Origin of the sequence: Xanthomonas cannabis pv. cannabis, from assembly GCF_000802365.1 — a bacterium.
GTDB lineage: Bacteria > Pseudomonadota > Gammaproteobacteria > Xanthomonadales > Xanthomonadaceae > Xanthomonas > Xanthomonas cannabis.
Map to the genome: position 1 here is coordinate 1 of NZ_JSZE01000032.1, position 55,503 is coordinate 55,503.

Below are 55,503 nucleotides of genomic sequence, written 5' to 3' on the forward strand. Positions count from 1 at the left end.
GCAACCGCACCTGGCGGCGTTGAAGACGCTCAAAGGGGTCGGTCCGGTATTGCTGGCCGTGTTGGCGTGCCGGTTGCCGGAGCTTGGGACGCTCAACGGAAAGCAGATCTCCCGATTGGTGGGGGTTGCCCCGCTATCGCGCGACAGCGGCAAGATGCGTGGGAAACGAGGGATCGGCGGAGGCCGTGCCGATATCCGGCAAGCGCTGTACATGGCGGCGATGTCCTCGGCGCGTCACGAGCCCCGCCTGCGTGATTTTTATAGAGCGTTACGGACACGCGGCAAGGAAGGCAAGGTCGCGATCGTGGCGGTGATGCGCAAGATGCTGGTCATCCTCAATGCGCGCGTGCGCGATGAAAGAGCCGCCACGCAGCCAGCCTGAGCATGCTCGACGGCCATGAGCAGACGCAAAAGCGTGCCGGCCAGCGGCCGCCACCTATGGATGAACACGCCTGAAGGAAACCGATCAGAGCTCGCGGATCGAGATCCTGATCAACACAGTTGCTCCACGGACGGATTCACGGCGTGTCCCGACACTGGATGCGGCGCCGCGCTGCCGACCAACTCCGCACCGATCAATCTTGCGCACAGCATCTAGAATTTGCATGCGAGTGCTTCGCTTGACTGATGTGATCACACATGGAGAGACACCAAACGAAAGTGGCTATCGCCCGAAGAACGATAGCCACCAGCACAGCTACAACGCGTCGGAAGCGGGCGCTTTACAGCGCGGCTACCACTGCATCGCCCATCGCCACGGTGCCGACCTTGGTAGTGCCTTCCGACCAGATGTCGGCAGTGCGCAGGCCTTGGTCGAGTACCTTGCCAACAGCCTGCTCGATGGCATCCGCCGCAGCAGCTTGCGCGAAGGTGTAGCGCAACATCATTGCCACCGACAGGATGGTCGCCAGCGGGTTGGCGATGCCCTTGCCTGCGATGTCCGGCGCCGAGCCGTGGCAGGGCTCATACATGCCCTTGCTGTTGGCATCCAGCGAAGCCGACGGCAGCATGCCGATCGAGCCGGTGAGCATGGATGCCTGGTCGGACAGGATGTCGCCGAACATGTTGTCGGTCACGATCACGTCGAACTGTTTGGGCGCACGCACCAATTGCATGGCCGCGTTGTCCACATACATGTGCGACAGCGCGATATCCGGGTAGTCCTTGGCGACTTCTTCGACCACTGCACGCCAGAGCTGGCTCGATGCCAGCACGTTGGCCTTGTCGACCGAGCACAGCTTCTTGCCGCGCAAACGTGCCATCTCGAAGCCGGCCTTGGCGATGCGGCGGATCTCGCTTTCGCTGTACGGCAAGGTGTCGTAGGCCTGACGCTCGCCGTTCTCCAGCGTGCGCGTGCCGCGCGGCTGACCGAAATAGATGCCGCCGGTGAGCTCGCGCAGGATCAACAGATCCAGCCCGGACACCACCTCCGGCTTGAGCGTGGACGCATCGGCCAATTGCGGATACAGCAACGCCGGGCGCAGGTTGGCGAACAGGCCCAGTTGGGAGCGGATCTTGAGCAGGCCGCGCTCCGGCCGCAGCGACGGGTCGATGGTGTCCCACTGCGGGCCACCGACGGCGCCCAGCAGCACCGCATCGGCAGCGCACGCGCGCTCCAGTGTTTCATCGGCCAGCGGGCTGCCGTACTTGTCGTAGGCCGCGCCACCCAGTTCGTCGTACACCAGGGTGAAGCCCAAGCCGTGTTGCGCATCGATGCGCGTCAGCACCTTGACCGCTTCGGCCATGATTTCCGGGCCGATGCCGTCGCCGGGAAGAATCAGAATCTGCTTGCTCATGCAATCCTCGTGGAAGGGCGCTACCGCACCCGTTTTTCATTGTGCTGCGGCGTTCACGACGCAAGCTTTACTGCAACGCGACGAACAACCACGGTTGGCGTGCGCGATGACCTTGCTCGAAGCGACCGATTGCATCGGCGTCCTGCAGGGTCAGACCGATGTCGTCCAGCCCGTTGAGCAGGCAATGCTTGCGGAAGGCGTCGATGTCGAAACCGTATTCCACGCCATCGGGACGGCGCACACGCTGTGCGGCCAGATCCACGGTGAGCTGATAGCCCTCGGTGGCCAGGCACTGTTCGAATAAGGCATCCACTTCCGCCTCGGCCAGCACGATCGGCAGCAGACCGTTCTTGAAGCTGTTATTGAAGAAGATGTCGGCGAAGCTGGGCGCGATCACGGCGCGAAAGCCATACTCGTCCAGCGCCCACGGCGCATGCTCGCGCGAGGAGCCGCAGCCGAAGTTCTCGCGTGCCAGCAACACGCTGGCGGCCTGATAGCGCGGGAAATTGAGCACGAACTCCGGATTGAGCGGGCGCTGGCTGTTGTCGCGGCCAGGCTCGCCGATGTCCAGATACCGCCACTCATCGAACAGGTTCGGACCGAAGCCGGTGCGCTTGATCGACTTGAGGAATTGTTTAGGAATGATCTGGTCGGTGTCGACGTTGGCGCGATCGAGCGGCGCGACCAGTCCGGTGTGTTGGGTGAAAGGAGTCATTGGGAGGGGCCGGGATTTGGGATTGGGGGATTGGGGATTCGAAAAGGCCGGGGATGGCGGAGCGCTTTTTTACGAATCCCGAATTCCCAATGCCGAATCCCCGAGTTCACGCACATCGACAAAGTGTCCGCTCACCGCCGCGGCAGCGGCCATCGCCGGGCTGACCAGATGCGTGCGTCCACCGGCGCCCTGGCGGCCTTCGAAGTTGCGGTTGGAGGTGGAGGCGCAATGTTCGCCGCTGCCGAGCTTGTCCGGGTTCATGGCCAGGCACATCGAGCAGCCTGGCTCGCGCCATTCGAAACCGGCCTCCAGAAATACCTTGTCCAGGCCTTCTGCTTCGGCTTGTGCCTTGACCAAGCCCGAGCCTGGCACGACCAGCGCCTGCTTGATCGTGGAAGCGACCTTGCGGCCCTTGGCCACTGCGGCGGCGGCGCGCAGGTCTTCGATGCGCGAGTTGGTGCACGAGCCGATGAACACGCGATCCAGGCGGATGTCAGTGATCGGTTGATTGGCCTTCAGGCCCATGTATTTCAGCGCGCGTTCGATCGAGTCGCGCCTGGTCGGGTCCTGCTCGGCGGCCGGGTCCGGCACCTGCTGATCCACCGCCAGCACCATTTCCGGCGAGGTGCCCCAGCTGACCTGCGGTTTGATGTCTTCGGCACGCAGCTCCACCACGGTGTCGAAGTGCGCGTCCGGGTCGGAGACCAGCGTTCTCCACAACGCGACAGCCGTATCCCAATCGGCGCCCTTGGGGGCGAACGGGCGGCCCTTGACGTAGGCAATGGTTTTTTCGTCCACCGCCACCATGCCCACGCGCGCGCCGGCTTCGATGGACATGTTGCAGATGGTCATGCGCCCTTCCATCGACAGGTCGCGAATCGCGCTGCCGGCAAATTCCAGCGCATGGCCATTACCGCCGGCGGTGCCGATCTTGCCGATCACCGCCAGCACGATGTCCTTGGCGGTCACGCCGAACGGCAGCGTGCCTTCCACGCGCACCTGCATGTTCTTCATCTTCTTGGCGATCAGGCACTGCGTGGCCAGCACATGCTCGACCTCGGAGGTGCCGATGCCGTGCGCCAGCGCACCGAACGCACCGTGCGTGGAGGTATGCGAATCGCCGCAGACCACGGTCATGCCCGGCAGCGTGGCGCCCTGCTCCGGGCCGACCACGTGCACGATGCCCTGGCGCGCATCGTTCATCTTGAACTCGAGAATGCCGAAGTCGTCGCAGTTCTCGTCCAGGGTCTGCACCTGCAGGCGCGAGACTTCATCGGAAATCGACTCCAGCCCGCCCTGGCGCTCGGCGCGTGTGGTCGGCACGTTGTGGTCGGGGGTGGCGATGTTGGCGTCGATACGCCATGGCCTGCGCCCGGCCAGCCGCAGGCCTTCGAAGGCCTGCGGCGAGGTCACCTCGTGCAGGATGTGGCGGTCGATGTAAATCAGCGAGGAGCCGTCGTCACGACGGGCGACCTCATGCAGTTCCCACAGCTTGTCGTACAGCGTCTTGGCAGTCATCGCGGCAATCCGGGTGGCGAATGGTGGGTGCGCCCACCTGGCTGAGATCGATGCTAGGAGCTTGCCTTGGATAACGCAAATTCATATTGTTTATTCAACAAATGAATTTCAGGAATGCCAGTGGATCTCGCAAGCCTCAGCGCATTCGTGGCCATTGCCCAGAGCGGCAGCTTCTCGGCGGCCGGCGAGGCGCTGCACCTCACCCAACCGGCGGTGAGCAAGCGCATCGCCTTGCTGGAGGGCCAGTTGTCGGCGCGGTTGTTCGATCGCCTGGGCCGACAGGTGGTGCTGACCGAGGCCGGGCAGGCCCTGCTCCCCCGCGCCCAACGCATTCTTGCCGAACTGGAGGACACCCGCCGCGTGCTCGAGCACCTCGGGGCCTCGGTTGGCGGGCGCCTGAGCCTGGCCACCAGCCACCACGTGGGCCTGCACCGCCTACCGGCGTTGCTGCGTCGCTTCGCTGCGCAGCACCCGCAGGCCGCGCTGGACATCCAGTTTCTGGATTCGGAACTGGCGTATGCGGCGGTGCTACGCGGCGAGGTCGAACTGGCTGTGACCACCCTGGCACCGGACACGCGCGCGCCGCTGCGCGCGCGGCCGATCTGGCACGACCGTCTGCAATTCGTGGTGGCGCCCGACCATCCATTGGCCGCCCTGCGGGAGGTGACGCTAGAACACGTGGTGGCGCATCCTGCAGTGCTGCCGGACCCCGGCACGTTCACCCATCGCATCGTCGCCGGGCTGTTTGCCGAGCGTGGCCTGGCGCCACACCTGCGCATGACCACCAATTATCTGGAGACGATCAAGATGCTGGTATCGGTCGGGCTGGCCTGGAGCGTGTTGCCCGAACGCATGATCGACCATCAGATCGTCGCGCTGCCGCTGGCCGATGTGACGCTGTCGCGCGAGCTGGGCTGCGTGACGCACGGCGGGCGTACCTTGTCACGTGCGGCGCAGGCGTTTGTGGCGCTGTTGAACGCACAGGCAGACCAGACGTGACGCAGTCCCTGGAACGCGTGGTGCACGACATGCTCCGCTCGCATCCGCACCCACCTGCCAGCACTGCTGCGCCGCTGGTCCGCACAGCGTCACAAGGATAAAGACATTAGCGGAGCGCTCACGCATCGCACGCAAGACAGGGGCATCCAGCCACCGCTGTTCTGCACGGCTACACCCGGCAGACAGCGTAATACGCCAGCACGAGGTCAATGGTCGACCAGCCGGTCGCGCCCCTGCCGCTTGGCCTGGTACAGGCGACGGTCTGCCAATGCCAGCAGTTCGCGCCGCGTCGGCACTTCGTGGCTCATCGCCATGCCCATGCTTGCGGTGCACTGCACGCTGGTGCCGTGCGCATCCACTTCGATTGCCGCCAGGCGTTGCCGCATGCGCTCGAACAGCGCGCGTGCCTGCACCGCGTCCAGCCCGGTGGCGGCCAGCAGGAACTCTTCGCCGCCATGGCGCGCGGCGAAACACTGCGCCTGATCCTGGGCGCTCAAGGCATCGCCCAGCGCGCTCAACACCGCGTCGCCGACATCATGGCCGTAGGCGTCGTTGATGTGCTTGAAGTGGTCGATGTCCATCAGCGCCAGCGCCAGTGCCGGGCCACCGCTGCGTGCAGCGTCGAACCACTGCTGCAGCACACGTTCGGCTTCGCGCCGGTTGGGCAATGCAGTGAGCACGTCATGGCTGGCGCGGTATTCCAGCTGCTGCATCAGGGCTTCACGCTCCGCGCTGGCCTGCTGCAGCGCCAGATTCTTCTCGCGCAGTTCGCGTGTGCGCCGATCGATCACGGTATTAAGCTGGCGCTGGCTTCGCCGGTAGCTGGCCGTACGCCACAGGTAAAACCCGTAAATCAGGCTGGCCAGCGCAAGGACGCCCAACGCGATCACCTCGCCACGGCGCCACCACGGCGGGGCCAGTGCGATGACCAGACTGGATTCGCCAAGGAGTGCGGTCTGTCGCCAGTCCACCGGCAGCGACATCGCCTGCACACGGAAACGGAAGCGGCCCGGCGGCAGGTTGGTGTACACCGCCTCGGTGGCCGTGTCGGCGTCCACCCATTCCGGGTCGAAGCCTTCCAGGCGATAGCGGTAACGCACCTTGTCGGGCCCGCGGAAGTTCAGCCCGGCATAGCCGATGGCGATGCGCCGCGTCTCGGCGCCAAAGCGATGCGGGCCGCTGACCGGCTGCACCATGCCATCGACCAGCAAGCGCTCGAACACGATCGGCACGCGGTGACCTTGCAAGGTGCCGACGCGCGCCGGATCGATCACGCCCAGGCCGGCGGCGGTGGGAAACAGCAATTGCCCGGACAAGGTCAGCCAACCGGCCGGTGCGCTGCTGCCGTTGCCCTGGTTCCCGGGCATGCCGTCGCTGCGGTCCACCACCTCCACACTCAACTGCTCGCGGCTGCCGGCATCGATCTGGTCAAAGTCGCTGCGCGCGATGCGGAACACGCCGTGATTGCTGGACAGCCACAGGTAGCCGCGGCCATCGTCGATCACGCGGAAGACCTTGTCGCGCGGCAGGCCTACGCGGTGGTCGTAGACGCGGAACTGCTCGCCATGCAGGCGCAGCAGGCCACGATCGCTGGCGATCCACAGATCGCCGCCGGCGTCGCGCAGGAAGTCAAAGGCGTTCTGGCCAGGGAAGTCCTGTTCGCCCAGCCACGCACGCGTGCTGCCGCCCGGCGACAGACCGGTCATGCCGCGATCGGTCCCGATCCAGATGATGCCCTGCGCATCGCGGTACAGCGCCTGCACCGAACCGTCAGGCACCCCGTCGGCCGCGGTGTAACGACGCGCCTTGCCATGCCGCCAGCGCACCAGCCCGCCGGTGGTGCCGATCCACAGATCCTCGCCATCGGGCAATACCGCCCGCACCGACAGCGAGGGCAACCCATCGTCCGCACCGATGCGCACCAAGACCCTGCCCTGCGCGTCCAGCCGCAGCACGCCCTGGCTGTAGGTGCCGGCCCAGACCCCGCCGTCGCCGGCATCGGCCAGCGACAGCACCGATTGCTCCAGGATCCGGCCATCTTCGGACGGCAACAGCGACACCCGGGTGATCTGATCGTTGCGCCAGCGGTCCAGGCCGACCGCACTGCCGACCCACACGGTGCCATCGCGGGTCTGCAACACCGTGCGCACGTAATCGGAGGCCAGCCCGTCGTCCTGGGTGACGCCGTGCGCAGCGCCTTCGGCAATCCGGAACAGGCCATGGGTGCTGCCGACCCAGATCAGGCCTTCGGCATCTTCCAGCAGTGCCGGGCTGGCGACACCGGAGATCTGCACCTGTTCGTCGGGCACCCCGGCGCTACGATGCACCAGCAGCGTGCCGCTGGGCATGCTCATCCACAGATGCCCGCGCCGATCCAGCAACAGCGCATCCACCCGCTGGCCCTGGCGAAACCGTTGCAGCCCGCCGGCGCGACCCCACCACCACACGCCATCGTCGCCGGCGACCAGCAGGCCACCCTGGCGATCGCTGGCCAGCCGTCGGACCGGCACGGCCTGCATGCCATGCGCCTTGCCCCAGGCTTCTGCTGCACCGCCGGAGCGCGGCAGCCGGTACAAGCCCACTTCGGTGCCTACCCACAGCTCGCCGGTGTCGTCAGCCGACAGCGCGGTGATGCGCGCATGCGGCAACCCGGCCTGGCGGCCGACATCGATCAGGCGCCCATCCGGCTCGATCCGGTACAGCGTCTGCGGCGTCCCCACCCATAACGCGCCATCGGCACGACGCAGCAACGCGCTGACCGCCAGATGGCGCGCCGAGGCATCGCCCAATTGCTGCCACTTGCCATCCCGGTACCGGTAGACCCCGTCGAAGGCGGTCCCGAACAACATGCCGCCGGTGCTGTCGCGCAACACCACGAACACGCCCCCCAGTTCCACGCCCGGGGTGTTCTGGCGGTCGTAGACGGTGAAGTCGCGACCGTTGAACCGCGCCACGCCTTCCCAGGTGCCGAGCCAGATCAGCCCGTCCTCGCCCTGGGCCACCGCATGCACCAGGTTGTGCGGCAGGCCGTCGTCCATGTTCCAGCGCGTGACGGTGTGGTAGGCGGTGTGGTCGAGCTCCTGCGCGCCAGCCATCGGCAACCCGAGCGTCGCGCAGCACAGCGCGACCCACAGCCACAGCAGCGCCGCCCACAGCACACCTGTGCTGCGAACGCAGCCTGCATGCGTCTGCGCCCCGACCCTGTCCACGCTTCCGTCCCCTCGTCCGTGCCTGCTGGCCCCGCCTGCCGGTATGCACTGACAGGCCTGCGGCAAATCTATCACCGGGGTTTTCGGCCCGCCCTAGGTGGATTCCCCACAGCTGCCGGGACCACCATGACACCGGGAGGCATTCGGCCGAGACGGTGATGGCTTATCACTATTTCAGCGGCAACGGGGCACGCGGGGTGGTCATCTGCCGCCCGCTCCCACGCCGTGCGGACCTGTGGGCTGCGACGCGCGCGCTGATGCATTCAGGCCACCGAGTATAAATATAGAACCCGATGGTCTAGTATTGACCGCATGTCCAGCTCGCCCCCCCTCAAGTCCAAGGCCAAGAGCAACGGCCCTGGGCGTCCCAAGGATCTTGGGAAACGCGCCTCCATCCTGGGCGCTGCGCGCACCATGTTCATGGAGCAAGGCTATGCCGGGGTCAGCATGGATGGGATCGCCGCACAGGCGGGCGTCTCCAAGCTGACCGTCTATAGCCATTTTGGCGACAAGGAAAGCCTGTTTTCCGAGGCGATCCGCGCGCAATGCCAGCACATGATGCCGGACGACCTGTTCGATCATGCCCCCGAGGGCGCATTGCGCGACCAGTTGATCGAGATCGCGCATGCGTTCTTCGCCATGGTCAGTACCGACTCGGCCATTTCCACCCACCGCATGATGATGGCGCCCGGCACCGGCGACGTGCATGTGCGCGAGATGTTCTGGGACGCCGGCCCCAAGCGGACCCAACAGGCACTGGCGGATTTCCTGTCCGCACGGGTGGCCGATGGCCAGCTGGAGATCACCGACCTGGCCCGCGCGGCGTCGCAGTTCTTCTGCCTGCTCAAGGGCGAGTTGTATGCGTTGATGATGTGCGGCCTGCACGGCCAGCCCACCCGCGCGCAGGTGGACGAGCACATCGAATCCAGTGTGGACTTCTTTTTGAGGGCCTATGCACCCCGCTGACCGCCCCCGGCCTTTGGTGGCGATGACTTCCGGCACTGCGCCGGTGGTCCATGCGCGGCGATGCTAGATGCGCCAGTTGCCCCGCGCACCGGTAAAATGTCCGCCCCACCGCGTTGGATAACCGCACCATGACGATCGATTTCACCCAGGCCCGCGAAAAGATGGTCGAGCAGCAGATCCGGCCGTGGGACGTGCTGGACCTGCGCGTGCTCGACGTGCTGGCGCGCATGCCGCGCGAGGCCTTCGTGCCGGAGGCCTACAAGACCCTGGCCTATGTCGATGTGGAGATTCCGCTGTCGGCCGGCCACAAGATGATGAAGCCGGTGGTCGAAGGCCGCATGTTGCAGGCGCTGGATCTGCAACCGGGCGAAGACGTGCTGGAAGTGGGCACCGGTAGCGGCTTTGCCACCGCCTGCCTGGCGGCGCTCGCGCGCGAGGTCGTCAGCCTGGAGATCGACCCCGCGCTGGCCAGCGCCGCACGCGCCAATCTGGATGCAACCGGCCTGGGCAGCAATGTCCGGATCGACACCGCCGACGTGTTCGGCTGGCAGAGCGAGCGCCGTTTCGATGCCATCTGCGTGACCGGCGCGGTCGACACGCTGCCGACCCAGTGGCTGCAGTGGTTGCGCCCGAACGGCCGGCTGTTTGTCGTGCGCGGTCACGAACCGGTGATGGAAGCGGTCCTGGTCCGTGGCGATGTCAACGCCCCGCGCATCGAATCGTTGTTCGAAACCGACCTCGCCTATCTCCAGGGCGCCGCACCCACGCCCCGATTCCAATTCTGATTCCCAAGGAAGCTTCCCCGATGATTCGCCGATCCCTCGTTCTGGCCCTGGCCGCCGCCCTGTCTCCCATGGCTGCGCACGCCACCGACCTGCTGCAGGTCTACGAAATGGCCCGCAACGGCGATCCGCAGCTGGCCGTGGCTGAGTCCACGCGCCTGGTCAATCGGGAAGGCCAGGTGCAGGCGCGCGCGGCGTTGTTGCCGCAGCTGGACGGCACTGCCGGATTCACCCAGGCGCATCGCGAATTAGAAGGGGTTGACGGTCGTTCGACGACCAAGCAACGGCAGTATGCGATCCAGGGCAGTCAGACCATCTTCAACTGGGCCCAGTTCGCCACCCTGCGCGCCCAGCGCGAGATCGCCAAGGCAGCCGATTTCACGCTGGCATCGGCGAACAACGATTTGATCACCCGTACGTCGGCGGCGTACTTCCAGGTGCTGGTGGGCATCGAATCGCTCGCGGCAGCAGAGACCAACGAAGCAGCCGCCAAGAAGCAGTTCGATTACGCGGACAAGCGTCTGGAGGTTGGCCTGGCGCCGATCACCGACGTGCACGAAGCCCGTGCCCAGTACGACCAGGCGCGCGCGGACACCATCAACGCACGTAATACGCTGAAGGATTACTACCAGGCGCTAACCGAACTCACCGGCCAGCCGGTGGTGGGCTTGCGTGCGCTGCCGGAAGACTTCCGCCCGGAAGTGCCGGCGGCCTACAGCAATGTCGATCAACTGGTGTCCACCGCCATTGCCGATAACCCGGCATTGAAGGCACAGCAGCTGCAGGTCAGCGCGGCCGAAGCGCAGGTCAACGCCGCGCGTGCCGGGCATTACCCGACCCTGAATCTCGGCGCCAATATCGGCCGCAGCAACAGTTGGGGTGGCCAAGGAACGGTGGATCAGGCAGCTGGCAACTTCACCACCAACGGCCGCGACATCGATACCGATTCGATCGGCGTGACCTTGTCGATCCCGATCTTCGCTGGCGGTGCAACCCAGTCGGCCGTGCGCCAGGCGCTGTCGCGTCGTGACATCCAGCAGGACACCTACGAGCAGCAGAAGCGCGCGCTGGATCGCAATACGCGCAATGCCTATCAAACCGTGGTTGCCGGTATCAGCGAAGTGGAAGCGCGCCGCCTGGCCGTGGTCTCCGCACAGGCGGCCTATGACGCCTCGCAGGTCGGCCTGGAAGTTGGCACGCGTACCGTGCTGGACGTGGTGCAGAACCAGCGCACCCTGTTCCAGGCACAGCTGAACTACGCGCAGTCGCGTTACACCTTCCTGCAGAACCGGCTGTTGCTGGGCCAGGCCATCGGCAAGCTCGACATTACCGATCTGCAGGACGTCAACCGCCTGCTGTCGCAGGATGCCGAGTCCAGGCTGCAGGGCAGTGGCTCGCTGCAGTAACGCGATCCGCAGGTAACGCGAAAGGCGGGCCCAGGCCCGCCTTTTTTGTGCGCGCGAGGCAATTGCATGTGCGCTTTTCGTGGCGACTGCTGCAAGTTCGGTTAGTACGGTAAAGCGGTCGTTACGACGCCCGATGCGCTGCGTTGGATAAAGCCAGGCTCGCGTCAGTCACCGTTGCACGCTCTCACTGATGAACGCAACGACCGCTGCAATCTGGCAGCTGGCGTCTGCAGAATTGCTGCATGTCATGCACGCAGTCATGCACGCAGCCACGTGCGGATCAACAAGCCTTACGCAGCAGCGCCGTCGCTCACCACCGGCGGCAGATCCTGTGCAATGTGCAGCAGCGTGCGCGCGACGGCGCCCTTGCCATTGGCGACCAAGGCCAGGCCAGCGGCGGCCATTGCGTCACGCTGTGCAGGATCGCCCAGCAAGCGGGCAAGGTCGTTGTACACGCACTCGGCGTCCTCGCAGATGGCCACCGCATCGGCTTCGCGCATGCGCCGCGAGATTTCGGAAAAATTATGCAGATGCGGGCCGGTGACCGCAGGCGTGCCGACTGCCGCCGGCTCCAGCAGGTTGTGCCCGCCGATCGGCTGCAGGCTGCCGCCGACGAAGGCCACCTGCGCGCAGGCATAAAAACTCATCAACTCGCCCAGGGTATCGATGACAAACACCTTGTCGCGCGCTTGTGGCCATTGCTGGGTCTTGCGCGTGGACACGGCCCAGCCACGTTCGCGCGCCAGCGCCTCGACCTTGGGAAAGCGTTCCGGATGGCGCGGCGCCCACAGCAGCAACAGGTCGGGCCATTGCAGCAGCAGCCGCGCATGGATATCGGCCACTGCGGCCTCTTCGCCTTCGTGCGTACTGGCGGCAATCCACACCGGGCGGGTGGCCGGCACATGCGCGCGAAACTGCGCGACCAGCGCCTGCAACTGCGCCGGCGCAGCGATATCGAACTTCAGATTGCCCAGTGCCACCACCTGGTCCGGACGCGCGCCAAGGGTGATGAAACGCTCCGCATCGTCCTGCGACTGTGCCGCCACGCAGGTCACCGTGCGCAGCGCGCGGCTGATCAATGGGGCCAGCACGCGATAACCGCGCAACGACCGCGCCGAGAGCCGCGCATTGAGGATGTACAGCGGGATCTTGCGGTCGCGACAGCCGAACAGCATGTTCGGCCACAACTCGGTTTCCAGGATCAGCGCCAGTCTTGGCCGGAAATGCTCCAGAAACCGGCCCACGCTACCGGGCACGTCATAGGGCAGATACACATGGTCGACCGCATCGCCCCACACGGCGCGCACGCGTTCGGAGCCGGTGGGTGTGATGGTGGTGATGACCCAGCGGATGTCCGGCCGCTGCGCACGCAAGGCGTTGACCAGTGGCGCAGCGGCGTTGACCTCGCCCACCGACACCGCATGCACCCAGACCCGTGGACGGCCACAGGCATGCGTGTACGAGGCATAGCGCTCGTTCCAGCGATTGAAATACTCGCGCACGCGAAAGCCGCGCCACACCAGGTGGTACACCGTGACCGGCAACAACAGGTAGAGCAGCGCCGAGTACAGCCCGCGCAACAGCCATTCGATCGGGTCTTTCCGCATGCGTGCAGGATACGGGAGCGTCCGCAGGTGCGCATGTGCACGATCCCTTAGAATTGCCGCATGTCAGAACCCGCCAACGTCGCCGTTCGCCCATCCCTGCGCAATCCCAGGCACTGGCCCATGTATCTGGGCCTGGCCGTCATGGTGCTGGCCGGGCGCCTGCCCTGGACGCTACAACGCGCGTTGGGCCGCGGCGTGGGCTGGATCGCGATGCGCGCGGCGGGCACGCGGCGGCGCGCTGCCGAGGTCAACCTCAAGCTGTGTTTCCCCGAGCAGGACGATGCCTGGCGGGCACGACTGCTGCGCGACAGCTTCGATGCGCTGGGCGTGGGCCTGTTCGAGTTCGCGCGCGCCTGGTGGGGCAGCATCGACGCCATCCGCCCGGGGGTGCAGATCGAAGGCCTGGAACATCTGCAGCGGCTGCAGGAGCAGAAGCGTGGGGTGCTGCTGGTGTCCGGGCATTTCATGACGCTGGAGATGTGCGGGCGCCTGTTGTGCGACCACGTGCCGCTGGCCGGCATGTACCGCAGGCACCGCAACCCGGTGTTCGAATGGGCGGTCAAGCGCGGGCGGTTGCGCTATGCCACGCACATGTTCGCCAACGAGGACCTGCGCGCCACCATCAAGCATCTCAAGCGCGGCGGTTTTCTGTGGTACGCGCCCGACCAGGACATGCGCGGCAAGGACACCGTGTTCGTGCCGTTCTTCGGGCACCCGGCCTCCACCATCACCGCCACGCACCAGCTGGCGCGACTGACCGGTTGCGCAGTGGTGCCCTACTTCCATCGCCGCGAAGGCGGCCGCTACATCCTCAAGATCGCACCGCCGCTGGCAGGCATCCCGTCCGAGGACGTGATCGCCGATACCACGCAGGTCAATGCGGCGATCGAGGACATGGTGCGCGAGGCGCCGGACCAATACCTGTGGATCCATCGCCGCTTCAAGCGACAACCGGGCGGCCGCAGCGCGTTCTACCAGTGACGCCTACGGCCCTGCAGCGTGCTGCAGGTGCAGGTGATCGATCGGCCGGCGTCGCTAGCGCGGCGGTGCCTGCTCCGCGTCGTCGTTGAGCAGCGCGCCCGCATACAAACCCGCCAGCATCAGGCTCAGCCCGCCCCAGAAGCTGGAATAGAACGCCAGGTGGGTATTGAGCGGGAACACGGTGGCCACCAGCGCAATCATCGCTGGCCGGGCCTGCTCACGCGCGCCCACGCTCGAATAGCGCCACGCACGCCACGCCTGCGCCGCCCCGGCAAGCCACAGCAGCAGACCGATCACGCCGGTTTCGGCCAGGATTTCCAGCACGATCTGGTGCGCATGGAAGGCCGGGCCATCGCCCCAGGCCGGTGGCTGCGACGGCGCCGGATTGCAGGCCGGATACGCCTGCCGGAACCCGCGCGCGCCGACGCCGTTGAAGGGATGCTCGCCAATCATGCACAGCGCGGCGCCCCAGATCTGGCCGCGCCCCGACAAGGCGTGGTCCACGCCCTGCTCGCCGTTGCCGAATGCCAGTGCCGTGCGCTGCAGACGCTCGCGTGCCTGCGGTGCCACCGCCACCACGACCCCGCCCAGCAGCACACCGGCCACGGCCACCACCACCAGACGGCGGCCGCCCAGCAATTGCCAGCCCGAGAGCAGCACGATCACGCCGTAGGTGATCCACGACGCGCGCGAACCCGCCAGCACCAGCACCACGCCGACGGCTGCCGCCGCGCCCGCCCAGGCCCAGCGATTGCGCCGCCCCAGCGCCAGCAACAGAAACGGCGACAGGCTGGCCAGGGTCTGCCCGAACTTGAGATTGCACGGCCCCAGCACGCCGCTGAGGCGGTCCACCAGCGCCAGCTCCTGCGGCGTGCACAGCCCGTGACCGCTGATCAGCTGCTTGAGTTCATCCAGCGCGAAGAACAACGGGCTGCTGCCGAAGGCGGCCTGCAACAACGCATCCAGCGTCCATACCGCGCCGATCACCGCCAGGCCGGTGAAGGTCCGGCGGCGGCGCTGCGCGTTGGCCACCGCGATCGCGCACAGCCACATGAAAGGCAGATAGCGCAGGTCGGTGGCCGACTTGCGCAGCGCCCGCCCGGCATCCACCGCATCCAGCGCCGACAGCATCTGCGGCAGCCAGTAGGCAAAGAAGAGCACGCTGGTCAGCGCCCAGGCGGCGCCGCTGAGCAAGCCGGTGCCGCCACGGAAGCGGGCATGCGCCAGGCGGTAGGCCGCGAACAACGCGCCCAGCGACAGCACCGTTTCGGCCAGCCCGGGCGTGGGCCACAGGGCAACGAACAGGATCACCCACAGCGGCGCCCAGCGCCCGACGTCGGGCGTCAACACGGGCGCTTGCGCGATGGGCTCAGCGGCGGAGTTCGTCATAGACCTTCAAGGTGGCCGATTGCATGGCCTGCAACGTATAGGGAAGCACCGCCGGCGGCGCGGGCGGGCGCTGCAGGAGCCCGAGCGCCTGCGCGTGCAGCGCGGCGGTATCGAAGGCCGGCACCGCGCCGGCAGGCTGCAGCTCGGCGAGCAATTCGCCAACCCCGCCATGCGCCCACCCCAGGACCGGGCGGCCCACCGCCAACGCTTCGACGACGGTGCGGCCGAAGGCCTCTGGCTTGCGCGAGAGCTGCAACACCAGATCGCTGGCGGCGTAGGCCTCGGCAATGCGCGCGGTGGGCTCGGTAAAGGCGACCGCCGCGGCCACACCCAGGCGCGCGGCCTCGGCTTCCAGCTCGCGTACATAGGCTGCGCGCCCGGGCTCGCGCGCGCCCGGCAGCCATAGCCAGGCCGGCACGCCGGACGCGCGCAGCGCGGCCAGCAGTTGCAGGCCGTCGGCATGGCCCTTCAGACGGGTGCCGCGTCCGGGCAGCAGCAGCAACGGTGCGTCGGCCGGCAGGCCGGGCAGCAGTGTCTGTGCCCAGGCGCGCGCGCGCCGGTCGGCCCCGAGGCGGCGCGGAAACTGCGCGATATCCACACCGCGCGGGATGGTGCGCATGCGCGCCGGGTCGGTCTGCGGGTAATGCGCGCGGACGTAGTCACTCACGGTCTGCGAGACGCAGATGACCCGCTCGCCATAGGTCATGACCGCGCTGTAGCGGCTAGGCGAATTGAGCCCGTGCACGGTGGTGACGAAGCGTGGCCGGGTCGCGGCCGGCATCCCGCGCAACGCGTACCAGCCCAGCCAGGCCGGCAGGCGCGACCGCGCATGGACGATGTCGGCACCGAGTTCGGCAAACAGCCGGCGCAGGCCAACCACATGCCGCAGGGTCAGCAACGACTTGCGGCCGATATCCAGGGTGAGGTGCTCGCCACCGGCGTCCAGCAACGGCTGCACCAGGCGCCCGCCGGCCGATACCACCACGGCCCGATGCCCGGCGCGCACCAGCGCCGCAGCAATTTCCAGGGTGGAGCGCTCGACGCCGCCGGACTGCAGCGCCGGCAGCAATTGCACCACGGTCAGGCGGTGCATCCGGCCAGGATCAGTCGGCGAGCACGAACAACGCGCCGCAGTACGGGCACTTGGCTTCGCCGTTGGGTTCGTCTTCGATCGGCAGGTACACGCGCGGATGCGAGTTCCACAGCGCCATCTGCGGCGTCGGGCAGCTCAGCGGCAGGTCTGCCCGCTGCACGGTGTAGCGCGTTTCGGCATTGGCGGGCGCGGTGGCGGTCTGGCTCATGGCGGTGCAGTCGGGAAACGAAGACAGAGCGCGGATTCTAGCAGCCTGCCCGCACCCGCAGGGTGGCGCGGTGGCCGACGCTCTGCCCTGACCGGCGTGCGGTGTGCTCGACGGCCGGCGGCAGGCCTGGGGTTGAGACGGCGTGTTGCCGCGGGCAGACGCGGCGCCGGGCGCCTGGAACGCCGCGCCATGTCACCTGAGCAGCATGGGCCACACATGGAATGATGTCGATTGAGGTGCATCGATGACCTGCAGCTCGACGTCGCTTGATGTGCGTAATGCCTTCTGCGGTGACGCAACGCCATGGCTGGTGACTACGCGGCCTTGCCTGCCATGCGCATCATGCCCTTCTCCTTGCGCTGCGAGATGGTCAGCCGAGTCGATCAGCGGCGTGGCAGCTTCCGCTTCCCAAGCCACTACGCGCGAAATGCCGGTCAAGACACATGTTGACACCTGCGCAGTCCCGATCGGATCTGTCCGCAGTGTTTGTTCCGCTCGCCCGCCACGCATCGGACGAGGCAGTGCACAGCTCGCTTGCGTGCCTTGCGTGTTTTGTCCACGATCGGCCAGCATTGGCGCTGCGGGCACCACGCCGGCAGGACCTCGTTGGATCGCCACGCGCAGGTCCGAGCGCTGCAACGCGGCGCTGCGGCCCGCGCAACACTGCGCGCCCTCGGACGCCCCAGGAGAAACCAGCACGTGAGTTTGTCTGTCGTTGTGCGGCACTTGCCGTTGGTTGCGGCGCTGGCCGTCGCCTCGCTGCCTGCAGGGGCCGCCACCGGCTTTGCAAGCTCGTTCGAGCAGGGCCAGCCCGCGCCCGCCGCGGCAAGTGCTGGCGGGGTGCAGATTGCGCTCGGCAATGGTCCTGCCGCGCCGTCTGCGGCCAGGCCCGGTGCCGGGTACAGCGGCGCACGCGCGTTGCGCTACGACAGCAGCGGTGCCGGTGACCGACGTGTGTTGTTTGCCACCGATCTTGCAATCGATGCGCAGACCACGCTGTCGTGGATGGTGCTGCCGGAAAGCGTCGGCAGCGATCATGTGGCGTCGACGTATGTGTCGCTGGATCTGGTGCTGGACGATGGCACGCGGTTGTCCGACACCCTGGCGCGCGACCAGCATGGCGTGGCCGTGGGTGCGCGTGCGCAGGGGCTGTCGAAGACGCTGTACCCCCAGCAGTGGGCACGCAAGCAGGTGCGGCTCGGCGAGGTGGCTGGTTTGCGCGGGCGCCGCGTGCGTGCGATCGAGCTGGATCTGGCACCACCTGCTGGCGCAACCGCTGCCGGCTGGATCGACGATGTGGCCATTGCCGATGTGCCCGTGATCGCGCCCGTTCGTCCATCGGATCGGGTGCTGACCACACGTGGCACGCAGTCCAACGGCACGTTTTCGCGTGGCAACAACTTCCCTGCGACGGCAGTGCCGCATGGCTTCAACTTCTGGACACCGGTAACCGATGCGGGGACGCTGACCTGGCTGTACCGGTGGAACGAACACAACGATGCGGACAACCGGCCGCGCCTGCAGGCGCTGTCGCTCAGCCATCAGCCCAGCCCCTGGATGGGCGACCGGCAGACCTTCCAGGTGATGCCGTCGCTCACTGCCGGCGTGCCGGAGGCCGATCGCAGCAAACGCGCGCTGGCGTTCTCGCATGCCAACGAGGTAGCGCGTCTTTACCGCTATGCGGTGCAGTTCGATAACGGCCTGCACGCCGAGATCGCACCGACCGATCACGCGGCACTGTTCCGCTTTCGCTTCCCGGCGCGGGGCGATGCCAATCTGCTGTTCGACAACGTGGATGCACGCGGCGGGTTGCGCCTGGATGCGGCAACCCAGACGCTGGCTGGTTACACCGATGTGCGCAGCGGGCTGTCCACCGGGGCGACGCGCATGTATGTGTATGCCACCTTCGATCGCCCGTGGAAGGACAGCGGCCGCATCGACACCGGCCGGCCCACCGGTTGGATCAAGTTCGATGCCGGCAGCGCACGCCAGGTGCAGATGCGCATCGCCACCTCGCTGATATCGCTCGACCAGGCCAGGCATAACCTGGCGCTGGAAATCACTCCGCAGGCCAGTGTCGAGCAGGTCGCCGCGCGCGCGCGCGATGCCTGGGATGCGTTGCTCGGCCGTTTCGAGGTTGCCGATGCGACGGACGATCAGGCCACCACGCTGTATTCCAACCTGTATCGGCTGCATCTGTATCCGAACTCGGCACACGAAAACGTCGGCAGCGCCGACGCGCCCGATTGGCGCTACGCCAGCCAGAACAGTTGGTCGGACGACAACATCGATGGCAGCGCGGTGCGCAGCTTTGCGCCGATCCGCGATGGCCGGGTCTACGTCAACAACGGGCTGTGGGATACCTTTCGCACCGCATGGCCGGCGTATGCGCTGTTTGCACCCGATCAGGCCGGAACATTGGTACAGGGGTTCATCGAGCAGGCGCGTGCAGGAGGATGGATTGCGCGCTGGTCTTCGCCCGGCTACGCCGACCTGATGGTGGGCACCAGCTCGGACGTGGCGTTTGCCGATGCCTGGCTCAAGGGCGTGCGCGGCTTCGACCCGGCCGAGGCGTACGCTGCGGCGCTGAAGAACGCCACTGTAGTGCCGCCGGATCGGCATGTGGGCCGCAAGGGCATGGCGCGCTCGACCTTCCGCGGCTATGCCGACACCGACACGCACGAAGGCATGTCGTGGTCGATGGAAGGTGCGCTCAACGACTTCGGTATCGCCAACATGGCCGATGCCTTGTCCAGGCAGGCAACCAACGCACACGAGCGTGAGCGCTATGCAACCGAAGCGGTGTACTTCCGTCATCGCGCGGCCGGCTATGCGGCCTTGTTCGACCCCTCCGTGGGCTTCTTCCAGGGCCGCAGGGCAGATGGTGAGTGGCGGGTGGATGCCGCGCATTACGACCCGCGCGTGTGGGGTCATGATTACACCGAATCCAGCGGCTGGACCTTTGCGTTCACCGCACCGCACGATGGCCAGGGACTGGCCGCGCTCTACGGTGGCCGTGATGCCCTGGCGGCAAAGCTGGACCGCTTTTTTGCCATGCCCGAAACCGGCGAAGCCGCGTTTTCCGGGTCCTACGGTGGCGTCATCCACGAAATGACCGAGGCACGCGACGTGCGCATGGGTATGTATGCGCACAGCAACCAGCCGGCGCACCACATCCCGTGGATGTACCTGTATGCCGGGCAGCCTTGGAAAACACAGCAGCTGACGCGTGAGATCCTGGCGCGGCTGTACCTGGGCAGCGAGATCGGCCAGGGCTATGCGGGCGACGAAGACAACGGCGAAATGTCGGCGTGGTACCTGTTCGCATCGCTGGGGCTGTATCCGCTGCGCATGGGCGCGCCGGAATACGTGATCGGCTCGCCGTTGTTCAAGCATGCCAGCGTGCGTTTGCCCAATGGCGGGACGCTGGTCGTCAATGCACCGCAGAATTCGCCGCAGAACGTGTATGTGCAATCGCTAAAGGTCAATGGCCAACCCTGGCGCAAGACCTGGTTGCCGCATGCGGCCATTACCGACGGTGCGAGGCTGGACTTCGAGATGGGGCCGGCGCCTTCACGCTGGGGGAGCGGAGCGGATGAAGCGCCGCCGTCGTTGACCCCTGCGGGGAAGCACCCTGCCCCGTTGCGGGATTTGCTCGGAGACACGGCGCGCATCACGCTGGCCGATGGCGGCGACGTGGCTGCGTTGCATGACGACGATGCCGGAACGGTCGCTGCAATTGCCCCGACATCGACACTGACGCTTAGCGGCATTGCGCGCGGCACGCCAACGTTCTACACACTGACCAATGGCCATGCCGTACTTGCGGCAAGTGGATGGACCTTGCAAGCGCGTACGGCTGATGGCGCGTGGAAGGTCATCGATCAGCGCGATGAGGAGACGTTCGAATGGCCGTTGCAGACGCGCCCGTTTCGTATCGCCATGCCTGGTGCGTATGCCGAATATCGGCTGCGCTTCAGTGCGCCGGCGAAGGTGCAGCTGGCGGAGATCGAACTGCTGGGGGCGGAGCCTGCGGTGCGTTGAAGGAGGCTTTTATCGAATCCATGGTGGCACTGCTGTTGATGGGCAAGTGGACTGATGTGGACGCAAACAGCAAAAGTGAACGACTGCTGCGGGAGTTAGGCCACACTGCAGCGTGGGCAGGTCTGGTGAACCGTACCCTCACCCCACCCCTCTCCCGCGGGGAGAGGGGCTTTTGAGTCGTTGCCGCGGACTGGGCGCCGAGTGGTGGGCGCCTCGCAACACCATGTCGTGCGAGACGCTTCACGGCTGTTGTCTTGTCGACCGAGCGCTTACCGCTTCAACTCAAGCAACGCTCGGTCAACCAAGTTTCTGACTCAGTCGTTGCCTTTCTCGGTTGCCGCCTTTTCCGCGTCGCGCTGCCTGCGGATCTGCGCATCCACTGCGGCGATCGCGGTCATGTTCATCACCCGGCGCGAGGTGGCGCTGGTGGTGAGGATGTGCACCGGCTTGGAGATGCCCATCAGGATCGGGCCGATCGCCACGCCGTCGGTGAACACGCGCACCAGGTTGTAGGCGATGTTGGCCGCTTCCAGATTGGGCAGCACGAACAGGTTGGCGCGGCCCTTCAGCGTGCTGTTGGGCATGATCTGCTTGCGCAGCGCTTCGTCCCAGGCGGTGTCGCCCTGCATTTCGCCGTCGATGTTGAGCTCGGGCTTGCGCTTGAGCAGCGCTTCGCGCACCTGGCGCATCTTCAGTGCGTCGCGCGAGTCGTGGCTACCGAAGTTGGAATGCGACAGCAGCGCGATGTTGGGCTCGATGCCGAACAATTTGAGGCGATACGCCGCCTGCAGCGTCGCTTCGACCACTTGCTCCACGGTCGGGTCTTCCTGCACATGCGTGTCCAGGAAGAAGAACACGCCCAGCTGGTTGATCACGCCGGTCATCGCCGAGGTGGAGCTCACGCGCGGTTCCAGCGGGATCACGCTGCGTGCATAACCCAGCTTCTTGTGGAAACGGCCAACCACGCCGGACAGCATCGCGTCGGCTTCGCCGCGTGCCACCATTACCGCGGCGATCAGGGTCGGACGCGAGCGCATCAACTCCTTGGCGGCGGTGACGGTCACGCCGCGACGCTCGGTGAGCGCGTGGTAGTACTGCCAGTATTCGTTGAAGCGGGGGTCGTCGAGGATGTTGGTGATCTCGAAGTCCACACCGGCGGTCAGGCGCAGGCCCATACGTTGGATGCGCGCTTCGATGACGTCCGGGCGGCCGATCAGGATCGGGAACGCCAGGCCTTCGTCGACCACGTTCTGCACCGCGCGCAGCACCACTTCTTCTTCGCCTTCGGCATACACCACGCGCTGCTTGTCGGCGCGGGCGCGGTCGTAGACCGGCTTCATCATCAGGCTGGTGCGGTAGACGAACTGGCCGAGCTTGTCGCGGTAGGCCTCCATGTCGGTGATCGGGCGCGTGGCGATGCCCGAGTCCATCGCCGCCTGCGCCACGGCAGACGACAGCTCCACCAGCAGGCGCGGGTCCAGCGGACGCGGGATCAGGTATTCCGGGCCGAAGCTCGGCGTCTCGCCGCCATAGGCTGCGCCCAGGTCGGAGGCCTCGCGCCGTGCCATCGCCGCAATCGCCTTGACGCAGGCGATCTTCATTTCCTCGTTGATGCCGGTGGCGCCCACGTCCAGCGCACCGCGGAACAGGTACGGGAAGCACAGCACGTTGTTGATCTGGTTCGGGTAGTCCGAGCGGCCGGTGCCGATGATGCAATCCGGGCGCACCGCCTTGGCCGCTTCCGGGGTGATCTCCGGGTTGGGGTTGGCCAGCGCGAAGATCACCGGCTGGCGCGCCATGCTGGCGACCATCTCCGGCTTCAGGATGCCGGCCGCCGACAGGCCCAGGAAGATGTCCGCGCCCTCGACGATCTCGGCCAGGGTGCGCTTGTCGGTGTCGCGCGCGTAGCGCTGCTTGTCCGGGTCCAGGTCGGTGCGGCCGGTGTGGATCACGCCATCGCGGTCCAGCGCCAGGATGTTCTCCGGCTTCAGGCCCAGCGAGACCAGCATGTTCACGCAGGAAATGCCGGCCGCGCCCATGCCGGTGGTGGCCAGCTTGACCTCTTCGATCTTCTTGCCGGTGACCACCAGCGCATTGAGCACTGCGGCGCCGACGATGATCGCGGTGCCGTGCTGGTCGTCATGGAACACCGGGATGTTCATGCGCTCGCGCAGCTTGCGCTCGACGATGAAGCACTCCGGCGCCTTGATGTCTTCCAGGTTGATGCCGCCGAAGGTCGGCTCCAGGCTGGCGATGATGTCCACCAGCTTGTCCGGGTCGTTCTCGTTGATTTCGATATCGAACACGTCGATGCCGGCGAACTTCTGGAACAGCACGCCCTTGCCTTCCATCACCGGCTTGGACGCCAGCGGGCCGATGTTGCCCAGGCCCAGCACCGCGGTGCCGTTGGTGATGACCGCCACCAGATTGCCGCGCGCGGTGAGCTCGCTAGCCTGGGTGGGTTCTTCGACGATCGCCTCGCAGGCGAAGGCCACGCCCGGCGAATACGCCAGCGACAGATCGCGCTGGGTCAGCATCGGCTTGGTCGCGGTGACCTTGATCTTGCCGGCCGGCTGCTGGCGGTGATAGTCGAGGGCGGCCTGTTTGAAGTCGTCGGTGGACATCGGCTGTGTGGGTCTCGAAGGCGCAGGAGGGCTGAATTCTACCCCCCTGCCTGAACAAGGGCCTGTCGCGCAGCTGTCAGCGCGGCAGGGAGATTCATGCTGCAGCGCGGCGTGCGGCGCAGCCGGGTGCAGCGCAGAGCGGCTAACTCAATGTAAAACGGCCCTGCACCCCGCCGCACATGCCGACGGAGAACAGGGCCGTAGGAAACATCAGCGCGCGCTGATCGGGGCGACGACGTCGGTCGAGCCCACCGGGGCATGCAGCGGCGGCGAGCCGCCGTCCAGCACCAGCGTGAGCTGGTCGCGGTTCAGCGCATTTTCCCAGCGCGACACCACCACGGTGGCCACTGCGTTGCCGATGAAGTTGGTCAGCGAGCGGCACTCGCTCATGAAGCGGTCCACGCCCAGGATCAGTGCCATGCCGGCCACCGGCACGTCCGGCACCACCGACAGCGTGGCGGCCAGGGTGATGAAGCCGGCGCCGGTCACGCCGGCCGCGCCCTTGGAACTGAGCATCGCCACCGCCAGCAGGGTGATCTGCTGCCCCAGGGTCAGGTCCACGTTGGTGGCCTGGGCGATGAACAGCGCCGCCAGGGTCATGTAGATGTTGGTGCCATCCAGATTGAACGAGTAGCCGGTCGGCACCACCAGGCCCACCACCGACTTCTCGCAGCCGGCCTTTTCCATCTTCTCCATCAGCGACGGCAGCGCCGACTCCGACGAGGAGGTCCCCAGCACCAGCAGCAGTTCGGCCTTGAGGTAGCGGATCAGCTTGAGCACCGAAAAGCTGCACAGACGGCAGACAACGCCCAGGATCACCAGCACGAAGAACAGCGAGGTCAGGTAAAACGAACCCACCAGCCAGGCCAGGTTGACCAGCGATTCCACGCCGTACTTGCCGATGGTGAAGGCGATCGCCCCGAACGCGCCGATGGGGGCGGCCTTCATCAGGATGTGCACCAGGCGGAACACCGGGGCGGTCAGCGCTTCCAGGAAGCTCAGCACCGGGCGGCCACGCTCGCCCACCAGGGCCAGCGCAATGCCGAACAACACCGCCACGAACAGCACCTGCAGGATGTTGCCATCGACGAAGGCGCTGATCAGCGTGGCCGGGATGATGTCCATCAAAAAGCCGACCAGGCTCAGCTCGTGCGACTTCTGCACGTAGGTGTTGACCGCGCTCTGATCCAGCTCGGCCGGGTTGATGTTCATGCCGGCGCCGGGCTGCACCACGTGCGCCACGATCATGCCCACGATCAACGCCAGCGTGGAGAAGAACAGGAAGTAGGTCATCGCCTTGGCGAACACCCGGCCCACCGTCTTGAGGTGGGTCATGCCGGCGATGCCGGTGACGATGGTCAGGAAGATCACCGGGGCGATGATCATCTTCACCAGCTTGATGAAGGCATCGCCCAGCGGCTTGAGGCTTTCGGCGAAGGCCGGTTCGAAATGGCCAAGCAGGGCGCCGAGGACGATGGCCACCACGACCTGGAAGTACAGCTGACGGTAGAAGGGCACGGACGCCGGCAACGGGCCGGCAGGCTTGCTGATGTGCATGGCACCACTCCGAGGGAACTGGAGGGTGCCTGAGCAGGCACCCGGTGCGGGCATTCTGGCCGCACGTCACAGCCCGGGCCGATAACCCATTGGTACTACGGATGCGCCGCAGCGCCGCGGGCACCTGCCCGGTGCCGCGCGGCATGCGTTGCAACCCCGCGCCAGGCAAGGACTTTCTGCACGACCTGCCGCGCCGGCGAGGGGCGCGTGGACACCGCGGGCACCCATCTGCAGCACTGTCCGTCGGGCGACCCTGGTCTTACACTTCAGCCGCGCCGCCGCAGGCCGTTAATTGCGTTTAACGCAGACACCGATGTTTCCGTGCAGTCGCCGTCCGGAACCTGCGCGCTTGCTGAAGCTGTTCACCGCGATCGCCATGGCAGGACGCCCGGCCCCTTTCCTCGCCGAAGACCATTCCTATGCGCCTCAACCTGCTTGTCCTGGCGTTGGCTCTCGCCATCGTCCCCGCCGCTGCCACTGCAGCCACCTCGATCGAAAACTGGCCGACCAAATACACCTTCGGTGATGGCACCGAGCTGGGTCTGACCGGCAACTACGCGTACGACGACAACAACTTCTCCGGCGACGACCGCCTGGAAGACCGCACCGACTTCCGTCGCAAGGAATTCGGCGCCACCCTCAAGAAGAAGGGCGTCTACGACGCCATGGTGTATTTCGACTTCGAGGCCAAGCTGTGGCTGGACGTGTTCTACCGCTTCGAGACCAAGGCGCTGCTGGGCCAGGACTATGGCCGCGTGCGCCTGGGCTACATGAAGGTGCCGGTGGGCCTGGAAGCGGTGCAGAGCTCGCGTGCGGGTAGCTTCATGGAACTGGGCCTGCCGGTGCAGGCGGTGTTCCAGGGCCGCCGGACCGGCGTGGAATGGACGCTGGAGCGTCAGCAGTACCTGCTGCAGGCCGGCGCTTACGGCGGCAAGGACCTGCAGGGCGACAACCCGGGCACCACCCAGGCCGTGCATGCGGCGTGGACCCCGGCCAAGGCCGAAGGCGACGTGCTGCACCTGGGCATCGCCGGCTCGATCGAGAACCCGCGCGGCTTCAGCGACGGCCGCGGCGTGTCGTTCAGCCCGCGCGTGCGTCTGCGTGCCCGCCCGGAAGCCGGCCTAACCGACGTGCGCCTGATCGACACCGGCACCATCCTCGATGTGGACCACGTGATCCGCAGCGGCGTGGAAGCGGTGTGGATCCATGGCCCGTTCTCGCTGCAGAGCGAAGCGCTGCGTGCCGAAGTGGCACGTAATGCCGGCCAGCCGCACTTCATCGCCCAGGGCCAGTACGTGTACGGCACCTGGTCGCTGACCGGCGAGTCGCGCAGCTATGCCGGCGGCGTGCCGGGCAACCTCAAGCCGGCGCACGACTACGGCGCGGTGGAGCTGACCGCCCGCTACAGCCGCCTGAACCTGGAAGACAACAACGTGCACGGCGGCCGCCAGCACGACACCACCATCGGCGCCAACTGGTACCTCACCAGCCACTTCAAGTTCCAGGCCAACTACAGCTGGGTGGATTCCTCGCGCAACGGCGTGCATGAGACCCCGCACGTGATGGAACTGCGCGCGCAGGTGCAGTTCTAAGCAGCGCCGGGGCGCTGCAACGCACCGGCCATTCGGTCCGGCGCCAACTGCAGCGAGTCATTGCCGGGCAGCGGTTCGCCGGTGCATTGCCGGCATCGCGTAGCGCACTTGGTGTTCGACACGGCCGCATCCGCTCACGGGTGCGGCCGTTGTCGTTCGGGCGCCTGTGCATCGCGCGCTGAGGCGATGGCTGCGCGATCCGGCGGCAGACCCCCATACTTGCCGGCATGTATGCCTCGCAACGCCGCCGCCTGTTACTCACCCTGGTCATCGTGCTGGGCGGCATGGTCGTGGCCATGCTGGCGGCCGGGCACTTCGTCGAACAGAACGCACTGCGCGAGGAAAGCGCCACCGTGCGCCGGCAACTGGGCCTGTATGCGCAAGCGCTGCAACAGCGCATCGACCGCTATCGCACCCTGCCGCAGATCCTGGCGCTGGACCCGGAGCTACGCGCGGCCGTCTCCGGCCCGCTGTCGGCCGCGCAGGTGGATCAGCTCAACCGCAAGCTCGAACGCGCCAACAACGTCACCCGCTCGTCCACGCTGACGCTGATCGACCGCGGCGGCATTGCGCTGGCGGCCAGCAACTGGCGTGCGGCGCGCAGCAATGTCGGCGTGGATTACGCCTTCCGCCCGTATTACCAGCAGGCACTGGCGACCGGCAGCGGCAGCTTCTACGGCATCGGCATGACCACCAGCGAGCCGGGCTATTTCCTGTCGCAGGCCATCGTCGATTCGGCCGGCCAGGTGCAGGGCGTGGTGGTGATCAAGATCGCGCTGGCCGCACTGGAGCGCGAATGGCTGCAGACGCCGGATATCGTGCTGGCCTCCGATGCCCACGGCGTGGTGTTTCTGGCCAGCCGCGCGCGCTGGCGCTACCGCATGCTGGCATCGCTGACCCCACGCGACCGCAACGAATTGCAGAGCACCCGCCAGTACGCCAACCAGGGCCTGCTGCCGCTGCGGCGCCGGCTGATCGAGCAGACCGGCAACGGCGGCGTGCTGACCGATGTGCTCGACCCGCCGCTGGGCGCGCCGGTGTTGTGGCAGACGCAGCAAGTACCGGAAAGCGGCTGGCGCCTGCATCTGCTGCACGACACCCGCGCCAGCGCCGCCGCCGGGCGCGCCGCCGCCATTGCGGCTGCAGGCGCCTGGCTGGCGCTGGCGTTGCTGTGGTTGTTCGTGCAGCAGCGCCGCCGCCTGTCGGCACTGCGCCAGCGCAGCCGGCACGAGCTGGAAACCCTGTTGCAACAACATGCCGAAGAACTGCGCACCGCGCAGGACGGCGTGGTCGCCGCCGCGCAGCAGTCCAATGCCGGCCTGAGCCGCAGCCTGGAGCATCTGCCGCAAGGCGTGGTGGTCATCGACGAGGCGCTCAATCTGGTGGCGTGGAATTCGCGCTATGTGGAGCTGTTCCGGTTCCCGCCGGAGCTGCTCAAGATCGGCCGGCCGATCGAAGACCTGTTCCGCTTCAATGCGCGTCGCGGGCTGTTGGGGCCAGGGCCGATCGAAGCGGCGATCGAGCGGCGGCTCAATCACCTGCGCAGCGGCAAGCCGCATATGCGCGAAAGCGAGAAGGAAGACGGCACGGTGCTGGAGATCCGCGGCAACCCGTTGCCCGATGGCGGATTTGTCACCAGCTACGCCGACATCACCAGCTACAAGAACGCCGCACGCGAACTGCGCTCGCTGGCCGATGCGCTGGAGCACCGCGTGGAAGAGCGCACCCGCGACCTGGCCGCCGCCAAGCGCGAGGCCGAAAGCGCCAACCGCTACAAGACGCGGTTTGTGGCCTCGGCCGTGCACGACCTGCTGCAACCGCTCAATGCCGCGCGCATGTTCGTGTCGGTGCTGCGCGGACAGGTGCGCGAGCCCGGCAGCGCGCGCGTGGTGGACAACATCGATGGCGCCCTTGCCGCACAGGACGCCATCCTCAACAGCCTGCTGGACATCTCGCGCCTGGAAGCCGGCAGCCTGAACACGCAGGTACGCGACTTCGCCCTCGCGCCCTTGCTGGAAACCCTGGCACGCGAGTTCGGCATCCTGGCCGAAGACCGTGGCCTGGTGCTGGACTGGGTGCCTACCTCGGCGGTGGTGCTGAGCGACGAGAACCTGCTGCGCCGCATCCTGCAGAACTTTCTGTCAAACGCGATCCGCTACACGCCGCGTGGACGCGTGCTGATCGGCTGCCGTCGCCGTGGCGGCTGGTTGCGCATCGAAGTGCACGACCAGGGCCCGGGCATTGCCGAGGCGTTGCAGCAGGAAATCTTCGAGGAATTCCGCCGCCTGGACGACGGGGTTGCCAACGACCGCGGCGCCGGCCTGGGCCTGGCCATCGTCGAGCGCATCGGCCGCCTGCTCGGCCACCGGATCGGGCTGCGCTCCACCCTCGGCAGCGGCAGCGTGTTTTCGGTCAGCGTGCCGCTGGGCGACCGCGCCGCCATCGCCGCCCGGCTGCCGCCGCCTTCACCCACGGCCGAACACGGCAACGACCCCATCCTGCACGGCTGCCGCGTGTGGTGCGTGGACGATGACCCGCGCGTGTGCGAGGCCAGCCGTGCCCTGCTGGAGCGCTGGGAATGCCGCGTGGATTTTGCCGGCGGCCCGGATGACGCGCTTGCCACTGCCAGTGCCGACGACGCGCCTGAGCTGGTGTTGCTGGACGTGCGCATGGGCGGGCATTACGGCCCCATGCTGTTGCCGCAACTGGTAGAGCGCTGGCAACGCGAGCCACGCATCATCCTGATCACCGCAGAGCCGGAACCGGCATTGCGCGAGCATGCGCAGGAATTGGGATGGGGGTTTCTTTCCAAGCCGGTGCGCCCGCCCGCGCTACGCGCGCTGATGACGCAGATGCTGTTGCGCCGCGGTTGAAGCCGCGTGCCACGTCCCGAACGATGTTGCGTTGCGCGCCTGCGTTGATTCCGTGTGCAAACGTCGGCTTTTTTACTGTGCAAATCGCGACATTATCTCGGTGTTTCGCATAATTCCTATGCGGGGTTTCCGGTCGCCTGTTGCGCTACAGTGGCAACAGAGCGGGCGCTTTCTCAGCGAATAAACACGCAGACGACGGCGACACCGTGCAACGCCTTTGCAGTGTTGCTGGTTTAGATTCCACGCTTGCGCGTTGGTCGATTTCCTCCCCCCGGACGATGGAGTCACCATGTTCAAACACACGTCACTGCTAGCGGCCTCGTTGCTGTCTGCAGGCTGCGCGGCCAGCCTGCCCGCGCAGGCAGCCACGCCTGCAGCAACCGTGCAACCCGCCGGGCCGATCCGTGCGGACTTGAACCCTTACACGGTGCAGCGCCTGAACACGGTGCTGGACCAGGTTTCCCGTCACCGCGGCCTGAGCCCGGGGCATCTGATCAAGCGGATTTCGGCCCTCTTTCTCGACACGCCTTACCAGGCCAACATGCTGCAGGGCTCGGCGACGACGCCGGAAAAGCTGATCATCGATTTCACCGGTCTGGATTGCTTCACCTATCTGGATTACGTCGAAGCCGCGCGCAGGGCGTCTTCGCAGCAGGATTTCGTCGATCGGCTGGTGCTCACCCGCTATGTCGATGGCATCGTCGGCTTTCCCTATCGCAAGCATTTCTTTTCCGACTGGGTCGCCCGCCCCTACGAGCTGGCCGACGACATCACCGCCACGCTCAGCCCCGCTGCGGTCAGCGTGGACAAGGCGCTGAATCTCAAGGCCGATGGCAGCAACTACCTGCCCGGGTTGCCGATCGTGCAGCGAACCATCACCTACATCCCGGCTGCTGCCGTGGACAGCAACGTCGTGCGCCAGCTGCGCACCGGCGACTATGTCGGCAGATACTCGCCCGCGGCCGGGCTGGATGTCAGCCATGTCGGCATCTTCCTGATGACCGATGCTGGCCCGGTGCTGCGCAATGCGTCCTCGCGACCGGAAAACAACAAGGTGGTGGACTCACCCTTCCTGGAGTACGTCGCCAGGACCGCCGGCATCGTGGTCTACCGGCCCAAGCCCTGACGTCGCCACGCGCGCAGAGCGCTGTCATACCCGTTGGCTTGCGCGGTTATTTCCACGGCCGTTGTAGGAGCGGAGCTGGCCGTGAGGGCTTGCCCGTCGCGGGGAAGGCCCTCGCGACCAGGGTCGCTCCTACAGGAGCAGGACAGCTCGGGCGTCTGTACTTGCGTCTGTACTTGCACCGGCAATTGCGTCCGCGCCTGCGTCCGCTTGAAGCTCGCCTTCTGACCTCAACACGCACCCAGCCACGTCGCCGGGTCACGCAATCACGCTGAGGCGCGGTCGGGGTCGTGGATCTGGACGATCAGGCAAGACTCCCGGATAACCGGGCTCACGCTGGTCTCGCCGCCGGCGGCAAAGTGCGTTGCATGACGCACAACGCCACTGCCGGGAGACACCCATGACACAGACACATTCGCTGGATCGCTATCGCCTGCTCGGCCGCTCGGGGCTGCGGGTGTCGCCGCTCGCGCTGGGCACCATGACCTTTGGCGAGGCGTGGGGCTGGGGCGCGGATGCAGGCGAAGCCAGGCGCATCTTCGATGCCTACGCAGACCGCGGCGGCAACTTCGTTGACACCGCGGTGAACTACACCAACGGCGGCTCCGAACGCATCCTCGGCGAGTTGATCAAGGGCCACCGCGAACGCTTCGTGCTCGCCACCAAATTCACCATGGCGCGTGACGCGAGCAACATCAATTCCGGCGGCAATCATCGCCTCAATCTGATCCGCTCGGTCGAGACCAGCCTGCGTCAGCTCGACACCGATCGCATCGACCTGCTGTACCTGCACGCCTGGGACTTCACCACCTCGCCGGAGGAAGTCATGCGCGGCCTGGACCATCTGGTGCAGGCGGGCAAGGTGCTCTACATCGGCATCTGCAACACGCCGGCCTGGCGGGTGGCGCAGCTGCAGACGCTGGCCGACCTGCGTGGCTGGTCGCCGCTGGTGGCGCTGCAGATCGAATACAGCCTGGTCGAGCGTAGCGTCGAACACGAACTCATGCCGATGGCGCGGGAGCTGGGCCTGGGCGTGCTGCCGTGGTCGCCGCTGGGCGGCGGCATCCTGACCGGCAAATACAGCCGCGCGGACCTGTCCGACGACAATTCGGCCGACGTGTCGAGCAGCCGCAAGGGCGTGATTGCCTCGACCGGGCATCTCAATGCGCGCTCGCTGGACATCGCCGATGCGGTCGGTGCGGTCGCCGCTGAAGTGGGCGCTTCCCGCTCGCAGGTGGCGCTGGCCTGGACCTTGCGCCACCCGGCGGTGGTTTCGCCGGTGATGGGGGCACGTACCCTGCAGCAGGCCGAAGACAACTTCGGTGCGTTGGACATCGCGCTCAACGACGACCAGCTTGCGCGCCTGGAGAGCGTCAGCGCCTTGCCGCCGATCTTCCCCGAACGCTTCATCGGCAGGCCGATGGCGCAGCAGTTGATCTACGGCACCCATCCGCTGCAGCTGCGCAGCTGATTACCACGGAGCAGCCATGACCAGACCCTCAGCCCTCGCGGCGGCAGCGCTGCTCGTCGCCGCAACCTTCGCAGGCAACGCCGGTGCCATGTCGAAGGACGCTGCATCCGCAGAGGTTTGCGCGGGGCAGCCGGTACACGTGTGCAACAAGCGCATCGTCGAAGCGGCGTTTGCGCAGTGGCGGGCCGGCGCCAGCGACCTCTTTCAAACGCTGCTGTCGCCGGAGGTGGTGTGGACCATCAAAGGCTCCGGCCCAAGCGCAGGCAGCTTGCGCGGCCGCGATGTGTTGATCGCCACCGCAGTCCGCCCGCTGGCCGAGCGCCTGGCCTCGCCACTGCGCCCGGTGCAGCAACGCATCTGGGCCGATGGCGAGCATGTCATCGTGCAGTGGGAAGGCGTGGCCACGCTGCGCGACGGTAGCAGCTATCGCAACCGTTACGCATGGATCATGCGGATGCACGACGGCAAAGCTGTCGAGGTCAACGCGTTCCTGGACCTGCCCGCCTACGACGCCGTGCTGCTGCGCGGTCAACGCCCCATGCAACGCAGGGCCAGCCCATGAGCGACATGCCGATGAAAGCGGCCATTGCGGTGGCGCTTGGCGCCGGTTCTGCGCTCGCCTGCCCGTCGGTGGTGGCCGCGCAACCGGCCAAGGCCACCACCACATCGCCACAGCAACCAGGACACGCCATGCAAGCGCACACGTTTATCGGCATGTGGGTCACCGGCGACGGACGGATCCGGCAGGAATTACTGCCGAACGGCCGCTACGACGAGGCCCGCGGCACACGCCAGAGCGCCTACCAGGGCCGCTACGAAATCACCGGCACTCACATCGACTACTGGGACGACACCGGGTTCACCGCCGACGGCCAGTTCGTTACCGACGACGAGCTGCATCACGGCGGCATGGTGTTCTATCGGCAGCCGCCGGCGTAGAGCGACCAGCACAACGGCTGCGCAGTCGTCAGGCGGGCGCGGCCGGTGCTCGTGCGGCATGGACCACGCGTACATCGCGGGTCTGCGCGCGCCGTGCATGGCCAGCTGACGCTTGCTCGCTACGGTGTTGCAGCCGCACGTGATGGGCGGGCGCACTGGCTGCGTGCGCTGTGCGCCATGTGTGGTGTGGCTGCAGGCCGCAACCCGCAGCGCACGCGCAATCAACCCTCGCCTTCCGGCTCCAGCGCCTTAACCAGCACGGCCGCCTGCGTGCGGCTATAGCAGTCGAGCTTTTTCAGGATCGCGGTGACGTGCACCTTGACGGTGTTTTCGGCCAGACCCAGCTCATGCGCAATCTGCTTGTTGAGCAGGCCATCGGCCAGGCTCAGCAGCACGCGAAATTGCTGCGGGGTGAGCTGGGCGAGTTTGGCGGCCAGCTGCGCATCGGCTTCCGAGCGCTCGGCGGTCATCGGCGGAAACCAGGTGCCGCCGTCCAGCACGCTGGCCACCGCCGTGCCGATCGATTCGGCAGGGGTGGATTTGGGGATGAAGCCGGCCGCGCCGAACTGCTGGGCACGCCGGATCACCCGCGGATGATCGTTGGACGAGATCACCACCACCGGGATGTCCGGGTGCTCGCCACGCACATGCAGCAGCGCCGAAAAGCCGCGTGCGCCGGGCATGGCCAGGTCCAGCAGCACCAGCTCGGCCTGCGGGTGCGAGCGCAGCATCGCGCTCAACGTGGCGGCGCTGGACGCTTCCACGACCTGCGCCTGCGGCAGGGTCTGCTGCAATACATGGATCACCGCCGCACGGAACAGCGGGTGGTCGTCGGCGACGAGAATGGTGAGATCGGCCATGCGCCAAGTCTGGCACATGGCCGCCGCCGCTGCCTTGCCCCAGAGCGTGCTATCTACTTTGAAGTGAGTGCGAAGCGTCCTGTGGCGCGTCGAGACAAGGCGTGCGCTGCGGCCCAGGCTGGCCGCCCGGGCAAGGCGCGCAACGCGGTATCGGCGCCTTACAGGGCGCTTCCCGGAGGGTTGGCCGTCAGCGACACGGAGCGCGCGCCGCGCGGCTTGCCCTGGCGCCAGCCAAGCCGGTGCCACACAGCACCCGCTCCGCACCGCTGAGGGCCAACGCATCTCATCTCAAAGTGCATAACACGCTCTAACGCGGCGGATGCGTGCTCGCACGCCAGGCATCCAGAAACTGGCGGCGCTTAAGCTTGTCCAGATAGACCAGCAGGCCGGGGCCGAGCGGAATCGGCCGGAACGGTGGTTGCGCCGAGCCGCCGCGGCCGCCGGCGGCCGGCAGGATCGGCATCAGGCGCGCCTCGCGCGAGAGCACCTGCTGGCCGCGTGGCGACAGCAGATAGTCGAGGAACCTGCGTGCTTCCGGCGCATGCGGCGCGGTCTTGGGGATCACCGCGGTGCGCAGCGCCACCAGCGTGTAGTCCTGCGGCTGCACGATGCCCAGCGGGGCGCCGGCATCGATGCGGGTCTGCGCGTAGGAGCCGAGCACGTTGTAGGCCAGCAGTAAGTCGCCACGGCTGACGCGGTCGAGCAAGGTGCCGGTGCGTTCTTCCAGCCTGACCTGGTTGGCCCCCAACGCGGCCAGCAACGCGCCGGCGATGCTGCCCACCTGTCCGTCCTGGGTAGCGAACAGATACCCCACCCCGCTGCGTTCGACATCGTAGGTGCCCACCTTGCCGCGTAACGGCGCATCGGGTGCACGCAACAAGGCCAGCAACTGCCGCCGGGTCCGCGGTACCCGCGCCGCATCGAGCTTGCGGGTGTTGTAGACGATGGCCACCGGCTCGTAACTGATCCCGAACACCTCGTGCCGCCACTGCGCCCAGGCAGGCAATGCCTCGGTCTGCGCCGAGCGGTGGGCAAGCGCATGGCCGTCGTTCACCAGCTTGGTCTGCAGGTCCATGCTGGCGCTGATCAGCATGTCGGCGGTCGAGGTGCCGGCGCCGGGCTGCAGATAGTGCGCGTAGATGTCCCAGGCGATCACGTCTTCGTAGATCACCTCGGTGCCGGGATGCAGGCGCTGGTAGTCCTGGATGACGGCGCCGAATACTTCCAGATCGGTGGAACCCTGTACGCGCAGCTGCGCATGCACCGGCCCCTGCGCGGGGAAGCGCCGCACATCGCCTGGCGCCGCGCACGCGACCCCCTGCATCAGCAACAAGACGAGGACCCACAGCACACGCATCACGCCGTTCCTCCAGGAAAATGCAACGAAGCGATCAACCCGCCGCCGATGCGGTTGGCCAGATCGATACGCCCGCCATGCGCTTCCACCACGCGCTTGACGATGGCAAGCCCCAGCCCCGCGCCACCGGCCGGCGCGTCGGGCCCACGCACGAAGCGCTCGAACACGCGCTCGGCCTCGGCGGCCGGGATACCCGGGCCGTGGTCGGCAATGGTGAGCACGTGATGGCTGCCGTCGCTGGTCAGCGCCACCTGCAGCGGCGCGCCGGCGCCATATTTGCAGGCATTGTCGATTAGGTTCTTGAGCGCTTCGCGCAGCAGCAGCGCATCGCCGCGCAACAGCGCCGGTTGCGGGTCGATGGCCAGTTGCACGCGTGGTGCGCCCTCGCTGCGCGGCAGCGCTTCGTGCAGGGCCTGGTGCAGCACCTCGGCCAGATCCACGGTGGCAAAGCGCTGCAGGTTTGCACGGTGGATCACGCTGGCATCGCTGAGCAACTGATTGAGCAGCCGGCTCATGTGGCTGGCGTTGCGCTCGATCGCCACCAGGCTGCGTTGCATCTCGCGCGGGTCGTCGTCGTCCATGGCCAGCTGTGCCTGCGCGCGCAATGCGGCCAGCGGTGTGCGCATCTGGTGCGCGGCTTCGGCCATGAAGGCGCGCAGGGTTTCGTTGCTGGACGACAGCCGTGCCATGAAGCGGTTGAGCGCGGCCACCATCAACTGCATTTCCTGCGGTGCCGGCACGGTGAGCGGCTTTAGCTCCGACGGTTCACGCCGGGAGAGGTCACGTTCGATCCGTTGCAGCGGCCGCAGTGCGCGATACACGCCCAGCCACACCAGCCCCAGCGCCAGCAGCGACAGCACCCCGATCGCCACCAGGGCATTGAGCACCACATCGCGCGCCACCGCATCGCGTGCGCGCCGGGTCTGGCCCACCTGCACGCGCACTTCGCCCTGCCCGGAGGCCGAGGCCACGCGGTGCATCACCACCGCAAAGCGCACCGGCTCACCGCTGTAGAGGGCATCGAACAGCACCGGGCGCTCATCACCGGGCGCACGTGCCGGCGACGGCAGGGTGTCTTCACCGGTGATGGTGCGGCCCTGCGCGTCGAACACGCGGTAGAACACACGGTCTTCCGGCGCCATGCCGAGCAGGTCGAGCGAGGCATACGGCAGGTCCACCTGCCAGTCGCCACCGACCAGCGCCACGCTGTCGACGATGGACAGCGCCGAAGACACCAGCAGATGATCATAGGACCGGTTGGCCGCGCGCTCGCCGTAATCGCGCGCCGCAAAGAACAGCACCACTGCGCCCAGCAGCGACAGGCTGCCCAGATACAGCAGCAAGGTGCGCCGGATCGACGGCGCCACCGGCAGCGGCTCAGCCATCGATGGCCGGCTCTGCGGGCGCATGCGGGTCGGCTTCCTCGAGCTTGTAACCGGCGCCACGCACGGTGACGATGCGCAACGGCGCACCGGCCAGCTTGCGCCGCAGCCGGCCGACATACAGCTCGATCGCATTCGGCCCGGCGTCGTCGTCGAAGCCGAACAGGCCGTTGCCGATCTCGTCCTTGCCCACCACGTGGCCCAGCCGCCCGATCAATATCTCCAGCAGCCGGTATTCGCGGTTGGGCAGGTCGATCGGCGCACCGTCAAGTGTCACTGTGTGCGCCGCGTTGTCGAACACGAAGCCGCCGATCTGCACCACCTCGGTGGCCTGGCCACGATTGCGGCGCAGCAGCACGCGGCAGCGTGCTTCGAACTCGCGAAAATCGAACGGCTTGCCCAGGTAGTCGTCCGCTCCGACGTCCAGCGCCTGCACGCGGTCTTCGATGCCATCGCGCGCGGTCAGCATCAGCACCGGCGTGGTGTCGCCGCGCTCGCGCATCCCGGCCAGCACGCGCAATCCGTCGAGCTTGGGCAAGCCGATATCCAGCACCACCAGATCAAAACTCTGATAGCGCAACACACTCGCCGCCGCCAACCCATCGGCCTGCCAATCCACCGCATGCCCGCTCCGGCGCATGCGCCGCACGATGGCATCGGCGAGATCGGCATTGTCTTCGACTAGCAGCAGGCGCATGCGGCAGGGATTCGTGAATAGGGATTGGGGATTCGTAACAGCGGTTGGCTGCGGCCGGAAGGTAACAGGCCGCGCGCACAAAAGCTTGCCGCTGTGTAGTTCTGTTCTTACGAATCCCCAATCCCGACTCCCCAATCCCCGCCCAGCAACGACAGGTCCATGACAGCTTCACCGGACTAGGCTGCTGCCAACGCGCCGCGGCGGTTGTGCGGTGCATCGCTGAACGTGATTCACACATGTACCTGGGAGGGTCTGTGAGCAACGACACCTTGCGCCTGCGTGCGTTCACCGCCTGTGCGGCGCTCTGCCTGGCACCGGCAGTGCATGCGGCCGATGGCGAAGGCCCGGTCACTGCGGAAGTGGGCGGGCGTATCCACTGGGACTTCACCGTGTTCGACAACGATGATCGCGGCACGCCCGAGCGCAACGACACCCAGTTCCGCCGCGCGTGGCTGGACGTAGCGGGCAAGTTCTACGGCTTCAACTACAAGGCCGAGGCGGAATTTGCCGGCCTGCAGTACGAGCCGGGCAGCCGCGGCATCCTGGCGCGCGATGTCTATATCGCCAAGAAGTTTTCTGCCGGTACGCTGACCGTGGGCCAGTTCAAGCAGTACTTCTCGCTCGATGACCGCACCGGCTCCAATTACGGCCCGTTCCTGGAGCGCGGCTATGCCTCCACCACGCTGGCGCCGATCTACCGCAAGGCGATTTCCTGGCAGGCCAACCGCCCGGATGCCACCTGGTCCACGGCGTTGTACAGCCTGGAAAGCATCGATAATTCCGCCACCAAGGGCGGTGCGCTCGGCACCCGGCTGACCTTTGCGCCGGAGATGGGCGAAGCGCGCCTGCGCCACCTGGGCATCTCGCTGGCGCACGAGCGTTATTCGCACCCGGGCAGCGCCGGCGCAGCGCCGCTGCTGATCCGGCCGCGCCCCGAAAACGATCTGGCCAACAACAGCCGCATCACCCTGGCGCGTTTTGCCGACGGCCGCGACACCGACTTCGACAAATGGTCGCTGGAATATGCCGAAGTCATGGGCCCGTGGTCGTGGCAGAGCGAATTCAGCGGCGGCCTGCTCGACGATGGCAGCCAGCATGCCAAGGTGTTGGCGAGCTACGGGCTGGTCAGCTGGTTCGTCACCGGCGAATCGCGCGGCTACGACCGCAAGACCGGCCGCTTCAGCCGCATCGCCACGCCCAACCGCCCAAGCGGCGCGTTCGAGCTGGCGCTGCGTTACGACTACATGCGCGGCGACCAGCACCTGGATGGGCAGCCCAACTTCATCGATGCCAGCACGCAGTCGTGGACGCTGGGCGGGAACTGGTACTTCAAGCCCAACCTGCGCGTGATGCTCAATGTCATCGACAGCCGCAACCGCGACCGCACCATGAATGCGGTGGTCGATCACACGCTGGCGGTCACCGGCCGCTTCCAGTACGACTTCTGATGCGATGCCCGCCCGCACCTCGCAGTGAAGTGAGCGCCTTGCGTGCCATCGCTACGCGTGCGCAGCGCGGTCCGCGCAAGACACTGCAACGTTGCGATGCGCGTGTGCTTGTACCACCGGCCGTTTCCACACCACCCCATCACCAGCACTGCGCGTCCTGTGCAGCGCTGCGCTCCGCCCTCTCCCTGCTGTACGCCTCAAAGGATTTGCCCGCATGCTGACCGCGCTCGGTTTCGGAATGGTGATCACCTTCATGTACCTGATCATGAGCAAGCGGCTGTCGCCGCTGGTGGCTCTGATCACGGTACCGATCGTGTTCGCGTTGCTGGGCGGCTTCGGCACCGGCATCAACGACATGATGCTCGAAGGCATCAAGAAGATCGCGCCCACCGGCGTGATGCTGATGTTCGCCATCCTCTACTTCGGGGTGATGATCGATGCCGGGTTGTTCGACCCGCTGGTCGGCCGCATCCTGCGCCTGGTCAAGGGCGACCCGCTGAAGATCGTGATGGGTACGGCGATCCTGGCGATGCTGATCTCGCTCGACGGCGACGGCTCCACCACCTACATGATCACCGTCTCGGCGATGTTGCCGCTGTACCAGCGCCTGGGCATGAACGCGCTCAACCTCACCTGCGTGACCATCCTGGCCAGCGGCGTGATGAACCTGACCCCGTGGGGCGGCCCCACCGCGCGCGCCGCCACTGCCTTGCATGTGGACCCGGCCGATGTGTTCGTGCCGCTGGTACCGGCCATGCTGCTGGCGATTGCCGGCATCCTGACGCTGGCGTGGTACCTGGGCATGCGGGAGCGACGGCGCCTGGGCGTGGTGCGGCTGCCGGCCGACGGCAACTGGCTGGACACCAGCATCCCCGAAGACAACGACGCATTGCCGCGCGTGGAAGATACCGAAGACATGAAGCGGCCCAAGCTGCTGTGGGTGAACCTGATCCTGACCCTAGCGCTGATGGGCGCGCTGGTGGTGGGCGTGCTGCCGATGCCGGTGTTGTTCATGATCGGCTTTGCGCTGGCGCTGATGATCAACTACCCGAACCTGGCCGAACAGCGCCGCCGCTTGGTCAACCATGCCGGCAACGTGCTGTCGGTGGTGTCGCTGATTTTCGCCGCGGGCATCTTCACCGGCATCCTGTCCAACACCGGCATGGTGGAGGCGATGTCGCGCAGTTTCCTGGCGGTGATCCCCGATAGCTGGGGCCCGTACCTGGCGGTGATCACCGCGATCGTCAGCATGCCGTTTACGTTCTTCATGTCCAACGACGCGTTCTATTTCGGCGTGCTGCCGATCCTGTCCGAAGCGGCCGGCCACTACGGTATCACCCCGGTGGAAATGGCCCGCGCCTCGCTCGCAGGCCAGCCGGTGCATCTGCTGAGCCCCCTGGTGCCCTCGACCTATCTGCTGGTCGGCCTGGCCAAGGTCGACTTTGCCGACCACCAACGCTTCACGCTGAAGTGGGCGGTGCTGATTTCCCTGCTGATGCTGGCGGGCGGGCTGGCGTTTGGCCTGTTTCCGTTGGCGCGCTAGTCGCGCGCCGGGATTCGGCATTCGGGATTGGGGATTCGCAAAAGCCAGAGCGAATCACTGCCCGCTGTTACGAATCCCGTTATCCCCAATCCCGAATCCCAACTCCGAAGGAGTTACTCAATGACTCTCCGCATCGCATACGTCACCAGCGGCATGGGCAGTGTGGGCACCGCGATCTGCCAGAAGCTGGCGCGCAGCGGGCACACCGTGGTTGCCGGTTGCGGGCCCAATTCGCCGCGCAAGTCGGCCTGGTTGCGCGAGCAGCGCGAACAGGGTTTCGACTTCGTGGCCTCCGAAGGCAATGCCGCCGACTGGGAGTCCACCGTGGCCGCGTTTGCCAAGGTCAAGGCCGAAGTCGGCGAGATCGATGTGCTGGTCAACAACGCCGGCGGCAGCCGCGACACCTTGTTCCGGCAGATGACCCGCGACGACTGGAACGCGGTGATCGCCAGCAACCTGCACTCGTTGTTCAACATCACCAAGCAGGTGGTCGATGGCATGACGTCGCGCGGCTGGGGGCGCATCGTCAACATCGGTTCGGTCAGCGCGCACAAGGGCCAGATCGGGCAGATCAATTTCGCCACCGCCAAGGCGGCCATGCATGGCTTCAGCCGCGCCCTGGCGCAAGAAGTCGCCTCGCGCGGGGTGACCGTCAACACCATCTCGCCCGGTTACATCGCCAGCGCATCCATCAGCAGCTTTCCGCCGGACGTACTCGACCGCCTGGCCACCTCGGTACCGGTGCGCCGGCTGGGCAAGCCGGCCGAAGTGGCGGGCCTGTGCGCGTGGCTCGCTTCAGACGAGGCTGCCTACGTGACCGGCGCCGACTATGCGGTCAATGGCGGCCTCTACATGGGCTGATGGCCGCCGCCGCACACCACTGGCGGCACCTCTTCGGTACCTCGGGTACAGGCCACGGCGACGCAGCCGTCGTGTCCGTCTGCCACGCACGTCGACCGATCAAGTGCAAACGCTAGGACATGGGTGCGCGATGACGTAGCGCATCCGCGCACAAGCGGCCGCCACTACGCGAACAACCCGCCTCTAGTGCGAACTGATTACACTCTGGCTTTTCCGCAGTGCGCTGCCATGGCCAAACCTTCAGAACGCACCACGCACAATGCCCGCCCGCAGATGGCCGACATCGCCCGCATGGCCGGCGTCTCCGAGTCCACCGTGTCGCGTGCATTGGCCGGCAGCCCGGTGGTGGCCGAGCGCACCCGCGCCTACATCAAGCAGATTGCCGCCGATGCCGGCTATCAGGTCGACCCGGTCGCGCGCAGCCTGCGCGCCAAACGCTCCAACACGGTGAGCGTGGCGGTGCCGATGATGCATGCGCTGGATCAGCCGCTGTCCGATCCGTTCCTGATGACCATGCTGGCGCTGCTGGCCGAAGAACTCACCGGCCGTGGCTACAGCATGCTGCTATCCAAGCTGGACCGACACCAGGACGGCTGGGTGGAGCAGCTGGCGCGCGGCAACCGCTCCGATGGCGTGATCGTGCTGGGGCAAAGCTCCGAGCATGCCGCACTGGACGAAGCCGCACGCGATGGCTTGCCGATGGCGGTCTGGGGCAGCCGCATCGACGGGCAGGCCTACATCAGCGTAGGCAGCGACAATTTCCAGGGCGGCGCATTGGCCACCGAACACCTGATCGCCAGCGGCCGCCAGCGTATCGCCTTTCTCGGCGACGACCAGCTGCCGGAAGTGGCACCGCGCTTTGCCGGTTACCGGCACGCGCTGGAGCAGCACGGGCTGGAATTCGACACTCGCCTGCATGCGCGTAGCCATTTCGTCAGCGAAGACGCCTACCGGCTGACCCGCGCCATGCTCAAGAAGACCGACCCGCCGGATGGCCTGTTTGCCGCCTCCGACGTGATTGCCGTGGGCGCCATCCGCGCCCTGGTCGAAGCCGGCCACCGCGTGCCGCAGGACATTTCGCTGGTGGGCTTCGACGACATCCCGCTGGCCGCCTACAGCCAGCCCCCGCTGACCACGGTACGGCAGGACCTGGGCCTGGCCGCACGATTGCTGGTGGATCGCCTGCTGGCGCTCATTGCCGGCGAAACGGTGCAATCGGTTGAAATGCCGGTGAAGCTGGTGGTGCGCGAGTCGGCGTGAAGCGGGGATTTGGGATTCGGGATTTGGGATTCGGGATTCGGGATTCGGGATTCGGGATTCGGGATTCGGGATTGGGATTGGGATTGGGATTGGGATTGGGATTGGGATTGGGATTGGGATTGGGATTGCGGATTGCGGATTGCGGATTGCCGATTGCCGATTCGAAGATACCAGTCGGCAGCCCGCTTCCTTCTCCCGCCTGCGGGAGAAGGTGCCCGAAGGGCGGATGAGGGGGCAGGCAGCCGGCGATGTCAGCTAGGTATTCCTAAGAATCTGACAGGATCACTTTCGGCTTGCGGACGCGCACGCACAGCATCGCTACCGCGGCGGCCAGCATCAGTGCGCCGGCAAGCTTGATCACGTTGCGCGGGTCGCCGTGCAGCAGGCGCTCGTAATACAGCGGCAAGGTGACGATCTGGATCAGCATCGGCAGCACGATGAACAGGTTGAACAAGCCCATGTACACGCCGGTACGCTCGGGCGGAATGCTGTCGGCCAGCATCAGATACGGGTTGCCCATCATGCTGGCCCAGGCAAGACCAATGCCGATCATCGGCAGCAGCAACAGCCAGCGGTTCTCGATGCCCGTCAACATCCACATGCCGGCGCCCGCCGCCAGCAGGCACGCGGCATGCGTGTACTTCGGGCCGAAGCGGCGTACCACCGGCACCATCGCAAATGCGGCCAGAAACGCGATGAAATTGTAGAAGCCGCCGATCTGCCCGTTGACCAGCCCCGCCTCGCGGAACCCGTGCGAGGTGGCGTCGGTGGTGCCGAACAACGTGGTCGACAACGACAGCACGATGTATTGCCAGTAGCAGAAGATCGCGTACCACTGGAACAGCATCACCGGGGCCAGCTGGCGCATGGTCGGCGGCATGTCGCGCAACGCACCGCCGATCTCGCGTATCACCGCGCCCAGGCCGGCGCCGCGCTGGCGCATGCGCGCGATCTCTACCGGCGCAATCGCCGGCTCGCGCACGCTGCGAGCGGTGAGCAGGATGGAGGCGGCCGAAAATCCCGCACCGATCACGAACGCAGCGATGGTGACGTACGGAATATGATGTGCGTTGGCGGCATCCTGGTTCATGCCCATCCACACCAGCAGCGGCGGCGTGAGGTAGGCCAGGGTTTGCGCCAGACCGGTGAACGCGCTTTGGGTCAGGTATCCCAGCGGCCGCTGCGGTGGCGCCAGCACGTCGCTGACCAGTGCACGGTACGGCTCCATCGCCACGTTGTTGGCCGCATCCAGGATCCACAGCAGGCACACCGCCATCCACAGCGCGGTACTGAACGGCATCGCCAGCAGGCACAGGCTGCACACCAGCGCGCCCAGGACCATGTACGGCATGCGCCGGCCCCAGCGGGTGACCGAGCGGTCACTCCATGCACCCACGAACGGCTGCAGCACCAGCCCGGTGATCGGCCCGGCCAGCCACAGGTACGGCAGGCTGGCGTGGTCGGCGCCCAGGTAGTTGTAGATCGGGCTCATGTTGCTCTGCTGCAAGCCGAAGCTGTATTGCACGCCGAAGAAGCCGGCGTTGAGCGCCAGGATGCGCGCAAAGGAAAGCGGAGGAGCGGTCGACGACATGCAGGGCCCTGGGCATCGGTGCGGCTCCCAGTGGCCGCAGCGCACTGTACCCTGCCGCCTTTGCAATCGATTGTAACGCTGCGCCGCAGCACGTTGGCGCTTTGCCTTATGGGCGTCATTGAAGTCATTCGAATGCTGCAATGCACGATTGCAATCGATTGTATTGGCGCGTATTACTGCGCTCGCACTGCAGGCCGCACGGCCATTCCCTGGGAGGGGACGATGCAGGCGTCGGCACACCATCACCTGTGAGAGAGAGAATCGCGATGTCCACCTTGCACACCCTGCGCCTGCATGCCCTGGCCTGCGCGGTCGTTTCCTGCCTGTGCGCGCCCGCCGCGCTGGCCCAGGACACCGCTGCCGCACCCGCCACTCCGCCGGCCGCCGACAGCGCCGCGGTCAATCTGGATTCGGTGTTCGTGACCGGCACGTCCACCGCCACCACCAAGCTGAAATCCAGCGTCTCGGTCAGCACCGTCGGTGCCGAGGCCATCGAACAATCGGCGCCACGCAGCACCGCCGAAATCTTCCGCAACATCCCCGGCATCCGCTCCGAATCCAGCGGTGGCGAAGGCAATGCCAACATCGCCGTGCGTGGCCTTCCCGTCGCATCGGGCGGCGCCAAGTTCCTGCAGTTACAGGAAGACGGACTGCCGGTGATGGAGTTCGGCGATATCGCCTTCGGCAATGCCGACATCTTCCTGCGCTCGGATTTCACCCTGGACCGCATCGAGGCCATCCGCGGCGGCTCGGCGTCAACGTTCACCAGCAACGCGCCCGGCGGCATCATCAACTTCATCAGCAAGACCGGTGATACCGAAGGCGGCAGCGTCGGCGTCAGCCGCGGCCTGGACTACGACAACACCCGCATCGACTTCAATTACGGCGCGCCGTTCGCCGAGCAATGGCAGTTCAACATCGGCGGCTTCTTCCGCCAGGGCGATGGCGTGCGCGATGCCGGCTACACCACCGACAAGGGCGGCCAGATCAAGGCCAACCTCACCCGTCTGTTCGACAACGGCTATGTGCGTCTGTACGGCAAATACCTCAACGACCGCGCCGCCGGCTATCTGCCTGTGCCCACCTCGGTGCGTGGCCGCGACGGCTCGCCGGACCTGGGCGGCTTCCCCGGCTTCGACCCCGGCAACGACACCTTGTACAGCCGCAATTTCCGCAGCGATGCCGGCCTGGACGGCAACAACCGGCCGCGCCGCACCGACCTGGGCGACGGCATGCACCCAATCTCGCGCACCATCGGCGCCGAGGCCTGGTTCGACCTGGGCAACGGCTGGAACCTGAGCGAGAAATTCCGTATCGCCGATAACAGCGGCCGCTTCGTCAGCCCGTTCCCGGCCGAAGTCACCGATGCGGCCACGCTGGCCGCCTCCATCGGCGGCGCCGGTGCGCAGTTGGTACAAGCCAGCGGTGCCGATGCCGGCCAGGCCTACACCGGCAACGCCATCCGCACGCATCTGTTCAATGTCGCCATCAACGACCTGGGCAATGTCACCAACGATCTGAGCGTCTCGCGCGAGTTCGGCGGCGACGGCCGCACGCTCAACCTGCGCGCCGGCTATTACAGCTCGCGCCAGACCATCGACATGGACTGGACCTGGAACTCCTACGTGCAGAGCCTGGGCCGCGATTCGCGCCTGCTCAACGTGGTCGACGCTGCCGGCGTATCGCGCTCGCAAAACGGCCTGTACGCCTACGGCACCCCGTTCTGGGGCGACTGCTGCGTCACCCGCAGCTACGACGTGCGTTACGACGTCAACGCACCGTATGTGGCACTGACTTTCGACAGCGGCAAGTTCAGCGTCGACGGCAGCCTGCGCTACGACATGGGCGACGCGCGCGGCAGCTACAACGGCACCGCCATCGCGCAGAACCTGGACGTCAACGGCGACGGCGTGATCCAGCCGGTGGAACAGCGCGTGGCCACGGTCGACACCGCCAACTCCCGCCCGGTGGACTACGACTGGAACTACCTGTCGTACTCGCTGGGTGGCAACTACCTGATCACCGACGACCTGGGCGCCTTCGCGCGCATCAGCCGCGGCGCGCGCGCCAACGCAGACCGGTTGTTGTTCGGCGTGGTGCGCGACGACGGCTCGGTGTCGTCCGATGAAGGCGTCAACGTGGTGCGCCAGGCCGAAGCCGGCCTGAAGTGGCGCCGCGATGGATTGAGCCTGTTCGCCACTGCGTTCTCCGCGCGTACCCAGGAACAGAACTTCGAAGTCACCAGCCAGCGCTTCTTCAACCGTAGCTACGAAGCGCACGGCGTGGAGCTGGAAGCCAGCTACCGCTACGAAGGTTTCACCGTCAACGGCGGCCTGACCTGGACCGATGCAGAAATCTCCCGCGACCAGATCACCCCGGAAAACACCGGCAATGTGCCGCGTCGCCAGGCCGATGTGGTGTGGCAGCTCACGCCCAGCTACCGCGGCGACGGCTACCAGTTCGGCGTGAACCTGATCGGCACCACCGATGCCTACACCCAGGATTCCAACCAGCTCAAGATGCCCGGCTATACGCAGGTGAACCTGTTCGGCGACTACCGCGTGACCGATGCGCTCACCGTCGCACTCAACGTCAACAACCTGTTCAACACCTTTGGCCTGACCGAGGCCGAAGAAGCCAGCATTCCGGCCAACGGCATCATCCGCGCGCGCTCGATTGCCGGCCGCACCACCAGCATCAGCCTGCGTTACGACTTCTAAGGACCCCACGCCGGGCCCAGGCCCGGCGTCTGCCGATGAGCACCTCCCCCATCCGTTTGACCACTGCGCGCGCAGCGTTCGCTGCGCCGTTGGATGCATCGCGTGCCGACATACTGTTGGCGCGCTTCGATGCGCATGCGCCCCGCCTGCTGGATGCACTGCAGACGCTGTACGGCGAACGCGGCGATTTCTCGACCTGGTTGACGTCCTGGCTAGGCGCGCTCGGCAACAGCGCGCAGCAGCGGCCGGCGGCATTGCAACAGCTCGATGCCACACGCCAGCCGGGCTGGTTCGGCGAACAGCACATGTTGGGCTACAGCGCCTACGCGGACCGCTTTGCCGGCACGCTGCAGGGCGTGGCAGAACGCGTGCCGTACCTGCAGGAACTGGGCGTGCGGTACCTGCACCTGCTGCCGTTCCTGCGTGCACGCGCCGGCGACAATGACGGCGGCTTTGCGGTCAGCGATTACGGCCAGGTGGAACCCCGCCTGGGCAACAACGACGACCTGGTCGCACTCACCACCCGCCTGCGCGAAGCCGACATCAGCCTGTGCGCCGACTTCGTGCTCAACCACACCGCCGACGATCACGCCTGGGCTCAGGCCGCACGCGCGGGCGATGCACGCTATCTCGACTATTACCATCACTTCGCCGACCGCACCCTGCCCGACCAGTACGAACACACGCTGGGGCAAGTGTTTCCGCATACCGCGCCGGGCAACTTCACCTGGGTGGACGACACCGCGCAATGGATGTGGACCACGTTCTACCCCTACCAATGGGATTTGAACTGGAGCAACCCGGCCGTATTCGGCGACATGGCGCTGGCCATGCTGCAGCTGGCCAATCTGGGCGTGGAAGCGTTCCGGCTGGATTCCACTGCGTACCTGTGGAAGCGCACAGGCACCGACTGCATGAACCAGCCCGAGGCGCACACCTTGCTGGTGGCGTTGCGCGCGGTGACCGACATCGTGGCGCCGGCGGTCGCAATGAAGGCCGAGGCGATCGTGCCGATGACGCAACTGCCGCCGTACTTCGGCAGCGGCATGGATCAGGGCCACGAATGTCATCTGGCCTACCACAGCACGCTGATGGCAGCCGGTTGGTCGGCACTGGCATTGCAACGCGGCGACATCCTGCACAACGTCATCGCGCACAGCCCGCCATTGCCGGCCAATTGTGCATGGCTGAGCTATGTGCGCTGCCACGACGACATCGGCTGGAACGTGTTGCAGCACGAAGCAGCCGGCAATGCGACGCAGCCGCCGTTTTCGCTGCGCGATGTCGCGCGCTTTTATGCCAATCAAGTACCGGGCAGCTACGCACGCGGCGAAAGCTTTCAAAGCAGCGGGGATGGCGTGCACGGCACCAACGGCATGGCCGCTGCGTTGACTGGCATCCAGGCAGCGCACGAGGCAGACGATGCGGCGGCGTTGACGGTTGCAGTGAACCGGCTGGTGCTGCTGTACGCGGTTGTGCTTGCGATGCCGGGCGTGCCGCTGATCTACATGGGCGACGAATTGGCACTGGTCAACGACACCGGTTACCGCACGGATGCCGAGCGCCAGCACGAAGGCCGCTGGCTGCATCGGCCGGCGATGGATTGGCAGGCCGCCACGCAACGCCACGATGCAGATAGCTTGAGTGGTGCGGTCTATCGCCGTCTGCGTGGGTTGATCCAGCAGCGCGCCGCTCTTCCCGCATTGGCTGCCGATCAGACGCTTGGCAGCATTGCGCTAGGCAATCCGCAACTGTTTGCGTTGACGCGTGGTCACAGCTTCGTGGCCGTGCATAACTTCGGCGAGCAGCCGCTTGCGGTTGAGCTTGCGGCGATCGACGGTGGCGGTTGGAAGTTGCTGGAGACCGGCGGCGATGTGGACGTTGCAACGCCGGGCGATAACGTGTCGCTTTTGCTCCCAGCTTATGGGGTGCGTTGGTTGCAGCGCGGGGCCTGAGCGAGCAGGCGGTGGTGCGGTGAGCAGCGGCTTGCCGCGTTACAAGCAAACCGTACCCTCACCCCAACCACCGCGTCCGCACCCCGGTCTGCGCTTGCGGCGCAGGCGCTCCAAGGCACGCGCGCCTGTGGCGTGCAAGCTGTGCCCCTTCGCCCCCACGGAAAGGGGCTTTCGCAAGATCAGCGCTTGGCCAACGTAAGCAAGGTCTCTGCGGTCTTCTCGGACGAAGCCGGGTTCTGCCCGGTGACCAGGCTGCCGTCGGTGACCACGTGCACGCCCCAATCCGCGCCCTTTTCGTACTTGCCACCAAGTTCGGTCAGCACGTCTTCAACCAGGAACGGCACGATCTTGGTCAGGCCCACGCCTTCTTCTTCGCCATTGGTGAAGCCGGTGACGCGGCGGCCGTTGACCAGCGGCTTGCCGTCGCTGCCCTTGACGCGGCGCAGCGCACCCGGTGCATGGCAAACCAGCCCGTGCGGCTTGTCGGCCTTGGCGAATGCCTCGATCAGCGCGATGGAATGCGCATCTTCGGCCAGGTCCCACAGCGGGCCGTGGCCACCCGGGTAGAACAGCACATCGAAGTCGTCGGCCTTGACGTCGGCCAGGCGGTGCGTGCTCGCCAGCGCCTTCTGCGCTTCCGGGTCCTGCTTGAAACGCTTGGTGGCGTCGGTTTGCGCGTCTGGCTCGTCGCTCTTGGGGTCCAGCGGCGGCTGGCCGCCCTTGGGTGAGACCAGGGTGATGTCTGCGCCCGCGTCCTTGAACACGTAATACGGCGCGGCGAATTCTTCCAGCCAGAAGCCGGTCTTCTTGCCGGTATCGCCGAGCTGGTCGTGGGAGGTGAGCACCATCAGGATTTTCATCGCATTGCCTCGCGTCGTTGCCCGTCTCGGGCGAGGCAGGCAGTGTGCAGTCCAGCTCGTTGCAAGCTCGTGTAGAGCGCGTGGGTGTGCGATGCAATGTTCACCAATGTCATCGCTGCGTTCTTGCCACTGCGGCGCGGCGCTTCACACATTGATCGCCGGCGGCTGCAGTTGATCCATGCGGATGCGATTGGCAAACAACGAGAACGCCAGCATGCCGGCCAGCCCACTGGCACGGCTCACCCACGGCGGCAACCAGCGTGGGGCCACCAGCACGCCGCTGTCGAACAACGGCGCAAACCGCGCCACATCGCCGAGTGCCATCTTGCCGGCGAACAGGTAACGGCATAGCTGCAGCTGGTCACGCTGCAAGGCATGCCGGAAGAAGGTGTGCACGGCCACCAGGCCGCGCAAGTAGACGGTGTCCTTGGTGAATGCACCGCCGCCGCTGGTGGGCACGCCGCGGAACACGCGCTGGGCGGATGAAAAACTCTCCGCCGCGCTCTGGCCACCATTGGTGAAATAACCAAACACCTCGATGAAGTCGGCACCCGCGCGCGCCATCGCAATCGCCTCGATGCGCAGGCTGATGCGTTTCATGCGTTCGATGTCGATGCTGCCGGTGATCTGCTCGGCAAACGTCGCCAGACCTTCCTGTGTGGCGGTAGTACGCGGCGAGGAAATGCCCAGGCTCGGCAGGTGCACCTGCGCGCGGCCATTGAGCGCGGTGAGCGAATGCACCAGCGCTTCGTGATGGAACAACTGCGCGCGGTCGTAATCACTGAAGGTGGCGCCGGTACGCAAGCGGATACGGTGTGCACCGGCGGCCGCCTTGGCCAGCAGATCCGGGTCGAGCGTGACGGTGATGACGCGTCCGTCGAAGAACGCATCCAGGTCGTTCTGCAGCTGCATGCGCAAGGCGGTGGCCGAGACCGGCACCTGCTCTTCCGGCGCCAGCAGCTCGCGGTCCAGTTCCTGCGCGATCTGGATGAAATGGCGCGCCGCCTCACGCGTGGTCGGGCCGTTGCCCGGCATCGGGTCGTCGGGCACGCCGAACAGCTGCGCCGAGTAATCGCTGACCGCGGCGGTACCCAGCGACTCCAGCAGGCCGGCCGCCAGGTCCCAGCTATGGGTCGAATCGATCAGGTACGCACCGATGGGATGATGCGGGTCGGCGGCTTTTGCGATGGCGGACAGTTCGCGCCGGGTGTCGCCGAAATCGAGCGCGGGGTACTCCACCTGCGGCAATTCCGGCTGGCCACGCGCCACGCTGTGCAGAAACGGTTCCTGCAGCGAGCGCGGCCAGCTGGCCAACGCCAGCAGGCGCACGCCGCGCACCGCCTTGACCAAACGCGCGTCCAGCGCCGCGTGATGGACGATGTCCGGCGGGCCTTTGCGCGAGGGCATGCTCAGCGCCGCCCGGGGCGATCGACGCTGGCCGGTCGCTTGCCCGAGCCCTTGCCGCGTGTGTTCTGCGCGACCCGGGTGGCAAGCTTCTCGGCGGCGGCGGCCACTTCCACGCGCAGCTTCATGTAGTTGGCCACCCGCTCCGGATCCAGCGTATCGGCCTCGATCGCCGCACGCACCGCGCAACCGGGCTCGGCGATGTGTGCGCAGTCATTGAAGCGGCACTGCGCCGCCAGCGCCTCCACATCGGAGAACCCGCCTTCGGCCAGATCCTCTTCACCGGTGGGCTTGAGCTCGCGCATGCCCGGCGTATCGATCAGACATGCACCGGTGGGCAGCGGGATCAGCGCACGATGCGTGGTGGTATGCCGGCCACGCGAATCGTTTTCGCGCACGGCATTGGTCTTCATCTTCTGCGTGCCGAGCAGCGTATTGGTCAGCGTCGATTTGCCCGCACCGGACGAGCCCACCAGCACCGCCGTGCGCCCATCGCCCAGCCACGGCCGCAGTGCGGCCACGCTGTCCGGGTCCTTGGCGTTGACCGCGCGCAACGGAATGTTCTGCGCCTCCAGCTCCTCCAGCACCGCCAATGCATCCTCGGCGTATTCGGTCTGGTCGGCCTTGGTCAGCACCACCACCGGCTGCGCACCACCGCCGCCGACCAGCAGCAGATAGCGTTCGATGCGGCGCGGATTGAAGTCCGCATCCAGCCCGCACACGATGAACACCGTATCGATATTGGCCGCGATCACCTGCTGGTGATAATGCTCGCCGGCCGCACCGCGCTTGATCGAGGTACGCCGCGGCAGCAGCGCCACGATGCGCTTGCCCTCCATCAGCACCCAATCGCCCACCGCCGCCCGTTCATGGCTCGGAAAGCGCGGCCGCTGCCACTCCGGCAACGACTCCGCCTTCAGGCTGGCCTCCGGCGTATCGGCCACCACATAGCCGGTGCGATGCTGCTCCACCACCCGCGCCGGCAACGCCTGTGGATGCGCGGCAAAGATCGCCTGCCAGGCGGAGTCTTCCGGGGGGCCAGGCCAGGGCCAGCCGATGGATTGGAGGATGGGGTAATCGGGAGTGATGTCGCTCATGGGGCGATTCTAGCTGGCTGGCCGCTGCCGCCTGTGCAATCGGTTAGCGCGGGCCTGAAGCCCCCCTTGACATCGTTGCCGATGCAAGCATGTCCGCATGGCGCATTTCCGCTACCATGCCAAGCCTCACGCCTACAACCGGCCCGTCGCATGTCCACTGCCCCGCAAAAGCCGCTCGCCATCCGCGAGCGTCTGTCCGAAGTCCGCTACGAAATCCGGGGCGAACTGGCGCGGCGAGCGCGGGAGCTGGAGGCGCAGGGCCGCAAGCTGATCAAGCTCAATATCGGTAACCCGGGTGCATTCGGGTTCCGCGCGCCGGAGCATCTGCAGCGCGCGATCGCCGATGACATGGGCCGCACCGATCCCTACACCCATCAGCAAGGCCTGCCGGAAGCGCGCGAAGCCATCGCCACCGCGTACTCGCGCCGCCAGCACCCGGATGCGCACCCGGACCGTATTTTTGTCGGCAACGGCGTCAGCGAGTTGATCGACCTGTCGTTGCGCGCTCTGCTCAATCCCGGCGACGAGGTGCTGGTGCCCTCGCCCGACTACCCGCTGTGGTCGGCCGCCACCATCCTCAACGATGGTCGCCCGGTGTACTACCGCTGCGCGCCGGAAAATGGCTTCCAGCCGGACCCTGTTGAGATAGAGACGCTGGTGTCCTCGCGCACCCGCGCCATCGTGCTGATCAACCCGAACAACCCCAGCGGCGCCAGTTATTCGCGCGAGCTGCTGGAGCGCATCGTGGCCATCGCCACCAAGCACAATCTGCTGCTGATGGTCGATGAGATCTACGACCAGGTGCTCTACGACGGCGCGGCCTTCGTGCCGGTGGCGCCGCTGGCCGGCGCGCACCCGTGCATCACCTTCAGCGGCTTGAGCAAGGTGCACCGCGCCTGCGGCTGGCGGGTGGGCTGGGCGCTGCTGTCCGGCGAGCAGGCGCGCATCAACGACCTGCGCAACGCGATGGACCTGCTCGGCGCTCTACGCCTGTGCGCCAACGTGCCGGGGCAGTACGCCATCGATGCGGCGGTGAACGGGCCGGATACCATTTCGGCGCTGTGCGCGCCGGGTGGCCGCCTGTACGAAACCCGCCGCGCGGTGATCGAGGCCTGTGCGGCCAGCGAGCACCTGCAGCTGGTGGCACCGGCCGGGGCGCTGTACGCATTCCCGGCGGTGGTGGGTGCGGCGGCACGCAACTTCGACGATCACGAGTTCGCACTCGATCTGATGAACGAGGAAGGCGTGCTGGTGGTGCCCGGCTCCAGCTTCAACGTGCCGTACCGTCACCATTTCCGCGTGACCCTGATGCCCGAGGCCAGCGTGATGCGTGATGTGTTCGCACGCATCGACCGCGCCCTGGCACGCCGCGCTGAGGCGGTGACCAAGGTGGTGCCGCTCAAGTCGCGCAGCGTGGCGTGATGGCCGCGCCCGGCACGCCGCAGCGCTATCTGGCGCTGGGCGACTCGTACACGATTGGCGAAGGCGTCGACCCCGCGCAGCGCTGGCCGGTGCAGCTGGTCGAGGGCCTGCGCGCGCATGGCTGGTCGGTGCAGGCGCCGCAGATCGTCGCCACCACCGGCTGGACCACCGACGAACTGCAGGCCGGCATCGACGCTGCGGCGCCGCAGGGCCCGTACGACCTGGTCAGCCTGTTGATCGGCGTCAACAATCAATACCGCGGGCTGGCGCTGGACGACTACCGCAGCCAGTTCGACGCATTATTGCAGCAGGCCATTGCGTTGGCCGGCGGCCACGCGGCACGCGTGCTGGTGCTGTCGATTCCCGACTGGGGGCTGACGCCCTTTGCGCGCGCGCAAGGCCGCGATGCCGGGCTGATCGCCGCGCAGATCGATGCCTTCAACGGTGTGGCGGCCGAGCGCTGCGGCGAGCGCGCCGTCCGCTTCATCGATATCACCGCCACCAGCCGCGACGGCGGCGATGCGATCGCGATGCTGGTCGACGACGGCCTGCATCCTTCGGCTGCGATGTATGCGCGCTGGGCCGCCGTGGCGCTGCCTGCGGCGCGCGATGCGTTGGGCGCATTGGGATCTGTCGACACGATTGCCTGAGCCAACGGCGTGCGCTTGCGCTTGGGCGAAGCAGGCGCGCGTACTGGTCTGGTGCTGCGTGGTCATCGGCCCGAGGCACGGGCAGCAGTTGCCGCCGTCTAGCGACCGCCCAGCTGGTCGGCGCTGCCGCACATCACCAACGGCGCGCCGCGCCGCAAGGGTGCAACAAGCGCGCTATCGACGCCGGGCAGGGCTGCGCGTGACCAGGCACTGGGAAAACGCCAATCGGGCCTACCGCAATCACGCCGGCAGGCCCTAAGCTACCCGCGCAGCACGCCTGATTGCCAAGGAACGACATTGCACAGCACCGCCACCCAGCCGATGAGCCGCGCACAAGCGCTGGCGATCGCACGCGCGTTTTTGCCCAAGCACCCGCTGGGCAACCGCTACGACTACTACTACACGCACGCCAAGTTGCGCACCGATCCGCTCTACCCGGGCGTACTGGCGCAGCTGCGCACCACCACCGCGCCGGTGCTGGATCTGGGCTGCGGGCTGGGCCTGCTGGCGCATGCCTTGCGCGCCGACGGGCAGGCGCTGGCGTATTACGGAGTGGATGTGGATGCATCCAAGATCCGCCGCGCGCAACATATCGCGCAGCGCTCGGCACTGGGCAATACCAGGTTCGAGGTGGTCGACCTGAGCCTGGCCTGGCCGCAGCATCAGGGCAGCGTCACCATCCTGGACGTGCTGCAGTATCTGCAAGCGGACATGCAGGCCGGCCTGCTCCGCAGCGTGGCGCAGATGCTCACGCCAGGCGCAAAACTGGTGATCCGCAGCGCGTTGGGCGATGCCAGCAGCCGCGGCCGCACCAGCCGCGTCACCGACGTGCTGGCGCACCTGAGCGGCTGGATGCAGCGCATGCCGCGTAGCTACCCCACCCGCGACAGCCTGCAGGCGCAGCTGAACGCGGCCGGCCTGCGCGCCACGTTTGCACCGCTGTACGGCAATACGCCGTTCAACAACTGGTTGATCGTGGCCGAACCGCGCTGAGCCGTGCACAACGAGGCTTTCTCGATTCAGAACGGCTGACAGACATAACGCGCGGTCGCCGGACGGATGTGGACGGCACGCAGAGACCGGGATGTACGCGTGTGCATGACGCGGCAGCCGGGCAATCGCGTGGTCGTTGTAACAGCCGCTCCTGGCGTTATCTGGACGATCCCGGGCGGCATGCGGTGGGAGATGAGGCGCTTGGCTTGAGATCGCCATTACCGATCCACTCGAGCAGATGCGGCTGGGTTGTCGAGGGCGCGGCGCCCTCACCGCTCGCGGGACACGCATGGATCCATCCATAGCGATTGGTTTGCGGTATGCCGTAAGCGGCCCCGCTAGTGATGAGGACATCGCACCAGGCAGCCTGCTGGTGACGTTATTGAGGGACGAAATCACCGCGTCAGACAGTTGGCTGGTAGTTTTTGCTGAAAACGAGATGCCGCGTCGCTGGTGTGCTTTTTGAAAACTCTGCACACCGACCAACCTCACGGGTCCTTGCCCGCCCACC

42 protein-coding genes and 2 other RNA genes are annotated in these 55,503 nt (G+C 66.5%); 24 read left to right on the forward strand and 20 right to left on the reverse strand.

The window, feature by feature from the left end:
- A partial coding sequence (locus OZ10_RS07465; RefSeq protein WP_039564367.1) for a transposase occupies nucleotides 1-382 on the forward strand: 382 nt, incomplete at its 5' end.
- Nucleotides 383-722: 340 nt separating this feature from the next.
- Here OZ10_RS07465 and leuB read toward each other — a convergent pair.
- From leuB to leuC, 3 genes are all read right to left on the reverse strand, one after another.
- Nucleotides 723-1,796, reverse strand: a complete 1,074-nt coding sequence (leuB, locus tag OZ10_RS07470; protein WP_039564368.1) for a 3-isopropylmalate dehydrogenase — start codon at nucleotides 1,794-1,796, stop codon at nucleotides 723-725.
- Between the two features lie 67 nt (nucleotides 1,797-1,863).
- Nucleotides 1,864-2,511: a 3-isopropylmalate dehydratase small subunit gene (gene leuD, locus OZ10_RS07475; RefSeq protein ID WP_039564370.1), complete on the reverse strand. Its 648-nt coding sequence runs from the start codon at nucleotides 2,509-2,511 to the stop codon at nucleotides 1,864-1,866.
- Between the two features lie 69 nt (nucleotides 2,512-2,580).
- Nucleotides 2,581-4,029: a 3-isopropylmalate dehydratase large subunit gene (gene leuC / locus OZ10_RS07480; protein WP_039564372.1), complete on the reverse strand. Its 1,449-nt coding sequence runs from the start codon at nucleotides 4,027-4,029 to the stop codon at nucleotides 2,581-2,583.
- A gap of 120 nt (nucleotides 4,030-4,149) precedes the next feature.
- Between leuC and OZ10_RS07485 the strand changes: the two genes are divergently transcribed.
- Nucleotides 4,150-5,028, forward strand: coding sequence for a LysR family transcriptional regulator (locus OZ10_RS07485; RefSeq protein WP_039406311.1), 879 nt, complete (start codon nucleotides 4,150-4,152; stop codon nucleotides 5,026-5,028).
- 206 nt (nucleotides 5,029-5,234) lie between these two features.
- Here OZ10_RS07485 and OZ10_RS07490 read toward each other — a convergent pair whose 3' ends face one another.
- Nucleotides 5,235-8,237: a ligand-binding sensor domain-containing diguanylate cyclase gene (locus OZ10_RS07490; protein ID WP_039564374.1), complete on the reverse strand. Its 3,003-nt coding sequence runs from the start codon at nucleotides 8,235-8,237 to the stop codon at nucleotides 5,235-5,237.
- 312 nt (nucleotides 8,238-8,549) lie between these two features.
- Between OZ10_RS07490 and OZ10_RS07495 the strand changes: the two genes are divergently transcribed.
- From OZ10_RS07495 to OZ10_RS07505, 3 genes are all read left to right on the forward strand, one after another.
- The gene (locus OZ10_RS07495) at nucleotides 8,550-9,203 is read left to right on the forward strand and encodes a TetR/AcrR family transcriptional regulator (protein WP_039564375.1); all 654 of its coding nucleotides are present in this window, start codon (nucleotides 8,550-8,552) and stop codon (nucleotides 9,201-9,203) included.
- A gap of 128 nt (nucleotides 9,204-9,331) precedes the next feature.
- Nucleotides 9,332-9,988: a protein-L-isoaspartate O-methyltransferase family protein gene (locus tag OZ10_RS07500; RefSeq protein ID WP_039406308.1), complete on the forward strand. Its 657-nt coding sequence runs from the start codon at nucleotides 9,332-9,334 to the stop codon at nucleotides 9,986-9,988.
- A gap of 20 nt (nucleotides 9,989-10,008) precedes the next feature.
- The gene (locus tag OZ10_RS07505; protein ID WP_039564377.1) at nucleotides 10,009-11,391 is read left to right on the forward strand and encodes a TolC family outer membrane protein; all 1,383 of its coding nucleotides are present in this window, start codon (nucleotides 10,009-10,011) and stop codon (nucleotides 11,389-11,391) included.
- 290 nt (nucleotides 11,392-11,681) lie between these two features.
- Here OZ10_RS07505 and waaA read toward each other — a convergent pair whose 3' ends face one another.
- Nucleotides 11,682-12,998, reverse strand: coding sequence for a lipid IV(A) 3-deoxy-D-manno-octulosonic acid transferase (gene waaA, locus OZ10_RS07510; RefSeq protein WP_039564379.1), 1,317 nt, complete (start codon nucleotides 12,996-12,998; stop codon nucleotides 11,682-11,684).
- Nucleotides 12,999-13,058: 60 nt separating this feature from the next.
- Between waaA and OZ10_RS07515 the strand changes: the two genes are divergently transcribed.
- Nucleotides 13,059-13,979 (forward strand): LpxL/LpxP family Kdo(2)-lipid IV(A) lauroyl/palmitoleoyl acyltransferase, encoded by a 921-nt coding sequence (locus tag OZ10_RS07515; protein WP_039406279.1) that lies wholly within the window; start codon nucleotides 13,059-13,061, stop codon nucleotides 13,977-13,979.
- Between the two features lie 54 nt (nucleotides 13,980-14,033).
- Here the strand turns inward: OZ10_RS07515 and OZ10_RS07520 are convergent, their stop codons facing one another.
- The 4 genes from OZ10_RS07520 to OZ10_RS22095 form a co-directional block, all read right to left on the reverse strand.
- Entirely contained in the window at nucleotides 14,034-15,368 is a 1,335-nt protein-coding gene (locus OZ10_RS07520) for an O-antigen ligase family protein (protein WP_039564381.1), read from the reverse strand.
- The gene (locus OZ10_RS07525; protein WP_039564383.1) at nucleotides 15,349-16,461 is read right to left on the reverse strand and encodes a glycosyltransferase; all 1,113 of its coding nucleotides are present in this window, start codon (nucleotides 16,459-16,461) and stop codon (nucleotides 15,349-15,351) included. The genes OZ10_RS07520 and OZ10_RS07525 overlap by 20 nt, the downstream gene beginning before the upstream one ends.
- 10 nt (nucleotides 16,462-16,471) lie before the next feature.
- Nucleotides 16,472-16,669, reverse strand: a complete 198-nt coding sequence (locus tag OZ10_RS07530) for a zinc-finger domain-containing protein (protein ID WP_039406274.1) — start codon at nucleotides 16,667-16,669, stop codon at nucleotides 16,472-16,474.
- Nucleotides 16,670-16,861: 192 nt separating this feature from the next.
- The gene (locus OZ10_RS22095) at nucleotides 16,862-17,107 is read right to left on the reverse strand and encodes a hypothetical protein (protein WP_139051286.1); all 246 of its coding nucleotides are present in this window, start codon (nucleotides 17,105-17,107) and stop codon (nucleotides 16,862-16,864) included.
- A gap of 261 nt (nucleotides 17,108-17,368) precedes the next feature.
- Here OZ10_RS22095 and OZ10_RS07535 point away from each other — a divergent pair, with 261 nt between their 5' ends.
- On the forward strand, nucleotides 17,369-20,713 hold the full coding sequence (locus OZ10_RS07535) for a GH92 family glycosyl hydrolase (RefSeq protein ID WP_039564384.1): 3,345 nt from the start codon (nucleotides 17,369-17,371) through the stop codon (nucleotides 20,711-20,713).
- 314 nt (nucleotides 20,714-21,027) lie between these two features.
- Here the strand turns inward: OZ10_RS07535 and OZ10_RS07540 are convergent, their stop codons facing one another.
- Entirely contained in the window at nucleotides 21,028-23,337 is a 2,310-nt protein-coding gene (locus OZ10_RS07540) for an NADP-dependent malic enzyme (protein ID WP_039406270.1), read from the reverse strand.
- A gap of 210 nt (nucleotides 23,338-23,547) precedes the next feature.
- Nucleotides 23,548-24,894: a dicarboxylate/amino acid:cation symporter gene (locus OZ10_RS07545; RefSeq protein WP_039564387.1), complete on the reverse strand. Its 1,347-nt coding sequence runs from the start codon at nucleotides 24,892-24,894 to the stop codon at nucleotides 23,548-23,550.
- A 419-nt stretch (nucleotides 24,895-25,313) separates the two neighbouring features.
- Here OZ10_RS07545 and OZ10_RS07550 point away from each other — a divergent pair, with 419 nt between their 5' ends.
- From OZ10_RS07550 to OZ10_RS20575, 7 genes are all read left to right on the forward strand, one after another.
- Complete coding sequence (locus OZ10_RS07550) at nucleotides 25,314-26,486, forward strand: OprO/OprP family phosphate-selective porin (protein WP_039406264.1); 1,173 nt, start codon at nucleotides 25,314-25,316, stop codon at nucleotides 26,484-26,486.
- 227 nt (nucleotides 26,487-26,713) lie between these two features.
- Nucleotides 26,714-29,359 (forward strand): hybrid sensor histidine kinase/response regulator, encoded by a 2,646-nt coding sequence (locus tag OZ10_RS07555; protein ID WP_039564388.1) that lies wholly within the window; start codon nucleotides 26,714-26,716, stop codon nucleotides 29,357-29,359.
- A 289-nt stretch (nucleotides 29,360-29,648) separates the two neighbouring features.
- Nucleotides 29,649-30,485, forward strand: a complete 837-nt coding sequence (locus OZ10_RS07560) for a DUF1460 domain-containing protein (protein ID WP_039406259.1) — start codon at nucleotides 29,649-29,651, stop codon at nucleotides 30,483-30,485.
- A gap of 397 nt (nucleotides 30,486-30,882) precedes the next feature.
- The gene (locus tag OZ10_RS07565; RefSeq protein WP_039564393.1) at nucleotides 30,883-31,953 is read left to right on the forward strand and encodes an aldo/keto reductase; all 1,071 of its coding nucleotides are present in this window, start codon (nucleotides 30,883-30,885) and stop codon (nucleotides 31,951-31,953) included.
- A 16-nt stretch (nucleotides 31,954-31,969) separates the two neighbouring features.
- Nucleotides 31,970-32,515 carry a nuclear transport factor 2 family protein gene (locus OZ10_RS07570; RefSeq protein WP_039564394.1) on the forward strand — a complete coding sequence of 182 codons (546 nt, stop codon included), beginning with the start codon at nucleotides 31,970-31,972 and terminating at the stop codon, nucleotides 32,513-32,515.
- 11 nt (nucleotides 32,516-32,526) lie between these two features.
- On the forward strand, nucleotides 32,527-32,892 hold the full coding sequence (locus OZ10_RS07575; protein WP_039406305.1) for an Atu4866 domain-containing protein: 366 nt from the start codon (nucleotides 32,527-32,529) through the stop codon (nucleotides 32,890-32,892).
- A gap of 58 nt (nucleotides 32,893-32,950) precedes the next feature.
- Nucleotides 32,951-33,027: non-coding RNA, sX9 sRNA (locus tag OZ10_RS20575), on the forward strand.
- 86 nt (nucleotides 33,028-33,113) lie between these two features.
- Here OZ10_RS20575 and OZ10_RS07580 read toward each other — a convergent pair.
- The 4 genes from OZ10_RS07580 to OZ10_RS07595 form a co-directional block, all read right to left on the reverse strand.
- Complete coding sequence (locus tag OZ10_RS07580; RefSeq protein ID WP_039406253.1) at nucleotides 33,114-33,752, reverse strand: response regulator; 639 nt, start codon at nucleotides 33,750-33,752, stop codon at nucleotides 33,114-33,116.
- Between the two features lie 307 nt (nucleotides 33,753-34,059).
- Nucleotides 34,060-35,109 carry an ABC transporter substrate-binding protein gene (locus OZ10_RS07585; RefSeq protein WP_039406250.1) on the reverse strand — a complete coding sequence of 350 codons (1,050 nt, stop codon included), beginning with the start codon at nucleotides 35,107-35,109 and terminating at the stop codon, nucleotides 34,060-34,062.
- On the reverse strand, nucleotides 35,109-36,494 hold the full coding sequence (locus OZ10_RS07590) for a sensor histidine kinase (RefSeq protein WP_039406248.1): 1,386 nt from the start codon (nucleotides 36,492-36,494) through the stop codon (nucleotides 35,109-35,111). The genes OZ10_RS07585 and OZ10_RS07590 overlap by 1 nt, the downstream gene beginning before the upstream one ends.
- Complete coding sequence (locus OZ10_RS07595) at nucleotides 36,487-37,188, reverse strand: response regulator transcription factor (protein ID WP_039406246.1); 702 nt, start codon at nucleotides 37,186-37,188, stop codon at nucleotides 36,487-36,489. The genes OZ10_RS07590 and OZ10_RS07595 overlap by 8 nt, the downstream gene beginning before the upstream one ends.
- A 254-nt stretch (nucleotides 37,189-37,442) precedes the next feature.
- Here OZ10_RS07595 and OZ10_RS07600 point away from each other — a divergent pair, with 254 nt between their 5' ends.
- The 4 genes from OZ10_RS07600 to OZ10_RS07615 all read left to right on the forward strand — a co-directional run bounded on the left by OZ10_RS07600 (nucleotide 37,443) and on the right by OZ10_RS07615 (nucleotide 42,300).
- Nucleotides 37,443-38,636, forward strand: a complete 1,194-nt coding sequence (locus OZ10_RS07600) for an OprO/OprP family phosphate-selective porin (protein ID WP_039406244.1) — start codon at nucleotides 37,443-37,445, stop codon at nucleotides 38,634-38,636.
- Nucleotides 38,637-38,850: 214 nt separating this feature from the next.
- On the forward strand, nucleotides 38,851-40,179 hold the full coding sequence (locus tag OZ10_RS07605; protein WP_039564397.1) for a CitMHS family transporter: 1,329 nt from the start codon (nucleotides 38,851-38,853) through the stop codon (nucleotides 40,177-40,179).
- A gap of 120 nt (nucleotides 40,180-40,299) precedes the next feature.
- On the forward strand, nucleotides 40,300-41,040 hold the full coding sequence (phbB, locus tag OZ10_RS07610; RefSeq protein ID WP_039406241.1) for an acetoacetyl-CoA reductase: 741 nt from the start codon (nucleotides 40,300-40,302) through the stop codon (nucleotides 41,038-41,040).
- A gap of 228 nt (nucleotides 41,041-41,268) precedes the next feature.
- Nucleotides 41,269-42,300 carry a LacI family DNA-binding transcriptional regulator gene (locus tag OZ10_RS07615; protein ID WP_039406238.1) on the forward strand — a complete coding sequence of 344 codons (1,032 nt, stop codon included), beginning with the start codon at nucleotides 41,269-41,271 and terminating at the stop codon, nucleotides 42,298-42,300.
- A 265-nt stretch (nucleotides 42,301-42,565) separates the two neighbouring features.
- On the opposite strand, the gene OZ10_RS07620 is transcribed toward OZ10_RS07615, so the two are convergent.
- Nucleotides 42,566-43,891: an MFS transporter gene (locus OZ10_RS07620; RefSeq protein ID WP_039564399.1), complete on the reverse strand. Its 1,326-nt coding sequence runs from the start codon at nucleotides 43,889-43,891 to the stop codon at nucleotides 42,566-42,568.
- A gap of 266 nt (nucleotides 43,892-44,157) precedes the next feature.
- Between OZ10_RS07620 and OZ10_RS07625 the strand changes: the two genes are divergently transcribed.
- Together OZ10_RS07625 and OZ10_RS07630 are read left to right on the forward strand one after the other, a co-directional pair.
- Nucleotides 44,158-46,611 (forward strand): TonB-dependent receptor, encoded by a 2,454-nt coding sequence (locus OZ10_RS07625; RefSeq protein ID WP_039564401.1) that lies wholly within the window; start codon nucleotides 44,158-44,160, stop codon nucleotides 46,609-46,611.
- Between the two features lie 35 nt (nucleotides 46,612-46,646).
- Nucleotides 46,647-48,566 carry an alpha-amylase family protein gene (locus OZ10_RS07630; protein WP_039564403.1) on the forward strand — a complete coding sequence of 640 codons (1,920 nt, stop codon included), beginning with the start codon at nucleotides 46,647-46,649 and terminating at the stop codon, nucleotides 48,564-48,566.
- Nucleotides 48,567-48,745: 179 nt separating this feature from the next.
- Here OZ10_RS07630 and OZ10_RS07635 read toward each other — a convergent pair whose 3' ends face one another.
- From OZ10_RS07635 to rsgA, 3 genes are all read right to left on the reverse strand, one after another.
- Entirely contained in the window at nucleotides 48,746-49,426 is a 681-nt protein-coding gene (locus OZ10_RS07635; protein ID WP_039406230.1) for a type 1 glutamine amidotransferase domain-containing protein, read from the reverse strand.
- Between the two features lie 144 nt (nucleotides 49,427-49,570).
- Nucleotides 49,571-50,833 (reverse strand): flavohemoglobin expression-modulating QEGLA motif protein, encoded by a 1,263-nt coding sequence (locus OZ10_RS07640; protein WP_039406228.1) that lies wholly within the window; start codon nucleotides 50,831-50,833, stop codon nucleotides 49,571-49,573.
- Nucleotides 50,834-50,835: 2 nt separating this feature from the next.
- Complete coding sequence (gene rsgA, locus OZ10_RS07645) at nucleotides 50,836-51,927, reverse strand: ribosome small subunit-dependent GTPase A (protein WP_039564404.1); 1,092 nt, start codon at nucleotides 51,925-51,927, stop codon at nucleotides 50,836-50,838.
- Nucleotides 51,928-52,077: 150 nt separating this feature from the next.
- Here rsgA and OZ10_RS07650 point away from each other — a divergent pair, with 150 nt between their 5' ends.
- The 3 genes from OZ10_RS07650 to OZ10_RS07660 all read left to right on the forward strand — a co-directional run bounded on the left by OZ10_RS07650 (nucleotide 52,078) and on the right by OZ10_RS07660 (nucleotide 54,992).
- The gene (locus tag OZ10_RS07650) at nucleotides 52,078-53,349 is read left to right on the forward strand and encodes a pyridoxal phosphate-dependent aminotransferase (protein WP_039406224.1); all 1,272 of its coding nucleotides are present in this window, start codon (nucleotides 52,078-52,080) and stop codon (nucleotides 53,347-53,349) included.
- Complete coding sequence (locus OZ10_RS07655; protein WP_039406222.1) at nucleotides 53,349-53,999, forward strand: SGNH/GDSL hydrolase family protein; 651 nt, start codon at nucleotides 53,349-53,351, stop codon at nucleotides 53,997-53,999. The genes OZ10_RS07650 and OZ10_RS07655 overlap by 1 nt, the downstream gene beginning before the upstream one ends.
- Before the next feature lie 321 nt (nucleotides 54,000-54,320).
- On the forward strand, nucleotides 54,321-54,992 hold the full coding sequence (locus OZ10_RS07660) for a class I SAM-dependent methyltransferase (protein ID WP_039564406.1): 672 nt from the start codon (nucleotides 54,321-54,323) through the stop codon (nucleotides 54,990-54,992).
- 33 nt (nucleotides 54,993-55,025) lie between these two features.
- On the opposite strand, the gene OZ10_RS20585 is transcribed toward OZ10_RS07660, so the two are convergent.
- A non-coding RNA gene (locus OZ10_RS20585) (sX9 sRNA) lies at nucleotides 55,026-55,099 on the reverse strand.
- A 182-nt stretch (nucleotides 55,100-55,281) separates the two neighbouring features.
- Here OZ10_RS20585 and OZ10_RS22490 point away from each other — a divergent pair.
- Nucleotides 55,282-55,458 carry a hypothetical protein gene (locus OZ10_RS22490; protein ID WP_158002164.1) on the forward strand — a complete coding sequence of 59 codons (177 nt, stop codon included), beginning with the start codon at nucleotides 55,282-55,284 and terminating at the stop codon, nucleotides 55,456-55,458.
- Nucleotides 55,459-55,503: the final 45 nt, after the last annotated feature.

Excerpts from the sequence above, each read along its gene's own strand:
- leuB (WP_039564368.1), bottom strand. The coding sequence starts at position 1,796 with ATGAGCAAGCAGATTCTGATTCTTCCCGGCGACGGCATCGGCCCGGAA.
- leuD (WP_039564370.1), bottom strand. The coding sequence starts at position 2,511 with ATGACTCCTTTCACCCAACACACCGGACTGGTCGCGCCGCTCGATCGC.
- leuC (WP_039564372.1), bottom strand. The coding sequence starts at position 4,029 with ATGACTGCCAAGACGCTGTACGACAAGCTGTGGGAACTGCATGAGGTC.
- OZ10_RS07495 (WP_039564375.1), top strand. The coding sequence starts at position 8,550 with ATGTCCAGCTCGCCCCCCCTCAAGTCCAAGGCCAAGAGCAACGGCCCT.
- OZ10_RS07500 (WP_039406308.1), top strand. The coding sequence starts at position 9,332 with ATGACGATCGATTTCACCCAGGCCCGCGAAAAGATGGTCGAGCAGCAG.
- OZ10_RS07505 (WP_039564377.1), top strand. The coding sequence starts at position 10,009 with ATGATTCGCCGATCCCTCGTTCTGGCCCTGGCCGCCGCCCTGTCTCCC.
- waaA (WP_039564379.1), bottom strand. The coding sequence starts at position 12,998 with ATGCGGAAAGACCCGATCGAATGGCTGTTGCGCGGGCTGTACTCGGCG.
- OZ10_RS07515 (WP_039406279.1), top strand. The coding sequence starts at position 13,059 with ATGTCAGAACCCGCCAACGTCGCCGTTCGCCCATCCCTGCGCAATCCC.
- OZ10_RS07520 (WP_039564381.1), bottom strand. The coding sequence starts at position 15,368 with ATGACGAACTCCGCCGCTGAGCCCATCGCGCAAGCGCCCGTGTTGACG.
- OZ10_RS07525 (WP_039564383.1), bottom strand. The coding sequence starts at position 16,461 with ATGCACCGCCTGACCGTGGTGCAATTGCTGCCGGCGCTGCAGTCCGGC.
- OZ10_RS07530 (WP_039406274.1), bottom strand. The coding sequence starts at position 16,669 with ATGAGCCAGACCGCCACCGCGCCCGCCAATGCCGAAACGCGCTACACC.
- OZ10_RS07540 (WP_039406270.1), bottom strand. The coding sequence starts at position 23,337 with ATGTCCACCGACGACTTCAAACAGGCCGCCCTCGACTATCACCGCCAG.
- OZ10_RS07545 (WP_039564387.1), bottom strand. The coding sequence starts at position 24,894 with ATGCACATCAGCAAGCCTGCCGGCCCGTTGCCGGCGTCCGTGCCCTTC.
- OZ10_RS07550 (WP_039406264.1), top strand. The coding sequence starts at position 25,314 with ATGCGCCTCAACCTGCTTGTCCTGGCGTTGGCTCTCGCCATCGTCCCC.
- OZ10_RS07555 (WP_039564388.1), top strand. The coding sequence starts at position 26,714 with ATGTATGCCTCGCAACGCCGCCGCCTGTTACTCACCCTGGTCATCGTG.
- OZ10_RS07560 (WP_039406259.1), top strand. The coding sequence starts at position 29,649 with ATGTTCAAACACACGTCACTGCTAGCGGCCTCGTTGCTGTCTGCAGGC.
- OZ10_RS07565 (WP_039564393.1), top strand. The coding sequence starts at position 30,883 with ATGACACAGACACATTCGCTGGATCGCTATCGCCTGCTCGGCCGCTCG.
- OZ10_RS07570 (WP_039564394.1), top strand. The coding sequence starts at position 31,970 with ATGACCAGACCCTCAGCCCTCGCGGCGGCAGCGCTGCTCGTCGCCGCA.
- OZ10_RS07575 (WP_039406305.1), top strand. The coding sequence starts at position 32,527 with ATGAAAGCGGCCATTGCGGTGGCGCTTGGCGCCGGTTCTGCGCTCGCC.
- OZ10_RS07580 (WP_039406253.1), bottom strand. The coding sequence starts at position 33,752 with ATGGCCGATCTCACCATTCTCGTCGCCGACGACCACCCGCTGTTCCGT.
- OZ10_RS07585 (WP_039406250.1), bottom strand. The coding sequence starts at position 35,109 with ATGCGTGTGCTGTGGGTCCTCGTCTTGTTGCTGATGCAGGGGGTCGCG.
- OZ10_RS07590 (WP_039406248.1), bottom strand. The coding sequence starts at position 36,494 with ATGGCTGAGCCGCTGCCGGTGGCGCCGTCGATCCGGCGCACCTTGCTG.
- OZ10_RS07595 (WP_039406246.1), bottom strand. The coding sequence starts at position 37,188 with ATGCGCCTGCTGCTAGTCGAAGACAATGCCGATCTCGCCGATGCCATC.
- OZ10_RS07605 (WP_039564397.1), top strand. The coding sequence starts at position 38,851 with ATGCTGACCGCGCTCGGTTTCGGAATGGTGATCACCTTCATGTACCTG.
- phbB (WP_039406241.1), top strand. The coding sequence starts at position 40,300 with ATGACTCTCCGCATCGCATACGTCACCAGCGGCATGGGCAGTGTGGGC.
- OZ10_RS07615 (WP_039406238.1), top strand. The coding sequence starts at position 41,269 with ATGGCCAAACCTTCAGAACGCACCACGCACAATGCCCGCCCGCAGATG.
- OZ10_RS07620 (WP_039564399.1), bottom strand. The coding sequence starts at position 43,891 with ATGTCGTCGACCGCTCCTCCGCTTTCCTTTGCGCGCATCCTGGCGCTC.
- OZ10_RS07625 (WP_039564401.1), top strand. The coding sequence starts at position 44,158 with ATGTCCACCTTGCACACCCTGCGCCTGCATGCCCTGGCCTGCGCGGTC.
- OZ10_RS07630 (WP_039564403.1), top strand. The coding sequence starts at position 46,647 with ATGAGCACCTCCCCCATCCGTTTGACCACTGCGCGCGCAGCGTTCGCT.
- OZ10_RS07635 (WP_039406230.1), bottom strand. The coding sequence starts at position 49,426 with ATGAAAATCCTGATGGTGCTCACCTCCCACGACCAGCTCGGCGATACC.
- OZ10_RS07640 (WP_039406228.1), bottom strand. The coding sequence starts at position 50,833 with ATGCCCTCGCGCAAAGGCCCGCCGGACATCGTCCATCACGCGGCGCTG.
- rsgA (WP_039564404.1), bottom strand. The coding sequence starts at position 51,927 with ATGAGCGACATCACTCCCGATTACCCCATCCTCCAATCCATCGGCTGG.
- OZ10_RS07650 (WP_039406224.1), top strand. The coding sequence starts at position 52,078 with ATGTCCACTGCCCCGCAAAAGCCGCTCGCCATCCGCGAGCGTCTGTCC.
- OZ10_RS07655 (WP_039406222.1), top strand. The coding sequence starts at position 53,349 with ATGGCCGCGCCCGGCACGCCGCAGCGCTATCTGGCGCTGGGCGACTCG.
- OZ10_RS07660 (WP_039564406.1), top strand. The coding sequence starts at position 54,321 with ATGAGCCGCGCACAAGCGCTGGCGATCGCACGCGCGTTTTTGCCCAAG.
- OZ10_RS22490 (WP_158002164.1), top strand. The coding sequence starts at position 55,282 with ATGGATCCATCCATAGCGATTGGTTTGCGGTATGCCGTAAGCGGCCCC.